Origin of the sequence: Actinokineospora sp. NBRC 105648 (assembly GCF_030269645.1) — a bacterium.
GTDB lineage: Bacteria > Actinomycetota > Actinomycetes > Mycobacteriales > Pseudonocardiaceae > Actinokineospora.
Window position 1 is genome coordinate 1 of the sequence record NZ_BSTR01000062.1, and the last position, 42,464, is coordinate 42,464.

Here is a 42,464-nt window from a genome sequence, read left to right on the forward strand (position 1 = left end):
CCGCGTGGGGAAAAAGCGTGGGGAGAAGGGCATCCCCACCACAGGTCAAGTTTAGCGGTCGCCTCCCCCCACACGAAGGCAGTCCACCCAATCGAGCACAAACGTAACGGGCATTGCGTACCAGCGGGCTCAGCTATTAAAGATCAAGGGATTTAGGGATGGAGATTATGGGCTGGGATAGGGCGTGCGGCCAGGTTCGGTCGGGTGAGGCCGGGTCGGGTGGGTTCGGGTCGGGTGGGTTCGGGTCGGGTCGGGTGGGGTCGGGGGCTCGTACTTTGGGCTGATCCGGGCGGGTGTTGAGCGCTATACCATCGGCTCGTGCCCGGTCTTCCGCGTTCCCTGTGGGACGAACCTCGACCGCCGCGTCCGCCGGGGCGGGTGTGGCGGGACTGGGTGTTGGTGGGGCTGTTGGTGCCGCTCGCGGTGCTCGAGGGTCTGCTGCGTCCGGAGTTGCCGTGGCGGGTGGTGTCGACGGTCGTGGTCGCCGGGCTGGTGCCGACCTTGCTCTGGCGTCGGACCATGCCCCTGGCCATGGTGGGTGTGGCCTTCGGCGGTACGGCGCTGTTGGCGTTGGCCGGTGTGCTCCCGCAGCTCTACACCACGGCGTTCCTGCTGGTCCTGCCTTACGCCCTGCTGCGGTGGGGGTCCGGGCGGGAGGTGGTGTTCGGGTTGGCGGTGCTGGTGGTCAAGGTCGGTGTCACAACCGCCGTTGGCGATGACAGCCTCGGTGCGGTGGTGGGTGGGGCGGCGGTCGTCCTCACCGCGATCGCGCTGGGTGCGGCGGCGCGGTATCGGGCCGGGGCTCGGTCGCGGGAGGTCGACCAGGTCAAGTCGCGGGAACGGGAGCGGTTGGCACGCGATCTGCACGACACGGTCGCCCATCACGTCTCAGCGATCGCGATCCGGGCCCAGGCCGGGTTGGCCACGGCGCCCACCAAGCCCGCGGCGGCCGCCGACGCGTTGCGGGTGATCGAGGGGGAGGCGTCGCGGGCGCTGGCCGAGATGCGGGCCATGGTCCGGGTGCTGCGTCGGGACGAGCCAGGTACGCGCGCGCCGGAGCCGGGGATCGCCGATGTCGAGCGGCTGGCCAGCCGGGGAAAGCCGGTCGTGGAGGTGGGGATCGTCGGTGCGGTCGGCGAACTGTCCCCCGCCATCGGCAGCGCGGTCTTCCGGCTTGCGCAGGAGTCGGTGACCAATGCGCGCAAGCACGCGCGGCATGCGACGAGGGTTGAGGTGCGGGTCACCGCTGATGACGAGTCGGTGCACCTGCGGGTGAGCGACGACGGTGACGGTGGCCCGGCCGGGGCGGGCGGATACGGCCTGATCGGCATGGTGGAGCGGGTCGGTCTGCTCGGTGGCACCTGCGTCGCGGGTCCCGACGCCGGTCGCGGCTGGACCGTGTCGGCCACGCTCCCCCGGGGCGGCGCGTGACGGGCCGCGTCCCCGGCGCCGGGCGGGGGCGGGCGGCGTGAGCATCCGGGTGGTGGTCGCCGACGACCAGGAGATCGTGCGCACCGGCCTGGCGATGATCCTCGACGCCCAGCCGGGGATCGAGGTGGTCGGCCAGGCCGCCGACGGGCGGGCGGCGGTGGCGCTGGCCCGGGAGCTGCGCCCGGACGTGTGCCTGTTCGACATCCGGATGCCCGAGCTGGACGGCATCGAGGCGACCCGGTTGCTGGCCGGGCCCGACGTCGCCGATCCGCCGGCCGTCGTGGTGATCACCACCTTCGACCTGGACGAGTACGTCTACGCGGCACTGCGGGCCGGGGCCCGGGGGTTCCTGGTCAAGGACGCGGGCGCCGGGCTGCTCACCCAGGCCGTGCACGCCGCCGCCAACGGGGACGCGCTCATCGCGCCGAGCATCACCGCGCGGCTGTTGCGGGCGTTCGCCGTCGGTGGTCCCACGGCCGCGCCGCGGCAGCCGGTGGAACCGCTCACCGAGCGGGAGGAGCAGGTGCTCCGCACTGTCGCGAGTGGACGGACGAACAACGAGATCGCCGACGAGCTGCACATCACGCTCAGCACGGTCAAGTCGCACGTGGCCAGCCTGATGGCCAAGATCGGCGCGCGGAACCGGGTCGAGGTCGCCATCTGGGCCTACGAGACCGAGCGGACCGGCGGACCGGGTCGGATCCCGCCGGACGGCGCCGATCGCAGGCGGCCGAAAGTATGACGCGACCGGGGGCCGATCTCCTGATGACCCGCCCCCCGGCGGGCGACACGATTGCCCGGTGCCCACGAGATCCCGCGAGACGCCCGCCTGGCGCCTGCCCACCGCCCTGATCGTGCTCAGCCTGGTCCCGGTGGTCGCGGGGGTCAGCCGCCTCACCAAGGTGGCCACGGCGGAACTCGGCGAGGGCAACGCCCGCTTCGCCGCCTCTCCCGTGCCGATCGTTCTGCACATCGTCGGCGCTGTCGCGTTCTGCGTCCTCGGCGCTTTCCAGTTCCCCCAACGCATCCGCCGCACCCACCCGCGCTGGCACCGCCTGGCGGGCCGCGCGTTGATCCCGTGTGGACTGATCGCGGCCCTCACCGGCGTGTGGATGACCCTGTACTACCCCCACCCGGTCGGTGACGGCCCGTTGCTCCTGGGGTTCCGCCTCGTCTTCGGCACCGCGATGGCCGTCGCCCTGACCCTGGGCTACCTGACGGTCCGGCGGCGCGACTTCCGCGCCCACCGCGCCTGGATGATCCGCGGCTACGCGATCGGGCAGGGCGCGGGCACGCAGGTGCTGACCGGTCTCCCGTGGGCCATCGCCTTCGGCCAACCCGACGAACTCACCCGCGCCCTGCTCCTGGGCGCGAGCTGGGTCGTCAACATCGCGGTCGCCGAGTGGGTCATCCGCAGGTCACCGAGACCAGCGGCACGACCCGTGCTGGGGTGACGAGCAGGCACCGCTCAGAACGCGGCGATGGTGTCGGGGGCGCGCTCGGCGCGGGTGAGGGCGCGCAACAGGGCGGTGGCGCCGTGCCTGCGGAGCGACAGTCGGGTCAGGAGGGCCAGGACTGGGTCGACGACCTCGGGGGCAAAGGTCGGGGTGGGCACGCCGACGCTGACCGCGAGGTCGTCGGAGTGGACGGTGAGCTCCATCAACCGGGTCATCAAGAAGTCGTCCAGCGACAGCGCGTACGGGCCCCAGGTCGGCATCCGGACCGAGCGCGCGGTCCCGAGCGCGGCAGGCAACTCGGCCAGGGCGGCGTCGACCCGGGCCAGCAGCTCCTCCGGCCCACCCGCGGCATCGCGCTCACCGGCGGCGAGGATGCCCTGGTTGGACTGGTCGTCGAGGGTGGCGTTGATCCAGCGGGCCCGGTTGAAGTGCTCCAACAGCGGCACGACCTCCTCATCGGGCTCCGGCTCGGCCAGCACCCGCGCGGTGAGGTGGACCTGCTGAGCCAGGTGCGCGGCCAGCCCACCGACGGTGAAGCCACTCAACGCACTCGCCCCAGCCCACGCGGCGGCCACGGCAGGCGCACGCAGCAACTCGGTGGCGGTGCGAGCAGTCGCCAGGAAGTCCTCGGCCGTGCCCATGCTCTCCTCCAGTGATCAACCCCAGTGATCCGGCCACGGCCAGACTATTGCCCGCGGCCGGCAGGTAACCCCCGATGTCAACTCTTCCAGGTGGGGACGACAGAACTCGGCGGCTCGGCTGCAGTTGTCCACAGGTGGCGCACGGGAGCAACACAGCCGGGCAGAGCCGACGAGGGACAGCCAGCCAAGACAGGACCAGACCGACCGGACCAACCAGCTCGGCTGGATTCGACCAGCACGGCGACGTCCGCTCGCCCAGCCTCAACTAGACTCGACCAACACGCCGGGTTGACCAGTCCACCCCGACCGACCCGGCTCGACCGGGCGTGGACAGCCCGGCCACGTCAGTCAGCGACCCAGCACAGCCGGCTCAACTCGATCCAACCAACCCGCCGAGTTGACCAGCCGACCCGGCTCGACCGGGCGCGGACTGCCCGGCCACGTCAGTCAGCGACCCGGCGGGCTTGCCGGTTCCACCGGCCGTCCAGTTCGACTCGGCCAACTCGATCATCTGGAGCCGGCTGGCCTGGAGAGCCGCGTGGACCCGGTCAGGGCAGCAGGTGGGCGTAGCTGGACGGGTTCAGACGCAGGAACTCCGCGAACGATTGCGCCGGGCGGCCGGTGAGCCGGGGCACCGTGTCCGACACCGTGCTCAGTTCGCCGGTGGCGATCGCCGTGTACGACGTCACCCAGCCTGCGACCTCGAAGGCTGGGGCGCCGTAGCCGGCGCGGGACTCGTAGGCCTCGGCCTCGGTCTCCTCCTGGTAGGCGACCGGGCGGCCGGTGACCCGGGTCAGTTCCTCGGCGGCCTCGGCCAGGGTGATGGCCTCGGGGCCGGTGACGTCGAGGACCTGCCCGTCGTGCGCGGGGTCGAGCAGCACGGCGGCGGCAACTGCGGCGACGTCGGCCGGGGTCACCGCGCTGACCCGGCCGTCGGCCGCGGGGCCGCGCAGGATGCCGTCGGCGCCGGTCATCGCGGGCAGGCCGGAGCTGTAGGTGCTGTCGCGCAGCGCTACGAACGGCACGCCCGTGGACCGCAGGTGCTGCTCGGTGTGCCAGTGGTCGCGGCCGAAGGTGAACGTGCAGTCGGCCGCCGCGCCGAGGAACGAGGTGTAGACGATCCGCTGGACGCCCGCGGCGACGGCGGCGTCGATGGCGGTGGTGTGCTCGTGGACGCGGTCCGCCGACTCGCGGGCCGAGACGAGCAGCAGCACGTCGGTGCCCGCCAGCGCCGTGCGCAGGCCCTCGGCGTCGGCGTACTCCGCGCCGCGCACCGCGGTGGCGTCGGGGAGGTCCGGCAGGGTGCTCGGGTCGCGGGCGACCAGTCGCTGGGTGGCGCCCGCGGCCGCCAGCAGCCGGGCGACCCGTCCGCCGATGTTGCCGCTGGCTCCGGTGACCGTGATGACGGGACTCATCGACTTCGCTCCTGACCTCCGGGCCGCACTTCCGACCCGGCAAGCATCCCCGATGGCCCCGCCGGGCGCACCCGCGGGGACCGTGCCGAGTGGACGGCCGGGGTCTCAGCCGAAGCGGCCGTTGACGTAGTCGGCGGTGCGCTGGTCGGCGGGCCGGTGGAAGATCTGCTCGGTCGAGCCGGACTCGACGATGTGGCCGGGGGTGCCCGCCTCGGCCAGGAAGAACGCGCAGTGCTGGGAGACCCGGGCCGCCTGCTGCATGTTGTGCGTCACGATCACGATGGTGACCTCGCGGCGCAGCTCGGCGATGGTCTCCTCGATCCGCCGGGTCGAGGTCGGGTCGAGCGCGGAGCACGGCTCGTCCATCAGCAGCACGTCCGGGCGCACCGCCAGCGACCGGGCGATGCACAGCCGCTGCTGCTGCCCGCCGGAGAGCGCGCCGCCGCGCGCCTTGAGCCGGTCCTTGACCTCGCGCCACAGCCCGGCCTTGCCCAGGCACTGCTCGACGATGTCGTCGCGGTCGCCGCGCGGCACCCGGGCGCCGACGAGCTTGAGGCCGGCGAGCACGTTGTCCGCGATGGACATCGCCGGGAACGGGTTGGGCTTCTGGAACACCATCCCGATCCGCTTGCGGGTGGCGGTGATCTTCTCCCCGGCCGCGTAGATGTCCAGGCCGTCCAGCAGCACCTCGCCCGCCAGCGCCGCGGACGGCACGAGCTCGTGCATCCGGTTCAGCGTGCGCAGGAACGTCGACTTGCCACACCCGGACGGCCCGATCAGCGCGGTGACGGTGCCCGCACGCATCTCCAGCGACACCCGCTCGAGCACCTTGTGGCTGCCGAACCACGCCGACACCCGCCGCGCGGCCAACGTCGAACCACCCGGCGCGCGCTCGGCGACCAGGGTCGCGGTGGCCGGGTTTCCGTTGCCGGGGAACGATTCCGTGTGGGTGCTCACGCCGCGGATGCTAGGACCACCGGGGAACCGGGAGGTGAATGGCCGGTTCACCCAGCATGACGGCGATTTTCCGGCAGCAGTTGGGTGCTAGTTCACCGGCTGGGCGCACGATCTTGACCGGCCGGCAGTAGAGCGCCGACATCTGTTGTCGGCAAGGTGAAGGAGCCTCATTCGGGGCAGAGAACGTTGAAGGACAAGGAGAATCTCTCGATGCGCTCCACCTTCCGCAAGGGCCTGCTGGCGTCTGTCACCGCGCTCGCGGTGTCCGCCCTGCTCGCCACCTCCACCGCCGCCGCCGACCCGGGCTTCGTCCCCGACGCCGACGACGCGGTCGGCACCGGCTCGGACACCACCGAGCTCGTGCTCAACGCGCTGGCGACCTCCTACAACGCGACCTCGCCGACCGTGCGGCTCGCGTCGTGGGACGCCCCCACCCTGGGGCAGCCCAACCCGCCGATCGTGCTGCGTTCGGGCACCACCGCGATCCCGCGGCCGAACGGCTCGGGCGCGGGCATCACCGAGCTCAAGCGCTCGGGCACCCCGACCAACTTCGCGCGGTCCTCCCGGGCTCGCCAGGCCACCGACGGCGCGACCGTGATCTTCCTGCCGTTCGCCAAGGACGTCATCAACTACGCGGTGGCCAACACCACCAACGCGGCGCTCAACCTGACCGCCGCGGAGCTCAAGACCATCTTCGAGTGCACCGCCACCACGTGGAGCGCCGTGCGCACGGGCCTGCCCGCCACGACCATCGCCCCCGTCCTGCCGCAGGCGGGTTCCGGCACCCGGACGACCTTCCTCGCCTCGATCGGCAACGCCGTTCCGGGTTCCTGCGTCGTCGAGGTCCAGGAGAACGACCCGACCCCGATCTCGGGCAACCCCAACCGGATCGGCCCGTTCTCCGCGGGTCGCTTCGCCGTGCTGCCCACCCCGAAGCCCATCCAGCTGAACACCGGGGGCTACAGCGGCCCGCGCAAGCTCTACAACGTCGTCATCGACACCAACGGTGGTGGCGTGCTCAACGGTGGCACCGCCGCCGCGCTGCAGCCGATCTTCGGCACCGGCAACCCGACCGCCGCGGGTGTGGGCGCGGGCTGGATCTGCGGTTCCGCCGCCACCTCGGTGATCTCCGGCCAGGGCTTCACCCAGCTGACCGCCGTCGAGAAGTGCGGCAAGGCGGAATAGTCCGACCCGCTTGAGCGGAAAGCCCGGAGGTGCGGTCGCGCCTCCGGGCTTTCCCTTGTCCAGCGGGCAGATCAGACCGCCGGGTTCAGCGTGGTCTTGACGTAGCCGTAGACGAAGCCCTGGGAGAACAGCTCGTCGAAGCCGAGGTTGCGGTTGAGCGCGTCGGCACCGGCCTGGGTCAGCACCAGCGGGGCACCGGCCGAGGTCGGGGCACCGAGGGTGAACAGGTCGATCCGGCGGGAGAGGTTCTCGTAGCCGGTGAGCACGCCGCGGTTCTTGTCGATGACCAGCGACCACCACACCTCGACGCCGTCCGGGGTGGTCAGCAGCAGCGCGCCGCGGTGCTCGACGGTGCCGTCGTTGGGGTTGCCCACGACGTCGAAGGTCTGGGTGGTCTGGCCGTTGACGGTCTGCACCCGACCGCCGATCACCAGGCTCTGGATGCCGAAGTAGCCCAGCGACTCGACCGCGGCGGGGTCGACCAGGATGTCGGATCTGCCGACCACCGGCTGCCCGAGGGCGAATGCCGCGGCGGGCACGGAGGGCGCCGGGGCAGCGGTCGCCGCGGTGCCGGCGCCGAACAGCAGACCGGTCGCGATCGCGACGACCGAGACCGCCTTGGCCACGGAGACCAAACGAGTGCGCATCTTCTTTCCTCCTCTGGCGGCACTGGGTTGTGCCGATGAGGATCTTGGCGTGCGGCCGCACCGGTGCGCGCGCCCGATCGCGACGTTGGCGAAGCAGACCACTGCGGGCAGCGGCTGGTTAACCGCGATCTTCCAAAGAGGACCGACGCCGGTCACCCGGCGCCGGTCCACTACTCCGCTTGCCTCACAACAGGTTGGGCAACAGGCGCAACCCGGTGTCGTAGACGTTCCACAGCACCGCCAGGGCCACCGGCAGTCCGATCAGCAGTGCCTGCGGCCGTCCCAGGGTGGCCCGCAGCCAGGCGATCCCCGCGAAGGTCAATGCCAACAAGGGCAGCCACAGGGTCAGCAGCAGCATCCCGGAGGTGTCCGAGCGCATCGCCTTCTCCGCGGGCGGCACGATCTGCGGGCGGCGCACCGGCGCGGGCTGGGCCTCGCCCTCGACGAGCGAGGCATCCACGTACACAGTGGACTCAGGTAGGAAGAGCCGCCCCTCGGCGGTGACCAGCGTGAGCCGGGAACCGCCGTCGGTCAACGGAGCCGGGACCGGGTCGCCGTCGCGCCGGATCCCGTCGACCAGGTAGGCGAACTCCCCCTGCCCGGTGACCACGCGGATCTCGTTGCCCGGGACCAGTTTCACCACATCGGCGAACGGGCCGCCGTACGCGGCGCGGCGGCCGTAGAGCAGCGACACGCCGAACTGGCCGGGCAGCGCGGTGTCCCGCCGGTGGCCGACCCCGGAGGTGAGGTCACCGGACGCGGTGCCCTCGACCACGACCTGGCGCAGGCCCAGCGCGGGCACGGTGAGCACCGCGACCGGTGTGCCGGGCTCGATCACCGGTAGCGGCCCGTGGTCGCTGAACGGGGCGGCCGTGCCCGCGGCCAACTGCTCGCGCAGCTGGTCGTAGAGCAGGGCCTGCTCGTGGTTGGCCTGCAGCGGCGTGAGGAACACCGTGAACGCGACGAACCCGAGCATCAGCACCGCGAAGATCGCCAGGGCGGAGATGAACGGGTTCAGCGGCCGCCGGGGTGGCGGCGGCTCCTCCGCGTCAGCACCGTCCTGCTCGTGGTACTCGCTGTCGCCCTCGTACTCGTCGTACCCGTCCGACTCCCCGTCGGCCACGTCGATCCAGTGTGGACCGTCACCGGCCTCGCGGTGCCGACCCGCCGAGGTGAGCGTCATCCGCCAACTCCCGAGCGCCTGCCCGGCATCCTGGACCACAGTCCGGTGAACAGCCGGTGCACCGGGTTGCCCGGTCGCGATCCCAGTGCCCAGAGCGGGACGACGATCGCGGCCAGCAGGCCGAGCGCGAGGATGATCGGCAGTCCCCACCGCAGGAAGCCGCTGCGGTCGGCCCTGGTGTCGACCGCGGCCCGCTTGGCCGCCTGGGCGGCGGGGTTCACGGGGACGTCCCCGGCGGACGGAGCAGGCGCGGGAGCGGGGGCCGCACCCGGGGCGGCGCCGGTTCCACCGGTCCCCGGGGTCCCCGCCGTGCCACCCGCGGCGGCCGCGCCACCGGGCCCGGTGCCGATGGCGGCCGGGTTCGTGAACGGGGCCGTCGGTACCTCGGCTTTCTGCGCCCGAACCGCGGCGGCGACCTGCGTGGTCTGCACGCGCAGCTCGTCGGGCAACGGGAGGTAGCCCTCGGGCAGGTTGCCGATGTCGGGGCCGGGGACCTGACCCGCCCCGGCGGCGTACTCCAGGACCTTGGCGTAGCGGCCGCCCACGTCCGCGGTCAGCCCGGAGGTCGCCACCGCCGCGTAGTCGATCTTGGTGCCGGGGTAGCCGTGCGCGTCGAGCTTGGCGTAGTCGATGCCCACCACCCCGGACGCCTTGTCCAGCACACCGGAGCGGACGGCGGCGAGCATGCTCTCCGGGGTGGGTCCGACGAAGATCGGCTTGCCCTGGGCGTCCTTGGCGCCGGTGGAGAGCTTCGCGATCGGCAGCCGGGACCGGATGGCGCCCGCCAGGTCGGTGATGCCGATGACACCCCGAACACCCACGTTCTGCTGGGCGGCGCGCTTGAAGCCGCCGTTGTCGGTGTCCCACAGGGTGGTCTGCAGCGGTAGGGCGTTCTGCACCAGCGGGGCGATGTCGCGCAGCTTCGACGAGCGCTGGGCGAGCATCTCACCCAGCTGCTGCGGGTGCCGCGAGCACGTGTAGTCCCCGGTGGCCCCCTTGCACATACCCCCCTTGTCCGGCTTGGCGTTGGGGTCGCCGACGAAGCTGTCCCGGTAGTCGAACTCGTCCGCGGGCGTGGCCCAGTCCCGGAACGCCGGGTTGACCGTGGTGTGCCACGGGTCCGGCTCACCCTTGAGGAACGCGGCGGCCTCCGGGTCGGCCAGCAGCCAGCGGATCACCGCGTTGGGCACGTCACCGTCGCCGGTCACCAGGATCGGGGTCGACAGCGCCGGGTTGAGGATCTCCGCCCCCAGGTCGGGGTTGAGCGCGAGGAACTCCTTGTCGGTGAACAGGGTCTCCGGTGCGCCGGGGAGGAACCTCGCGGTCGGGTCGGCCTTGCCGTCCTCGGCCTGGCCGATCCACCGGCCGCGGTAGCTCTGGGTGATCAGCTTGGCGACCAGCCGGGCGTTGAGCCGGAAGTCGGTGAGCTGGCGCAGGTTGTCCGCCCGGTCGACCATGAAGGTGAAGGCGAAACCGCTGATGGCGACCGGCGCGAACGCGGTCGGCCTGCCGGACTCGTCCGGCGGGATCGGCCTGCTGCCCACCACGAAGTTCTGCGTGGTGCGGTTGTACTGGCGGCGTGCCTCGCCCTCGCCGATCGGCGTGTAGCTGGTGGGCACCGCACCGGCGCCGGAGCAGAGCGCCGGGACCCAGCGGTAGATCGCGTCGGTCGCGGTCTCGGCCCCCATCATCGGCAGTCTGGACCCGGACTCGACCGGGCAGAAGCCCTCCGGCGGCAGGAAGGACAGCGGGAAGACCGCGCGGTTGCGCCAGTTGGAGCCCGACAGCGCGAACCAGAAGCTGTTGATCTGGGTGTAGGAGTCCGATGTGCCGTCGTTGCAGATGTCCTGTGTGTCGGGCGTGCAGCCCATGGGACGGATCGGCACCACGACCAGCGAGCACTCGATGGGCGGCTGGCCCGCCGCGGGGCTGCGCCCGCAGCCCAGCGAGTTCGGCATCTCGTCGCCGGTGCGCACCTCGAAGTCGACGCCCCCGGTGCCGTCGGCGCCGGTGAAGGTGATCCGGGACTGCCTGCCGAAGGTGTACCAGTCGGCGGGGTGGTCGGAGATGTTCTGGCAGGTCCCGACGCACGGGTCGAGGGTGTGCCGCACGCCCTCGACGTCGCGGAACAGCAGGGTGTCCGGCCGCTCGGTCGGGTCCGCGGCCTCGACGGGGTCGTAGCCGCGCGGGGCGTAGCGCTCGCCGCTGGAGTCGCCCCAGACGCAGTCCTCGCGGACCGGGTCGGTGCCCCGGCACTGCATGAGCGCGACGGTGAACCGCTCGTTGGACGGCGACAGCGCGTTGTAGGGGAGGTTGCCCGCGTTGTTGGTCGGCACGAAGCCCGACCAGTCCACGCGCACGGCCTCGCGGCGCATCTTCTGGGTCTTGCTGACGGTCACCTTGCCCTGGCTGCCGTCCTCGAACGTCAGGGTCTTGCTCGCGGCGCCGGGCTCGGCGGCCGACGCGGTCGGCGGGGTGGTCGCGGTGAGCCCCGTCGCGACGAGCAGCGCGGCGGCGACCAGCACCCGCGTCAGTCGTGAGGGTCTGGTGTCCCGCATGGCGGTTCGCTCCTGGGTGGTGGGTCGGCCCCTGGTCTTCATGCCCGCTGTCGTGCCCGCTGTCCTGCCCGTCCTCATGCCTGCCGCCTCCTGGCCAGCCTGCGGGCGACGAAGGCGGGCAGGATGAGCACGAGCAGCAGCTCGACCACCGCCAAGCCGCCGAACAGGGACGTCGTGGAGTCGTCGCGGTAGGCGGCGAGTTCGGTGGCGGTGCCGTAGGCCGCGCCGGTCGTGCCGGTGCCGTTGTCGGTTCCCGCGGGCAGGCCGGTCTCCGGGTCGACGGCGCCCGGGCCACCCGCGGCCACCGGTACACCGCCGGTTCCCGCGCCGGTGCCAGTGCCCGTACCCGTGCCGGTTCCCGTCCCGGTGCCGGTGCCGCCGTTGCCCGCACCCGCGCCACCCGGGGTCGGGCCGCGGCCGGCGGCAGGTGGGATGCCGCCCGCCTCGGTGCACGGGCCCTTGCCCTTGCGGTCGCAGTCCGGGGGCTGGGGTGCCTTCTCCGCCAGCAGGTTGCGCGCCGGGTTGGCCGCGTCGAAGGTGGGGTTGTTGCACTTGCTCGCGTCGAGCAGCTTGTCCTCGTGCCCCGGGATCCGCTTCACCTGGTCGAACCCGGCCTGCACCAGATTCAGCGGCAGCGGCGAGTACCCGAGCGCGCCCGCCTTCTGCTGGCCCTCGCACAGGAAGTAGAACGCGAACGCCGACAGCGTCCGCCCCCGGGCCTTGGTCATCGGCAGTTCCGGGTTGGCGTTCTGGTCGTCGGTCGCGGGCACGATCATGTACGAGTACGACGAGAGCGGGTACGTCCGCGCGTCCGCGTTGCCGTAGACGCCGTCGAGGATCTGCGTGAGGTAGACCTTGGGGTCGCGGTTGGCGGTCTCGATCCGGGCCTTGGTCAGCGCCACAGCCACGTTGTACTCGGTGGGCAGCGTGTAGACGCCCGCGTCGTTGAGGATCTTGGCCACCGGCCAGTCGCGCTTGTTCTTGGCGTAGGAGTACTCCACGTAGCCGATGGCGCCGTCGCCGTAGTTGGCCGAGACGTAGCCGGCGACCGCGTCGCTGCCGTTCTGCGCGACGAACTTGTTGCCCGGGTTGGGGAAGTACGAGGTGAAGCCGGTGCGGCCGAAGAACGGGCGCCAGATGCCTGGGTACCGCTTGTCCAGGTAGGTGGTGAACTGCGCGGTGGTGCCCGAGCCGTCCGAGCGGACCACCGGGATGATCTTCTTGCTGGGCAGCGCGCTGCCGTTGTTGTCCGCGGTGATCGCCGCGTCGTTCCAGTTGGTGATCTGGCCGGTGAAGATCTTGGCCACCGTCTCGCCGGAGAGCCGCAGCCCGCGCACCGGCTGGCCGCCGACCTTGACCTGGTACATGAACGCGGTGCCACCGGCCACGATCGGCATGTAGCCGAACGCCCGGCCCGCCGAGTCGTCGATCACGCCGCGGTCGTCGGCGCCCTGCTGGTAGGGGATCTCCGAGACGCCGAAGACGGTCTGCCGCTGGGCGTACATGGTCCGGCCCCGGGTGGAGCCGACCGACTCGTAGTTGACCCGGATGCCGTTGGCGGCGACGTCGCCGATCCAGGTCCCGATCGCGTTGGCGCTCCAGGTCGACCCGGAGCCGTTGATCGGCTCGTAGGCCTGGGCCGCGGCCGCCCCGGCGCCCGGCCCGGCCGCGGTGGCCGCGGTCAGGACCAGCACGGACAGGGTGGCTCCGAGGCGCGTGCGCCACTTGGGCACGGGCATTGCGCTATCCCACTTTCCGACGGCGGACATCAGCGGCCACCCCGGCGGGTGCGGGCGACCAGGCGAGCGGTGATGAACAGGGCCAGGACGATGATCAGCAGCACGGTGGCCGCGCCGAACGCGCGCTTGGCCATCGCCTCGGCGGGCAGCTTGAAGGTCTGGTAGACGAACAGCGGCAGCGAGGTCTGCCAGTCGTCGAACGGGTTGGCGTTGACGAACTGGCTGTACCCGGCGGTGAGCAGCACCGGCGAGGTCTCCCCCGCGCCGCGCGCGACACCCAGGATCAGCGCGGTCGCCAGGCCGGGGCGGGCGGTGGGCAGCACCACCCGCCAGATCGTCTGCCAGCGCGAGGACCCCAGCGCCAGGCTGGCCTCGCGCAAACCGTTGGGCACCAGGCGGAGCACCACGTCCGCCGACCGGGTGATGATCGGCAGCATCATCACGCTCAGCGCCAGCGCGGCGGCGAAACCGCTGCGCGGCACCCCGGCGAGCTGGATGACCGCGACGTAGATGAACAGACCGGCCACGATGGACGGCAGCCCGGTCATCGCCTCCACCAGCGTGCGCACCACCCGGGCGAGCCTGCCGCCGACCTCGGTCATGAACACCGCGGTCGCCACCGCCAGCGGCAGCGTGATCACGATGGCGATGGCCAACTGCTCCAGGGTGCCGATGATGGCGTGCAGCACCCCGCCCTGCCCCAGGTCCGTGGGGTCGGAGTAGGTGAGCTCCTGGGTGTAGAAGTTGCTGTGCGACATGGCCTCCAGGCCACGGGCGACGGTGTAGCCGACGACGAACACCAGCGTCGTGCCGACCATGGCGGCCCCGGTGCGCACCGCCACCCCCGCGACCCGGTCGGCCACCTCGACCACGCCGTGGCGCTGCAGCGTGACCAGGACGTAGACCAGCAGGAAGGCCGCGTACCAGCAGACCAGGAAGCCGAGCAGCCCGGAGGTGGGCAGCAGGCGCTGGTAGGCCAGCCACACCAGCGCGAAACCGGCGACGGCGGACCCCACGAGCTCGGCGCGGTCCTCGGGTGAGCGCGAGCGCAGCACCCGGCGCGGCTCGTCGACGGGCGCGTCCCGGGTGTCGGGGTCGGCCTCGGGCCGGATCTGGACGGTGGTCATGGCGCGGCTCCTAGATGTCCGTCGCGGAGCCGCTGCGGCTGCGGGAGACCACGATCGCGGCGAGGGTGTTGATCAGCAGGGTGAACGCGAAGAGCACCAGGCCCGCGGCCAGCAGCGCGGACAGCTGCAGCGCCGAGGACTCCCCGAAGCGCAGCGCGATCAGCGAGGAGACGGTGATCTCGCCGTTCTCCAGCACCCGGAAGTCCAGGTCGAACGCGGGCGAGATGATCATCGCGACGGCGATGGTCTCGCCCAGCGCGCGGCCGAGGCCGAGCATGGTGCCGCCGATGATCCCGCCGCGGCCGAACGGCAGCACGACCGCGCGCACCATGCCCCAGCGGGTGGAACCCAGTGCCAGTGCGGCCTCCCGCTCCCCCGGCGGCGCCTGGGCGAACACCTCGCGCATCACCGACGCGGCGATCGGCAGCACCATCAGCGCCACCACCACGCCCGCGATGAACGCCGAGGAGGTGTACCGGGACGCCTCCCACCCGGCGGCGTCCGGGTCGGTGTCGACGTCCAGGAACGGGATGAACGAACCGAACGCCTGGTGCAGCCAGCGGGCCAGGTAGATGATCTGCGGCTGCAGGAAGTAGAAGCCCCACAGGCCGTAGACGACGCTGGGCACCGCGGCCATCAGGTCGAGCAGGCTGACCAGCGTGGCCCTGATCCGCGGCGGGGCGTACTCGGAGATGTAGAGAGCGGTGGTCAGCGCCAGCGGGAACGCGACCAGGATCGCGATCGCCGCGACCACCACGGTGCCCGGCAGGATCGCCGCGATCCCGAGCGCGTTGTTCTCCGGGTTCCACTGCAGCTCGGAGAAGAACCGCCAGCCGAAGGTGTCGAAGGCGATCCCGGACTGGGTGGCCAGGAAGACCCCGATGCCACCGGTGATGGCCAGCACGAGCAGGCCCGCGCCGCGGGCGAGGGTCTGGAACACCTTGTCGTCGAGGGTGCTGCGGACCTTCAGCCGCCGCGGTCGGTCACTGTCGGTGGCCGAGTCCGGCGGCCGGACATCGGTGTCGCTCACGGGACTGGTCCTTTCCGGGGAAACCGCGATCACGCGGCGGAACAACAGAAGCAGCACCGGGTGAAAGATCGACACTGGTCACGTGAACGGGCGGACAACCAGCCGCTGCCCCCACACGTCTCACTCCAACCGGGCCCGCCCGCGCCGGTCCGGTTGGAACACCGCGACGACGGCGGTGACCTCGGCCTCGGGCGCCGACCGCCGGAACCGGGCCGCCGCGTGCTCGGCATCGATGCGCCGCGCGAACCCCTGCGCCGACTGGACCAGGTCGCCCGCGTCGACGCACAACCGCCACCACCACAGGCCGTTGTGCGCGTGCTGCACCTCGACCCAGGCCCCGACCGCGGCGAGCTGCACCCGCCGGATGTCGTCGAGCGCGGTGTCGCGGTTGGGGTGCTCGACCATGCCCTGGCCGAGCACCCGGTTGTTGCCACCGAGCAGCCGCCACCTGACTCCCGAGCCGTGCAACCGGTAGCACTGGAAGCGCGCCACGCCAGGTCCCCTCCGCTGAGTACACCGCACACCTACATCGGCGCGAACCGGAAAATGGTTTCCCCGCACGACTAGAGATTTTGCGACACAAGGGATTTCCGCCACCGCCGGAGTGCGACTGGGCCAGATGCCGAGAACTCCCATTGCTACCAGGCTGATCACCATGACATTGTGACCTTTGTGGACGGATGCTTCCGCGAACGCCGCAGCTCAGACAGGGCAAACAGACCGACCGCCCTGGTTTTTCCGCCCCCGGGGACGCCCGCGGCGCGCGACGAGGTGGTGAACACCGGGAAGACGGCACCGGACTTCCCATCGACCACTTGGGTCACACCAGCCACAAATCGGCGGAGTCGGGTGAAGAAGGTCACCCCGTCCGGGGAACTTGAGTCGGACCGGGTGGTGGGGTGGCCCGCGCCGTGGTGGTGTCGAGGAGGCCGAGACAGCCGCTACCCGGGAGGATCCCAGTGTCCACACCACGAATGTTCCGACGTTGCCTGCTCGCGGCGCTCGTCCTGGTCGGGCTGGCCGCACCGACGGCCGACGCGGCGCCCTCGGCGGTGCCGACCTACCGGTGCAAGGTGGGGCAGGTGTCCTCGACGATCTTCGCGGGTCAGTTCTGCACGCGGTCGAACGGGGCACCGAGTTCGGGGTTGATCGCCACGGCGTTCTACGCGGTGGTGGACGTGCTGAACGGGCCTGCCGGGGTGGCGGCTTGCCAGCCGTTGCTGGGGCTGGTGCCGTTGGCCGGGGTGGTGACGAACTCGGACAGCAGCCCGTATGTGCAGGTGATCGGGTTGGACTGTCGGTTGGGGTGACGGTCTTTTGGTTGCCGTCTTCGTTGCGCGAGTTGCGAGCGTGGGCTCGAGGACGTGCGTCGTGAGGTTGCCGTCTTCGTTGCCCAGGTAAGAGCGTGGGCTCGATCTAGTGAACTCGCTTCGTGTGGGGCCCCTAGAGCACCGCGGTGGGGAAAAAGCGTGGGGTGAAGGGCATCCCCACCACAGGTCAAGTTTAGCGGTGCTCTCCCCCCACACGAAGCGAGTCCACTAGATCGAGCATCCGTAGCGGGGCCGCCGGTACCAGCGGGGTCGGCCTCTCCGCTGCGGTTGAGTGGGGGGTGGGTTGGGCCGAGTTGGCTGGACCGAGCCGAGTTGGCTGGACCGAGCCGAGTTGGTTGGCGGGCCGAGTTGGTTGGCGGGCCGAGTTGGTTGGCGGGCCGAGTTGGTTGGCGGGCCGAACCGAGTTGGTTGGGCTGGGCTTGCTGGGTTGGACTGGCTGGGCTGGGTGAGGCTGGGGCGGGTCGCGCCTGGGTGCCGTACGTCATACCGTCGTGGCCGTCGATGTCACGCTGTGTTCCCCCGGGGGCACTCGCGTGTCATGGTGACGGTAGCTATTGGTCTGGACCTTCACCAGGTTCGGCTGGCGGGAAGGACGCGACGATGCGAGGGACGACGGTATTACCGGGGACGCCGTGTCAGGTGCCCCGGGAGGGGGAGCTGCCGGTGCACCGGTTGGAGGTGCCCGGGCCGAGTGCGCTGCCGTTCGCGGTCGGGACCTTCGAGGAGATGGGGCCGTTGTCCCGTGCCGCGTTCCCGCACCGGCACACGTTTCATGAGATTTTGCATGTCACGGGGGGTGTGGGGACGCATGTTGTCGACCTGCAGCGGTGGCAGTTGCGGCCGCCGCACCTGTGTGTGATCGCGCCTGGGCAGGTGCACCACTGGGAGGACACGCGGGGGTTGGACGGGCACGTGGTCCTGTTCACCGACGACTTCCTGATCGACCACCCGGCCGACCGCGACCTGTTGCGCAGGCTCAGCGACCGGCCGTCGCTGACCCTCGACGACGCCGCGCACCTGCGCACCACCCGGCTAATGGCCGAGTTGGACGAGGAGTACCGGGCCGGTGCCGACGGGGTCGAGTCCGTGCTCCGCGCGCTGTTGCACGTGCTCGTGGTACGTGCCGCGCGCTTGCCGCAGACCCCCGCCGCCGCTCCCCCGGCGCCCGCTCGGGCCGGGTCGGTGGCCGAGGAGTTCGCGCGGCTGATCACCCGGGTGGACCTCGGGTTGTGGTCGGTGGCCGCCTACGCCGACCACATCGGTGTGACGCCCGGGTACCTCACCGAGGCGGTCAAGGCGGCCACCGGGCGGACGCCGTCGGAGCTGGTCAGGGAGGCTCGGGCGCACGAGGCGAAACGGCTGCTCGCCAAGACCGACCTCACGGTGCGGCAGGTGGCGGGCCGGGTGGGGTTCGCCGACGCCGCGTACTTCTGCCGGTTCTTCCGGCGGGAGGCCGGGGCCAGCCCCGGGGACTTCCGGCGGCGCGGTGACACGCATGGGAACGCCGTCCACAGTGGTAATGGCCCCCGCGACATACACCACGTCCGACGGCTCCAGTCCATCGTCGCGCCCGGAAGGCCTGCGTAGGTTCGGTGCGATCCCCGGCGCCATCTACCCACCCACGAGGAGCAGTACATGGACGCGCCCCTGCACGGCGACCAGAGTTCTACCGAAGACCAGCCAGGCGACGGCAAGCAGATCAGCCGCAAGGCGGTGCTGCGCGCGGCGCTCGCCGCCGGTGTCGCGGCGCCGATCGCGCTCGTCGGTGTCCCCGCCCTGGCCCGCACCCGGGCGCAGGACGCCTCCCAGGGCGTCCTGCTCGACCTGACCCCGGACTGCAACGACGGCGACGCGCCGACGATCGAGCAGACCGAGGGCCCGTACTTCAAGCCGGGTTCGCCCGCGCGCACCTCGATCGCCGACGGCGCGGGCACCAAGCTGACCGTCACCGGCTACGTCTTCGGCCGCCAGTGCCAGCCGCTGGCCAACGTCCTGCTGGACTTCTGGCAGGCCGACAACGCCGGTGCCTACGACAACACCACCTACCGGTTCCGCGGGCACCAGTACACCAACGCCCAGGGCCAGTACACGCTGACCACGATCGTGCCCGGCCTCTACCCCGGCCGCACCCGGCACATCCACGTCAAGCTGCAGAACGCCAACGGCCGGATCGTCACCACCCAGCTCTACTTCCCCGGCGAGCCGCGCAACAACACCGACACGATCTACGACCCGCGGCTGCTGATGAACGTCCGCACCGTGGGCTCGGCCAAGGAGGCCAGCTACGACTTCGTGCTCAACGTGACCGGCGTCCCGCCGACCACGACGACCACGCGGCCGACGACGACCACGTCGAACACGACCACCACCAACCCGACCACGACGACCACCACCGTCCCCCCGGGCGGCTCGTGGGCCGCGGGCACCAACTACGCCGCGGGCGCCAAGGTCACCTACGGCGGCGTCAGCTACACCTGCCTGCAGGGCCACCAGGCCCAGCCGGGCTGGGAGCCGCCGAACGTGCCCGCCCTCTGGCGCGTCGGCTAGGCCCGACCGATCGGCCCGACGCCCTCGCGCGCTGCTGCGCGCGGGGGCGTCGGCCGTTGTCGGGCGGACGTGCCATGATCGGCGGGTGGTGAGCTCGCGCGCCCTGCTGGTCGGTGTCTCCGCCTACGAGGACCCGGCGTTGAGCCCGATCCCGGCGGCGCGCAACAGCCTGGCGGCCATGCGGTCGCTGCTGACCGACCCGGTGCTGTGCGGGTGGCCGCCGGACACCGTGACGGTGCTGGCCGACCCCGGCAGACCGGGGCACCTGGCCCGGCGGATCCGCGCGGCGGCCCGGGAGACCGACGGCGTGCTGCTGCTCTACTACGTCGGCCACGGCCTGCTCACCCCGCGCGGCGAGCTGTGCCTGGCGGTGGCCGACACCGCCGCCGACGACCCGGACTACACCGGCCTGCCGTTCGGCTGGATCAAGGACGCGCTGCGGGAGAGCCCGGCGCGGGTGCGGCTGGTGATCCTGGACTGCTGCTACGCGGGCCGGGCCATCGAGGCGCTGGCGGCGCCGGAGGACATCGCCGACGCCACGCACGCCGAGGGCAGCTACACCCTCACCGCGACCACCCCGAACCACACCGCGCACTTCGACCCGGCCGACGAGCTGGCCTGCACCACGTTCACCGGCCAGCTGATCGAGCTCACCCGCGCGGGCATCCCGGGTGGTCCGCCGAAGATCACGTTGAGCGCGCTCTACCCGCACCTGCGGCGCAGGCTCGTCGGGCTGGGCATGCCGCACCCGAACCAGCGCGGCACCGACACCGCCGACCACTACGTCTTCGCCACCAACGCCCACCACGCGGACGGCCACCAGCTCGCGAGCGCGGCCGCCGCGTGGGCCCGCCGCGGCGACGCGCGGTGCGACGAGCAGCTGTTCGAGGAGGCCGAGGCGGCGTTCCGGGAGGCGATCCGGCTGGACCCGACCGCCGCGTCGGTGCACGTCGGGCTGGGCAACGCCCTGCTGGCCCAGCGCAGGTCCGCCGAGGCCGAGGACGCCTACCGCGCCGCGCTGGCGATCGACCCGGAGTACCCGCCCGCGCGGGCCGGGCTGGGCGAGGCCTTCCTCGACCGCGACATGCTCGCCGAGGCCGAGGCGGAGATCCGCACCGCCATCCGGCTCGAGCCGAACCGCGCCGAGCCCGTGCTTGCCCTGGGCCACCTGCTCGACCAAGCCGAGCGCTGGCCCGAGGCGGCCGCCGCATACCAAGCGGCGGTGCGGCTCAGCCCGGCGGACCCGTTCGCGCACACCTGCCTCGGCGACATGCGCTTCGAGCAGGACGACTTCCCCGGCGCGGAGACCGCCTACCGCGAGGCCATCCGGCTCGACCCGGACGACGCCGCGGCGCTGCTGGGCCTGGCCCGCACTCTGCGCGCGCAGGAGCGCTGGGAGCAGGCCGAAGATGCCTGCCGCGCCGCACTGGGCACCGACCCCGCGGCACACGTGGAACTGGGTGCGGTGCTGGCGGGCCAATCCCGCGTGGCCGAAGCGGAAGCGGCCTACCGCGAGGCCGCCCGACTCGACCCCGACTTCATACTGGCGCAGCTGAGCCTGGTGGAGCTGCTGCACGCCATACCGGGCCGCGAACCGGACGCGGCGGCGGCCTGCCTACGGGTGATCGAACTGGAACCCGACAACGCGAGCACCCACTGCAGGCTGGGACATCTGCTGCTGACCCAGGAACACGACGACGCGGCCGAAGCGGCATTCCGCACCGCGCTGCGCTTGGCCCCCGGACTGGTGGACGCGCACATCGGCCTGGCCGACTGCCTGGTCGATCGCGGCCTGTACGCCGAGGCCGAGGACGCGCTGCGCGCGGCCGTACGGCTGGAGCCGGAAAACGCGTACGCCCACTTCCTGCTCGGCGAGACGTGGTGGGCGCGCGGCCAGTTCCGCGAGGCCGAGCAGGCCCAGCGCGAGGCACTCCGCCTCGCCCCGCGCATGCGGGTCGCGGCGCTGCGCCTGGGCGACGCACTTCGCGAACAACACCGGTTCGCCGAGGCCGTCACGCACTACCACGCCCTGGTCCGGGCCGACCCGTCCGACGGCCGCGCCCACCTGGGCCTGGGCGAGTGCGAGTACGCGCGCGGCTGGTACACCGAGGCCGAGGACGCGTTCCGGGCAGCGGTCGCACTGCTGCCCGGCTCCAACGAGGCCCACCGCGCACTCGGTCTGGCCCTCACCAAGCGCGACCTCCTCGGCGAAGCGGAAAGCGCGCTGCGCACGGCGATCGACATCACGCCGCACGACCACGCCGCCCACCTCGGCCTGGGCCGCGTCCTGGCCAAACGCGGCAGACTCACCGAATCCGAAACCGCCTACCGCGAGTCGCTGCGACAGGCACCGGGCTGGGGAATGGCCCACCGCGAACTCGGTGATGTGCTGCGCGCGCAGGGCCGGGTGCACGAGGCCGAGTCCGCCTACCGCCAAGCAACCCGCAGCACGGACTGACGAGCGACCACGTCGGGACAGTGGTCACTGGCCCTCGCACGTATCGGACAGCGGTTCTTACTGCCAGATCTGCTGGTCCGGATGCCACACCCCAGTCGGCGGTCGCGACTTCAGGAGCGGAGTGAGGAAAGCATCAGCGAGTCCACTCGCACCGGCCAGACTCCGCAGCTCCGGCGGGAGCTCGCTGACACCTTGAGCGGCCCTTCGATAGCCCCCGGTCCAAGACTGGAGGTCGGGTACCTGGAACCTGTCAGGCAGCTCCACGACCATGCCCCGCCCCGTCCGGCGATCGACTTCATCGCGCAGGATGTGGTGCACCTTGGTGCCCACCAATGGCACGTTCAGCGCGAACAGGATCAGGTCCACGAGGTCCTTGTACTGCGTGGATGGATTCCCCCCAGCTCTGTGGCGCTCGTACATCGCGCAGATCTTCTCGGCGACATGGTCCTCGATCGGGAACACCCGGGCTGCGGGCCAGGGATCACAGTCGGTTGCGAACGCGGGTTCCAGCGGCTCGGTGGTGACCACCCCACGCGGCATTTGCCGGGACACGACGACGTCGACGTTGACCGTGTGCTTGAGCGGGGCGTTCTCGAACATCGCCATGAAACGGACTTTGCGGGTCGGACGCTCGACGTGGGTCTGTTGAGAGGTGCTGATGTGGTCGAACCAGATCTCGTCGTCGAGGCGCAACGCAGCCGCGGTCCGCAGTGCCGCGACGGCGGCGTCCGTGGTGGCCTGGGTGCTGAGCAGGTCGATGTCGGTCGAGTAGCGGGCCGTCGGCCAGCGCACGAGCAAAGCCTGGCCGCCCTTGAGGACCCAGTCCACCGCCTCGTCGCCGTGGAAGACCCGGGCGATCAGCCGTCGGTGGAAGTGCAGCTGGAGCAGTTCACCAACGGGGGCGCCGGTCTCCTTGGACCTGATCTTCGCCCTGTTCTTCTGCGAGGCGAGGTAACCACCTGGGGTCCTCGGCCGCTGCGATGTCATGGTCGACATCGTGGCCTGCCTCGTGTCCGGCAGCGAACCGAAGGCCCTTGGCGACAACGCTTCCGGATTCAGCGCCCAAGCCCAAATCGTGGAGCAGCCCTCTCAACCCCTGAAGTGTGCCCGGCGCTTGATGATTCACAGCCCACCAGAGCGCGGCACTAGCGCGTGGAGGCGACGGCCTGTGCGCGAGTTGGGCGGTCGTGGTCCCGATCTCGGCGAGCAACCGGTCGAGCAATGCCTCGCCGTCGCCCGGGCGGCGGACGCCGTAGCGCAGCGCGTGTGGCCCGATCCGCTCGGCCAAGACATCCAGGCGCACGAGGTTCGCCTCGACGGCGTCCCGGATGATCATGGCGAGGTGGCTGCCGTCGAGGTGCTGGTCGAGCAGGTCGCAGATGGTTCGCAGCGCTGTAGTCACGGGCAGGCCATCGAGCACCACCACGTCGCTGTCGGACAAGCGCGCGGTCTTGAACCACAGGTCTGGGTCACGGCTGGTGCGCCTGCGCGGCACAGTCATCGCAATGCGGTCGTTGACCAACTCCCCGAGCCCGTGCAACCGCGCGGCGGACTGGTGGGAGAGCACTCCACCGTCCGGATCGAGCGGAGGTCGTCTCCATGCCGCGTCGGCTGCGTTGAGAGCCAGCCAGGCGGCCTGTTCCGCGCGAGCCTCGGTCACCGCCGCGGTGGTGGCGGCATAGACACCCCGACGGACCCGGTCGACATAACCGGCCCGTTCCAGCCGGAGCAGGGTGACGCCATCCACGTCGAGGTCGCCTGCCTGCCGAGACGTGACCATGCCCCACTGCTCAGCGGTGAACTCGCTGAGCAGCCTCATCGCTCGTCCCATCTCCACACAGCATAGATTACACCTAAGTGCAGCATTATTTACCTTCAGGGTGTAACAATCGCTGTCGACTAGTGAGATAAAAGCTGCGTCGCCGACCTCACGTCTGGGTTGGGCTCACTCATGCCAGCCTGCTGGATCGGCCTCACCACCCCAGGTCGCGGGGCAGCGGCGCTAGGACGGCAGTGCAGTCGTGCTGTTCACCGGTGAACCACCGCCGCGCCCGCGTTGCCGGTGGGCGGTCGGTGGAGCAGGCTCCGACGCAGGGCTCGGTGATGGAGGCGCAGATGGGACTGCTCGACGGCGGCGCGTGGCTGGGCAAGGTCTGGACCGGCGTTTGGACCGACGGTGCAGGCGGGACCTACACCGCCGTGGAGCCGGCGACCGGGCAGTCGTTGGGGGAGGTCGGGAAGGCCACGCCCGAGGACGTCCACGCCGCGGCCACGCGGGCTGTGGTGGCGCGGCGGGAGTGGGCGGCGGCGCCGTTCGAGGAGCGGGCGGCGGTGTTGCGGCGGGCCGGTGACCTGCTGGTCGAGCACGGCGAGGAGATCAAGGACTGGCTGTCCCGCGAGTCCGGCGCGATCCGGCCGTTCGGCCAGTTCCAGGTCCACACCAGCGCCCAGGAGTGCTACGAGGCCGCCGCGCTGCCCTCGCACCCCTACGGCGAGCTGCTGCGCACCGGCGCACCCCGCTTGTCCTTCGCGCGCCGCCTGCCCGTGGGGGTGGTCGGGGTGATCGCGCCGTTCAACGTGCCGACGATCCTCTCGATCCGCGCGGTGGCGCCCGCGTTGGCGCTGGGCAACGCGGTGATCCTCAAGCCGGACCCGCGCACGGCGATCTCCGGTGGCGCGGTCTTCGCGCGGGTCTTCGAGGAGGCCGGTCTGCCCGCCGGTGTGCTGCAGGTGCTGCCCGGTGGTGCCGACGTCGGTGAGGCGCTGGTGGTCGAGCCCGCCGTGCGGGTGATCGCGTTCACCGGTTCCACGCGCGCGGGCCGTGCGGTGGGGGCGTTGGCGGGCAAGCACCTCAAGCGGGCGCACCTGGAGCTGGGCGGCAACTCCGCGCTCGTCGTGTTCCCGGATGTGGACGTCACCGCGGCGGCGTCGGTGGGGGCGTGGGGGACGTTCACCCACTCCGGTCAGATCTGCATGGCGACCAGCAGGCACCTGGTGCACGAGTCGATCGCCGAGGAGTACACGGCGGTGCTGGCGGCGAAGGTGGGCGGCCTCCCGGTCGGCGACCCGTTCCGGGCCGAGGTCGCGCTCGGTCCGCTGATCGACGCGGGCCAGCGCGACCGGGTGCACGGCCTGGTCACCGCCAGCGTCGACAGTGGCGCCACGGTGCGCACGGGCGGGACGTACGAGGGCCTGTTCTACCGGCCGACGGTGCTGGGCGAGGTGCCGGTGGACGCGCCCGCGTACCGGGAGGAGATCTTCGGACCGGTCGCCCCGGTCACCGCCTTCCGCGACCTCGACCAGGTCGCCGACTTGGCGGGCGGCACGGACTACGGCCTGTCGCTGGGGATCCTGACCCGCGACGTCACCGCGGGCCTGGCGCTGGCCGAGCGGGTGCCGACCGGACTGGTGCACATCAACGACCAGACGGTCAACGACGAGGCCACCGCGCCGTTCGGCGGGCTGGGCTCCTCGGGCACCGGCTCCCGGCACGGCGGGCCGCAGGCGAACATCGAGGCGTTCACCGAGACGCAGTGGGTCACGCTGCGCGGGGATTTGCCGGTGTACCCGTTCTGAGGACCAGTGCGCCGCAGGTCCTGACCGTCGGTGAGGACCTCCGCCGGTCAATGCGCACCGCCCTTCGGGAAAGGTCGCCTGGGCAGACCGCTCGGAGCAATCGCGAAAGTCGTTCCACCGACTGGCGCGCCACCGGTCGGCGGTGCGCACATTTTCCTTTCGACGCAGCGAATTCCATGATCCACAATGAACCGCCCAACGAATACCCGGTCGACACCGGCCGGATATGCAACACCCTGAAAATGTGAAACGCGCGCCCGGGATCGGGCGGCAACCGCTTGCGGGGTGCCGCGCCCTCGCCCGGCCGTCGTGACGACGGGTAGCCGGAGTCGTCCCGACCACCCCGGTGGTACGACGTACGCCTGGTCAACAGCCTCATGCGCAACTTGCACCCGGCATCCAGCCCGCGGATCTCGCGCGTGTACACCAGTCCCGCGGTGCAGGCCATCGCCAAGGTGCAGCAACGCGTTAACGGGCCGCCGACGCCGCCAATTGTGAACGAAAGTGAAGATGGGAACGCACTGACCACTTCGGCCTCGCCCGTTCCGGCATTCGGCGGATTCCACACTGGACCGACCCCGCTTAATCGGGATTCGCGTCACCCGAACCGTCACCCGTTCGGCGGTTTGCGCCGGTTGGCACCCCGTCGCTAGCGTTCCGGGAAACGCGGGAATGCACATAATCGGGGGCCGATAATGGGGGACCATTTAGCCGCTTTGCTCGATCCACTGGCTAATGGCACAGCGCTGTCCTTCAATGGCGTGAATGTCTCCTATCGCGAGCTGCGGGCGCTGGCCGACCGGGCCGCCCGCACCCTCGACCGGCTCCCGCCGGAGCGCCCGGTCGCGCTGGCGGTGGGCAAGTCGCCGGAGGCCGTCGCGGTCGTGCTGGCCTGCTGGGCCAGTGGCAGGCCGTTCCTGCTGCCCCCGGCGGACCTGGGCACCGACGCGCGGGCCGCGCTGCACCGGCAGGCGGGCTGCGCGAGCGTGCTGCGGGCCGACCTCAGCGTCGAGCGGACCGAGTCCGACGAGGCCCCCGAGCTGGCCGGGGTGGGGCCGATGCTCACCACCTCGGGCTCCACCGGGCTGCCGAAGATCGTCCCGCTGCCGCGCACCGCGGTGGACGCCTTCACCGACTGGGCCGCCGACGCGTTCGGCGTGGACGAGGGCACCGTGGTGTTCAACTACGCGCCGCTCAACTTCGACCTGTGCCTGCTCGACGTGTGGACCACGCTGCGCCGCGGCGGCCAGGTGGTGCTGGTCGACCAGGACCGCGCGCTGGACAGCCGCTACCTGCTGCGCGCCTTCGCCGGTGCCGACGTCGAGGTCGTGCAAGCCGTGCCGCTGTTCTTCCGCCGCCTGCTGGAGAACGCCGACGGCGTGTTCCCGACCGTCCGCGAGGTCGTGCACACCGGCGACGCGATGCCGCCCGGTCTGCTCGCCCGGCTGCCCGCCGTATTCCCCAAGGCCCGGCTGCGCAACGTCTACGGCTGCACCGAGACCAACGACAGCCTCATCCACGACTCCGACCCCACCAGCGACCAGCCCACCCCGGTCGGCAGCCCGATCGACGGGGTGCTGGTCCGGGTGGACGCGGGCGAACTCCTGGTCAGCACGCCGTTCCAGGCGGGCCGCTACCTCGACGCCGACCTGGCCGACCGCTGGGTCGAGCTCGACGGCCGCACCTACTTCCGCACCGGCGACCTGGTCCGCCAGGACGAGCGCGGCGTGCTGCACCTCGACGGCCGCGCCGACCACCAGGTCAAGGTCCGCGGCGTCCGGACGAACCCGCAGCAGGTCGAGCAGGCGCTGCTGGCCCACCCCGAGGTGGCCGACGCGGTCGTGCTGGCCATCCCGGACGAGGAGGCCGGGTACCGCCTGCACGCGCTGGTGCGCCCCGCCGGGAACACCCGGCCCAACAGCCTGAGCCTGCGCTCGCACTGCGCCCGGCTGCTCCCCCGCACGGCGATCCCGTCCACTGTGGAGCTGTTCGGCGCCGAGTTCCCCCGCACCTCGACCGGCAAGGTCGACCGCAAGAAGCTGCTCGCGGAAAGGGTCTGAGCGCACATGTCGCGTCCCGATGAGATCACCCGGTTCGTGGTGGCCGAGTTCGCCCCGGACATCCGGCCCGAGGAGCTCGACCCGGACTTCGACCTGCTGGAGAACGGCGTGGTCGACAGCCTCGGCCTGCTCCGGCTGATCGCCTGGCTGGGCGAGCGCTACGACCTGCCGGTCGACGACCTCGACCTGGCGCCCCAGGACTTCCGCTCGGTGCACGCCATCGACGGCTTCGTTGCCTCCGCACTCGTGAAAGGGCCGATGCCATGATCGTCCGCAGCCGCTCCGAGGTCGCCTGCGTCGACTGGGGCAACGGCCTCAGCTACCGGTTCCTGCTGCGACCGGACAACATGGGGTTCACCGTCGCGCACACCACGGTGCGCGCGGGCACCAAGTCCCGCCTGCAGTACCGCAGGCACCTCGAGGCGTGCTACTGCATCGCCGGGTCCGGCGAGGTGCAGACCCCCGACGGCAGCGCCTTCGCGCTGCGACCGGGGGTGCTCTACGCGCTCGACCAGCACGACGCGCACTTCCTGATCGCCGGACCGACCCAGGACCTGGAGCTGATCAGCATCTTCTCCCCCGCGCTGCGCGGCGACGAGCGGCACAACCTCGACCCGGACGGCTTCTCCCACTACGAGTGCGCCCCGTGATCAGCTGGACCGAGGAGCAGCGCACCCTGCGCGCGGCGGCCGTCGAGCTCGGCGAGGTGGTCGGCAAGGACCACCTGGAGCGGGACGCGGCGGGCGAGTTCGCCGCCGACGGCTGGGCGCTGGTGCGCGGCTCCGGCCTGCTCGGGCTGCCGTTCGGGACCGAGCACGGCGGGCTCGGCGCGGACCTGCTGACCACGATGTACGTGCTGGAGGGCCTGGGTGAGAGCTGCCGCGACGGTGGCTTCGCGTTCTCGGTGTGCACCCACATGGTCAGCACCGGGGTCCCGTTGCACCGCTTCGGTTCCGCCGAGCTCAAGGCGCGCTACCTGCCCGGGGTGTGCGGGGGTGGCGCGATCGGCGCGCACGCCATCTCCGAGCCGGACGCGGGTTCGGACATGATGGCGATGCGCACCACCGCCGAGCGCGACGGCGACGACTACGTGCTGACCGGCTCGAAGTCGTTCGTCAGCAACGGACCCATCGCGGGGACGTTCGTGGTCTACGCGCGCACGGGCAAACCCGGCAGTCCCGGGGCGATCACCGCGTTCCTGGTGGAGCGGGACTCCCCCGGCCTGCACGTCGGCACGCCGATCGCGAAGATGGGCCTGCGGACCTCGCCGTTGAGCGAGCTCTTCCTCGACGGTGTCCGGGTGCCCGCGGCCAACGTGGTCGGCTCGGTCGGCGCGGGTTTCCTGGTGCTGGACCACGTGATGCGGTGGGAGATCCTGCTGTCCTTCGTGGTCAACCTGGGCGAGATGGAGCACCGGGTGCGGCGCTGCGTCGACTACGCCCGCACGCGCGAGCAGTTCGGCCAGTCGATCGGGTCGTTCCAGTCGGTGTCGAACAAGCTGGTGGACATGCGGATCAGCGTGGACACCGCGCGCAAGTGGCTCTACGACACCGGCGAGAAGCTGGTGGCGCGCAAGAACGTCACGACCGACATCGCGATCACCAAGCTGGTGGTCAGCGAGGCCAACCTGGCCACGGCGCTGGCGGCGGTGCAGGTCTTCGGCGGCTACGGCTACATGGCCGAGTACGGCGTCGAGAAGGACGTGCGCAACGCCGTCGCCGGGCCGATCTACTCGGGCACGTCGGAGATCCAGCGCCAGCGGGTCGCGGCGATGATGGGTCTGTGAGGGAGCAATGGTCGAGGACCTGACTCGGGAGACCGAGTTCCTGGACTACCGCAGCGACACCGTGCGGGAGTTCATCGAGGCGGCACTGCCCGGCGGCGGCACCGGTTTGTCCGATGTGGACAAAGCGGTGGCGCTCTACTACGCGGTGCGCGACGGCATCCACTACGAGGTGTACGGCAGCCGGATGGCGCGCGAGGAGTTCACCGCGAGCGCGATCATCAAGCGGCGCCGCGGTTTCTGCGTGCACAAGGCGATCGTGTACGCGGCGGTGGTGCGCGCGATCGGCGTGCCGAGCAAGATCGTCTACGGCGACGTGCGCAACCACCTCGCCTCCGAGCGGCTGCGCGAGCTGGTCGGCGGCGACGTGTTCTGCTTCCACAGCCTCACCAACGTCTACCTGGGCGAACGGTGGGTGAAGGCCACCCCGGTGTTCAACAAGCTGCTGTGCAAGCTCTACAAGATCGCCCCGCTCGACTTCGACGGCGGCGCCGACAGCCTCTACCACCCCTACGACGAGAACGGCCGCAGGCACATGGAGTTCCTGCGGATGCGCGGGGAGTTCAGCGACTTCCCGTACGAGACCGTCGTGGCGGGCATCCGCGCCGCGCACCCGAAGCTGTTCCGCACCGACGACGAGCTGGCCGAGGGTTCCCTCACCGGCGAGGCCAGCTAGGAGCTGTCATGGACAAGATCAAGTACGAGCTGACCGAGGCCGACATCCCGCGGACCTGGCTCAACCCGGCCGCCGACGTCGGCACCGTGCACCCGATCCTCGACCCGGTCACCCGCACCCCGGTGACCCCCGAGGCGCTGGCCCGGTCGATGCCGCCCGCCCTGGTCGAGCAGGAGCTCAGCCTGGAGCCGGAGTTCGAGATCCCCGAGCCGGTCCGCCAGCTCTACGCGCAGTGGCGCTCGACGCCGCTGTACCGGGCCCGGCGGCTCGAGCGCGCGCTCGACACGCCCGCGCGGATCTACTACAAGTACGAGGGCGTCGCGCCGACCGGCAGCTTCAAGCCGAACACCGCGATCCCGCAGGCGTACTACAACAAGCTGGCGGGCAAGACCGGCCTGGTCGGCGAGACCGGCGCGGGCCAGTGGGGCAGCGCCGTCGCGCTCGCCGCCTCGCTGTTCGACATGGCGGCCAAGGTCTTCATGGTCCGGGTGAGCTTCGAGCAGAAGCCCTACCGGCGCACGCTGATGGAGACCTACGGCGCGACCTGCACGGCGAGCCCCAGCACCGAGACCGACTCCGGGCGCGCCGTGCTCGCCGAGCTGCCGGAGCACCCGGGCAGCCTGGGCGTGGCCAAGTCCGAGGCGCTGCAGTTCGCCTTCGCCAACCCCGACTACGGCTACACCCGCGGCAGCGGGCTCAACCACGTGTGCGCGCACCAGACCGTGATCGGCCAGGAGGCGGTGCGCCAGTTCGAGCTGGCCGACGACTACCCGGACATCGTGGTCGGCGCGGCGGGCGGCGGCAGCAACCTGGCGGGCCTGGCGTTCCCGTTCCTGCGCAGGCAGCTGGCGGGGGCCGAGCGGGTGCGGCTGATCGCCGTCGAGCCCGCCGCCTGCCCGACGCTGACCCGCGGCCGGATCGCCTACGACCACGCGGACTCGGCTGGCCTGACCCCGCTGTTCCGCATGCACACACTGGGCCACAAGTTCATCCCCCCGGCCGTGCACGCGGGTGGCCTGCGGGCGCACAACATCGCCCCCCTGGTCAGCCGCGCGGTCGAGGACGGCCTGATGGAGGCCGTCGCGGTCCGGCAGAACGACTGCTTCGAGGCGGGCGTGCTGTTCGCCCGGGCTGAGGGCATCGTGCCCGCCCCGGAGTCCACCCACGCCATCCGCGGCGCGGTCAACGAGGCGCTGCGCTGCAAGGAGGAGGGGGTCGGCAAGACGATCCTGCTCGGCCTGTCCGGGCACGGCGACTTCGACCTGGTCGCCTACGAGCGCTACCTGGCGGGCAGGCTACCGGACGACGCCCTGACCGACGAGGTACTGCAAGCCGGTCTGGACAGCATTCCCTCGCCCGCCCTCGTCTGAGGATCATCATCGCCATGAGCCGAGTCAACCTCGCACTGTTCGTCCTGCTGGCCGTCATCTGGGGCAGCAGCTACACCTTCATCAAGGTCGCCGTCGGCGGCCTCACCCCGGCCCAGCTGGTGCTGGCCCGGGTCCTGCTCGGCGCCATCGTGCTGTTCGCGGTGACCAGGGTGACCAAGGACCGGTTGCCCAGGGACCTGGCGGTCTGGGGCCACATCGCGGTCACCGCGATCCTGGGCATGGTCGCCCCGTTCCTGCTGCTGGCCTGGGGCGAGCAGCGGACCAGCGCGGCCATGGCGGGCGTGTTGATCGCGGCGACCCCGCTGCTCACCCTGGCGGCGGTCACCGCGGCGCTGCCCGCCGAACGCGCGACCTGGCGCAAGGGCGTCGGTTTCGCCCTCGGTTTCGTGGGCGTCGTCCTGGTGATCGCCCCGTGGTCGAGCTCCGGCGGTTCCCTCACCGGCCAGCTCGCGGTCCTCGGCGCCGCCGCCTGCTACGCGGCGCAGACGGTGTACGTGAAGAAGATGCTGGCGCAGAGGGGAATCCCGCCCCTGGTCTCGGCCACCTCCCAGGTCATCATGGCCACGGTGCTGCAGCTCATCGTCACCCCGTTCTTCACCTGGCACGAGCCCCGGTTCACCGCGGGCATCGTGGTCAGCGTCGCGCTGCTGGGCATCGTCGGCACCGGCGTGGCCTACCTGATCTACTTCCGCCTCATCGGCGACATCGGCGCCGCCAACGCCTCGGCGGTCAACTACCTGGTCCCGATCACCGCGGTGCTGATCAGCCTGATCACCCTCAACGACCACATCACCTGGAACATGATCGTCGGCACCCTGCTGGTGCTCGCCGCCCTGGCCTTCGCCGAGAACCGCCTCTCCACCCTCAAGCAGGCGCCCCCGACCCCGGCGAGGAAGTAGCCCATGCGCGGCGACAACTGGGGCACGAGAGCCGCCATCGGCATCCTGGTCATCGACAAGGACCCGGTCGCCGAGTCCGAGTTCTGGTCCATGGCCCCACCCGGCGTCTCCATCTGCGCGGCCCGGTTCGAGAGCCCCCGCAAACCCGGCACCTCGGACTACGGCGAGGACCCGGCCCGAGTCGTCGCCGAGTCCCCGGACATAGCCCGCGGCCTGGACTTCCTGGGCGGCATGCAACTGGACGTGATCTGCGTCTGCTTCACCACCAGCAGCCTATTCGGCGGCGCTGAATTCGATGCTTCCTTCGCCGCCCAGGCAAGCGAACGGGCACAGGGAATACCGGTCGTGACCGCGGCACAAGCCAGCGTCGCAGCACTGAAGGCCGTCTGCGTATCCCGGCCCTATGTGGTGGTACCACCGTGGTTCAAGGACGAGATCGTGTCCGTGGGCCGGGAGTACTTCACAACAGCGGGCCACGAACCAGTCGAAATGCGACGCTTCGAACTGGGCCGGGGCTGGCGCGACCTGAAGCCCTGGGAAACCTGGGACGCCGGAGCACAGTGGGAAGTCAGACCGGAGGACGTCCACCGACAGGTACGAGCAGGAGTACCGGCAAACGCGGACGGAATCCTGCTGGCAGGCAACGGCTTCAGGTGCTCGGACGCCATCGAGGACCTGGAAGCAGACCTGGGCCTACCAGTGATCACCTCCAACCAAGCCTGCATCTGGCACTCCCTGAGAACGGCGAAGACAGCAACAAGGGACATCCATCACTTCGGCAAACTCTTCGCAGTAGATCAATAGCTCCCCTTTCCCCTCCTCCCCTCCCGGCTCACCTCCCCGACTTACTCCGACTCCACATCCGACCCCTCCCTGGCCACATTCCTCATCTCCCCATCTTCTTTTCCCAAAACGACAAGACAACCCACCAAACAGCCAGTCGGCCACCCCAACCGACTCCCTTGACCAGCCCTCCCCCCGCATTCCATACGCAGCCAAAACACGGCCTGCGGTTCTTTGTCAAGGTACTCTTTCCCGCCTTGACAAAGAACCGCAGGCCGTAGTGATAATTGGCGTAGGGGATTCAGGGGCCCACGGGTGGCGACACTCCACAGGCAGCACGCACCCCTCGAAGAGCACATACACATGGGCTGCCCGAGGAAAAGATGGGGGCTCGATCTAGTGAACTCACTTCGTGCGGGGCCCCTAGAGCACCGCGGTGGAGAGAAAAGGGCAGGTAAGGGCATCCCCACCCACGGCCAGTTTAGCGGCACTCTCCCCCCACACGAAGCGAGTCCACTAGATCGAGCAACCGTAGCGGGACTTGCTTTCCAGCGGGGTCGGCCTCACCGCTGCGGTACCAGCGGGGACGGGACCCTGTCGAGTGTGGGCAGGGTGGGCCTACACGCTGCGGTACCAGCGGGGACGGAATCCTGTCGCGTGCGGGCGGGGCCGGCCTCACCGCTGAGGTACCAGCGGGGTGGGATGCCGCTGCGGATTGGCGGGGTCGGTCTATCTGCTGCGACACCATGTCGGAGCTGCGGAACTGCCGTTGCCGCCGCCCGTGCCGCTATACCGGCTGGTTGTCCGCGTAGTTCTGGGCGAAATCCGTTGTCGAGTAAGGTCGTCGGCCGCAGTACCGCTGCACGGTGTCCGCCACCGGGATCACGAAATCTCCGTTGGCCACCTTCATCAGCGCGTCCGCCAGGAAGTCGCCATACCCGTAGCTGAACCCCCGCTGCATCAGCAGGTCGATGAACTCCCGCGCCTCCACCGGAACATAGGTGACCCGTCGGTGCAGTGCGTCCGCGAGTGCCTTGGCCAGCACGTGGTGGTCCACCGCTTCCGGCCCGGTCACCGGCAGTGGTCCCTCCGGACCCCCGGGTGCCATCGCCGCCACGGCGACTGCCGCGATGTCTCGGGTGTCGACGAACGGGAACTTGGCCTCCCCGGCCGGGAGTCGGAGTTCGCCGGTCTCCAGCATGCCCCGGAACGAGCCGACCGTGAAGTTGTCCAGGAACCAGGTCGGCCGGATCATCGCCGAGGCGGTCGGGGCGTCCGCCAGGGTTCGCTCGGCGACCTTGGTCGGGTCGTCGTCCGGCGCGTGGTCGACGTCTATTGTGGACAGTAGGGCGATCTTCGGGACCCCGGCCGCCACCGCCGCCTCGATGACTGCCGGTGCCTTCTCCGGTGCGCCCGCGTGGTTGAAGGGGATCACCAGGTAAGCCGCGTCGCTGCCCGCGAAGGCGGGTTCCCAGGTGTCCGGGGCGTCCCAGTCGAACCTGGTGTAGGCGCCCACGGCCCCTGGTCGTCGGCCTGCCGCCCGGACTCGCCAGCCGCGTTCGGCGGCCTGGGCGGCGACGTGCCTGCCGGTCTTCCCAGTCGCGCCGAGGACGGTCACCACATGATCACGCACAGCGGGGGACGCTAGCAGCATGAGAGGGTGTGCGCATGGACTTCGCGGAGCCTGAGGACATTCGGTGGATCCTCGCCCAGTGCCGGACCTGGGCGGTCGTGGGGCTGGCCGACAACCCCGCCCGAGCCGCGCACGGGGTCGCGCGGTTCCTTCAGCAGCGCGGTAAGCGGATCGTTCCGGTGCACCCGCGCGCGGAGACCGTCTGGGGGGAAGACGGTTACGCGAGTCTGGCGGACGTCCCGTTCGCCGTGGACTGCGTGGACGTCTTCCGGCGGTCCGAGGACGCGGGCGCGGTGGCCGACGAGGCGATCGCGATCGGCGCGAAGGCGGTGTGGTTCCAGCTCGGTGTCGTCGACGACGCCGCTGCTGCGCGCGCGGCCGCCGCAGGCCTACGGGTCGTGCAGGACCGCTGCCCGGCGATCGAGTGGTCGGCGCTCGGGCCCGCGGCCTAAGCGCTGTCCGGCAAGTCGGGTGCGTGACTCCTGGCCGCGCGGGCGGGAAGCCGCTCGTACCTGGTCTTACTGGGGTTCTCCGTCCATTCGGTCAGGGACCGCGGATAGCGCGTGCCGCTTACCGGACAACGCCTAGCTGATGCCGTCGGTGGTCACCAGCTCGGTCAGGCCGGAGATCTTGAGGACCGGGCCGAGCAGCGGTGTGGCGACCAGCAGCCGGATCCGCTCGGCGTTGACGAAGAGCACCGTCAGGCCCGCGCTGTCGAGGTAGTCGACGCCGGTCAGGTCGAGCACCAGCGGTTCCTCGCTCGCCGAGGTGAGGGCCTCGGTGAAGGTGTCGGCGTTGTTCATGTCGATCTCGCCGGTCACGGTGAGCACCGGGCTGCCGTCCTCGCGACGGGAGGTGCTCAGGGTCAGGGGCGTGGTCATGCGGGGATCCTCGCGTGCATGTCAACGGTGGTGCCCACCGTGTTCGACTCGACAGTGACCTGGTCCATCAGGGCGCGCATGAGCGTGATGCCGCGCCCCCGGTGCGGGTTCGCGGCGGGGTCGGGCAGCTTCCAGGCGCCGGTGTCGGTGACGGTGACCCGCAGGTCGTCGGCGGTCGCGGCGGCGCGCAGCACCACTGTGCCGGTGGCCTGGCGGTAGCCGTGTTCGATCGCGTTGGCGCACGCCTCGCCTGCGGCCACCAGCACGTCCTGCACCTGCCGCGTCCCCAGGCCCGCCCGCTCCAGCCAACGGCGCAGGGTGGCGCGGACCGGGGCGAGGCCACCGCTCTCGGCGGGGAAGGTGACCTGCAGCGGCGCCGGGTTCCGGTAGAGCAGCAGGGCGACGTCGTCGTCGAAGCCCGCCGCCGGGGCGAGCCTGGTCATGATGTGGGTGGCGAGCTCGTCCACCGGGATGGCCCGGCCCTCCTGCACCACCGCCGCCGCCTGGTCCATGCCCACGGTCAGCGAGCGCCGCCGCCGTTCGATCAGGCCGTCGGTGTAGAGCAGCAGGGTGGCGCGCGGTGGGAGTGCGTACTCGGCCTGGCCGCGCTCCGCTGACGGCTGCACGGCCAACGGCAGGGAACGGCCTTCCTGCAACAGCAGCGTGGTGCCGTCGGCCCGGGTGACGATGCCCGGCGGGTGGCCCGCGCTCGCGTACACCAGGTGGCCGGTCTCCGGATCGAGCACGCCGCAGAAAACCGTCGTGCAGATCGCGCCGGAGAGCCGCGCGGCGAACCGGTCGAGGGCGACCAACGTGTTCGCCGGGCCGGTGTCCTGCAACAGCAACGCGCGGCAGGCGCTGCGCAGCTGGCCCATCACGGTCGCCGCCTTCAGGCCCCGGCCGACGCAGTCGCCCACCACGATGCCGATCCGACCGTCCGGCAGCTCGACCGTGTCGTACCAGTCGCCGCCCACCCCGAGCGGCCGGGTGGCGGGCTCGTAGCGGACCGCGAAACCGTCGGGCAGGTGCGACGGGCCGAGGATGGCCCGCTGCAACGCCAGCGCGGTCTCCCGCTGCTGATCGATCTGGTGCGCCCGGTGCAGGCCCTGGCCGAGCCTGCCCGCCAACAGCGCGAGCAAGGTCTGGTCCTCCGCCGAGAACGGCCGGTTCTCCCCCAGGTCGATCCACACCGCGAGCAGTCCGCGCGGGTGCTCCAGCGTGATCCCCGCGCTGCCCGCCTCCCGCACCGCCACGGTGAGCAGGGGCTCGTCGCGCAGGGCACCGATGGCGTCGCGCAGCGGCCGGGGCAGCCGTTCCCAGCGGTCCTCGGGGCCGGTCGAGAGGACCTCGGGCTGCTCGGAGTCGCCCAGGGTCACCGCGAGCACCCGGTCGGCCCGCCACAGTTCGCGCAGCAGCGCCAGGGTGGAGCGCAGCGCGTCGGTCAGGCTCTCCGCCTCCGACACGCGCAGGCTCAACGCCGCCAGGGCGGTCTCGCGCTGCACCGCGTAGTGCTCGGCGGTGACGTCGCGGAAGGTCCCGACCACGACCCGGCGGCCGGAATCGGGGTCCTCGACCCAGGAGAACGACGCGGCGGCCCAGAGGCGGTGGCCGTCGCGGTGCTCGACCGGGGCGATGTAGCTGCCCTTGGCCTCCGTCGCGATCTGGCTGAACGCCGCGCTGGTGAGCCGGTAGGCCTCCGGGTCGGTCTCCTGGTCCGGCCACCACGGGTGCACCGGCCGGTACGGCAGGTCCTCGGGGCCGAAGCCGAGGATGTCGGTGAACGCGGTGTTGATCTCGATGACCGCGCCCTCCTCGTCGCACACGAAGAACGCCTCTTGCAACGAGTCCACAAGAGCGGTGCGCCACTGCGCGTGGTGGTTGCGCAGGCGGGACAGCTCAACGTTCGCGCGCACTCGGGCCAAGAGGTCCGCCGCAGCGAAGGGCTTGACCAGGTAATCATCGGCGCCCGCGGCAAGACCTTCGATGGAAGCCTCTTGCCCCGCGCGCGCGGACAGCAACAACACCGGTACACCAGCCGTTCGCGACTCCGCGCGCAGTGCGGTCACGAGGGAGAGACCGTCCAGGCGCGGCATCATCACGTCGCTGACCACAAGGTCCGGGGCGTTCGCGCGGACCTGTTCCAACGCCTCCTGCCCGTCCACGACCGCGGTGACCTGGTACCCGCCGGAGCGGAGCAGCCGCGTGAGGTACTGGAGCATGTCGGCGTTGTCGTCGGCGACCAAGACCCGGGCGGGTTTGCTCGGACCAAGCGCCGACGCGGGGACCGCGCCACCGACGACTACCGAACCCGCGAGGTCGTCGCTGTCATCGCGCTCGCCGTCGGGCAGCCAGCGCAACGCCTCTTGCACATACGGGTCCGCGCTGGCGAAGACCGCGTCCTGCGCGCCCGCCGGAACAACGTCCTCGGCGGGGAGGTGCTCCACACCCAACGGCAGCCGGATGGCGAACGAAGTGCCTTCGCCCGCGGTGCTGCTCGCGGTGATCGTGCCGCCGTGCAACCCGACCAGCTCGCGGACGAGCGCCAACCCGATGCCACTGCCCTCGTTGGACCGCGACCGCGCGCTGTGGATGCGGTGGAAGCGCTCGAAGAGCCGGGGCAGTTCGTTCTCGGCGACCCCGATGCCGGTGTCGGCGACGGTGACCACGGCGTGCTCGCCGTCGCGGGCGACCGACACCCGGACCGAGCCGTCGAAGGTGAACTTCACCGCGTTGGACAGCAGGTTGAGGATCACCTTCTCCCACATGCCGCGGTCGATGTGCACCGGCTCCCCCAGCGGCGGGCAGTCGACCTCGAAGGCCAGGCCCGCCTTCTCCACCGCCGAGCGGAACACGCTGGCCAGCTCCGCGGTGACCGCCGAGAGGTCGACCGGCTCGTACCGGGCGCGCATCCGGCCCGCCTCGATCCGGGAGAAGTCGAGCAGTGTGTTCACCAGCTTGCCGAGCCGCAAACCGTTGCGGTACATCACGTCCAGCTCTTCGCGGACCCGCTCGTCGGCGTCGGCGAGCACCCCGCGCAGCTCCTGCAGCGGACCCATGATCAGCGTCAGCGGGGTGCGGAACTCGTGGCTGACGTTGGAGAAGAACAGCGTCTTGGCCCGGTCGAGCTCGGCGAGCTCCTCGGCCCGGCGCTGCTGGGCCTCATAGGCGATGGCGGCGTTGACCAGGTCGGCGGTCTGCCGGGCGACCAGGGTCAGGAACGACCGGTACGCCTCGTCGAGCGCGCGGCGCACGCTGACCGCGAGGACGACCACGCCGATCGTCTGCCCGCCGGTCTCACCCGAGAGCGGCAGCACCACCGCGCTGGTCGGGGTGGTCTGCCAACCGCCGGAGGGCAGCGGCGGGAACCGGTCGGCGACGTCGGTGACGGTGATCGGCTCGCCGGTGCGCAGCACCTCGTCGACCGGCCAGCCGTGCGGCCCGTGGGCCACCGTCAGCGGATCGGTCTCGCGCGGCCCGAGGGCGGCTAGGGCGAGCTCGTCGGTCCCCGGTTTGCGCAGGTAGATCGCGATGAACGGGACGTCCTCGGCGCCGAGCACATCGGCCACCAGCCGACACGCCTCGGCGACGCTGCGGGCCCGGCCCGCCTGGGCGCCGAGGTCCTGCAGGACGCCCAGCCGCCGCTCCCCCACGACCCGCTCGGTGGTGTCGCTGACCGCGGTGAACACGCCGCGGACGGTGCCCTCGTCGTCCTGCAGCGGGCTGTAGGAGTAGGTCCAGTAGGTCTCCTCCCAGTACCCGTGCCGCGACATCGGCAGCATCAGGTCCTCGGACCAGGTGGCCTCGCCGGAGGTCATGACGGACTCCAGCATCGGGCCGATGATGTGCCAGATCTCGGCCCAGACCTCCTCCCCCGGCTTGCCCAGCGCCGGGTGGTTGGTGCCCAGCAGCGGCAGGTAGGCGTCGTTGTAGAGGAAGCGCAGCCGCGGTCCCCACCAGACGATCATCGGGAACCGGGAGGTCAGGCAGATCCGCACCGCCGTGCCGAGGCTGGCGGGCCAGTCCTGCGGGCTGCCCATCGCCGAGTCCGACCACGGGTGTGCCCGCATCCGGCGCGCCATCTCGCTGCCCCCGGGGAACACGAGGTCGCCCGGCTTCTCATCCCGCACGAGGAGACAATACGGTGAGCCCCGGCGCGCCGCCGGAACACGGTGAACCCCGCCCGAGCCGATCCCGCCCAGTGGCCTCCGGTGCCTCGGACAGGCACCTCGCACCGGGCCGCGCCGCCGCAGTGCCGCCGCCGAGCGGCGGCGGCCCGTCCGGGCTCACGGCTCCAGGCGCAGGATCAGGGACTTGGCCCCCTTGGTCAGGGTGAGCGCCCGGCCCTCGATCGAGTAGGCCACCTCGCCCTCGACCACCGCCACCACGGCGCTCTCCAACACCCCGCGGTCGTCCGCACAGGCCATCCTGGTCAGGATCGGCGCCTCGATCACCAGGGTCTGGCCGTTCTTCTTGTACGGCGCGGACCCGCTGTTGCAGCCGGTCTCGATGGCCACGGTGTCCGCGCTGAAGCTGAGCGACGCGGTCGCGGTGCCCGGGGGCGAGGAGGCGGTCGGGCCGTCGGTCAGCGAGTCGACCGTCCAGCGGGCACCCTCCAGCGGGGCGGTCCTCTGCTCGGCGAGCACGATGCTCGTGGTGGTCTTGGCCAGGGTGAGCTGTTCGCCGTCGAGCTTCCAGGCCGGCTTCGCCTCGAGGAACCCCACCAGCCAGGCGTCCTGGTCGTGCCGTGGCTGGTCGCAGCCCATCTCGGTGGTGGCCAGGCTCCCCACGTCGAGGGTGCCGCCGGTCAGGTCCACCCGGCCGGAGATGGTGTTGCAGCCGGCGTTGGCGACCAGGGCGCCCTCGGCGAACCCGATGGTCAGCGTGGTCCCGGCGACCAGGGCCCGCGGCGCGGCCACCGAGGCGGTGAAGGTGCGGCCGTCCGGCGTGGGACCGATCTGGGTGGTCGGCCCAGGACCGGCACCCGGGTCGGTCCGGGTCCCCGCCTGCGCACAGCTGACCAGGACCAGGGCGGACGCGGCGGTCACGCCGATGCTCAGGAGTCGACTTCGCATGTACCGGGGACGGAACGAACCGGTTCCCGGGTTGTCCGGTTCGGCCGGATTAATTCCGACGCTCCCCCACCCGGGCTCGGGTACGGTCCGCCGAATGGCTGCCGAACACCCCGGGCCGGTCACCTCGGCCGACGTGGACACCGCTGTGCACCTGCTCGTCGACACCGCGAGCACGGCGCTGGACGCCGATTGGGATGCCCCGGCCGGGGCCCTGGACTGGAGCTGCTGGGAGACCTGCGAACACCTCGCCGACAGCCTGTTCTACTACGCCGCCCAGTTGTCCCCGCGGGTACCGCCCGCCGACGCGCCCGTCCCGATGGGCTGGGCGAAGCGCAGGCCGGGCGGTCCCGAGAACCTGATCTTCGCCGACCGCGAGGCGGGCCCGGCAGGCGTGCTGCGCGTGGTCGAGGTGTGCGGCGCACTGCTGGTGGCGATGGTCGATACCCGACCGCCGTCCACGCGCGCGCACCACGTCTTCGGCCAGTCCGACCCCGAGGGCTTCGCGGCGATGGGGATCGTGGAGACCCTCGTGCACGCCCAGGACGTCTTCGACGGCCTCGGCCTGGACTGGGAGCCGCCCGCCGCGGTCTGCGCGCGCACGCTGGCCAGGCTGTTCCCCAACACCCCGCCGGACACCGACCCCTGGCAGGCGCTGCTCTGGGTGACCGGCCGCACGGAACTGCCCGGACGCCCCCGACTCACCGACTGGCGCTGGTACGGCACACCCCATAAGTCCACTGTGGACTAGTCTGTTCTGTTCGGCACCAAGCGAATCGAGCAATCCCCTGTGCGCGGTCACAGCACGCGCTACCATCGCTGAGATGGTGGCGCCGCATTCCGACTGCCGGCGTCCAGCCGATCGCCAGGGGGTACGGAAACTATGCGCGCGCTCAGGAAAGTCGCGGCCGCAGTGCTGCTGGCCGCCTCATCGGCAGTAGTGACCCAACAACAAGCCGGCGCGGAAGCGGATGGCGCGACCGCCACCCACCTGCCGCCCTACTTCGCCGTGATCAGACCGGTCACCGCACAACGACTCGGCAAGAGCTGGCGCCCCGGCTGCCCGGTCGGACCGGAGAACCTGCGGCTGATCACCCTCACCACCCTCGGCTTCGACGGCCGGGCCCACCGCGGCGAACTCGTCGTCGCCGACGCTGTGGCACCGGAGACAGTCCGCATCTTCGGCGACCTGTACCGCCACCGTTTCCCCATCGAACGGATGGAAACGGTAGAGAAGTACGACGCAGATGATGACGCGTCCATGGCAGCCAACAACACTTCCGCCTTCAACTGCCGCCCAATCACCGGCGGCACCGAGTGGTCAAACCACTCCTACGGCCGAGCAGTGGACATCAACCCGGTCCAGAACCCGTACATCTCCGGCAGTGGTGCTGTGTACCCACCCAACGGCGCCCCGTACGTCGACCGCACCCGGACAGACCCCGGCCTGATCCACGCCGGCGACCACACGGTGCGCACGTTCGCCAGGCACGGCTGGGACTGGGGCGGCACTTGGACCACTCCGATCGACTACCAACACTTCGAGAAGCCCCGATCCTGACACCACCAGCACTTCCAGAAAGCTCCTCACCACCCTCATCACCCCTAGCCCCAGTCCCAGCCCCAGCCCTTGCCCTGCCCTGCCCTGCCCTAGTCTTGCCCTTACCCTTGCCACCTGCCTCCTCCCTCGCCTCTCCCTTTTCACTTCCCCCTTGCCATTTCTTTTTCTCTTGCATCTTCCCTTCAATCCCTAAAAGCCGTTCCGCTGGTACGCAAGACCCGTTACGTTTGTGCTCGATTGGGTGGACTGCCTTCGTGTGGGGGGAGAGCACCGCTAAACTTGCCGTGTGGTGGGGATGCCCTTCACCCCACGCTTTTCCCCACCGCGGTGCTCTAGGGGCCCCGCGCGAAGGTAGTCCAGCCAATCGAGCCCCGCTCTTACTCGGGCAGCTCGTGGGGTGTGCCGCACGCCGACCTACGGTCGACCGTCTTCGGCGGCTCATCGCT

The 42,464-nt window shown here is 71.0% G+C and carries 36 protein-coding genes; 20 read left to right on the forward strand and 16 right to left on the reverse strand.

Going from position 1 to position 42,464, the window contains the following annotated elements; translation table 11 throughout:
* Positions 1–318: 318 nt before the first annotated feature.
* Genes QSK30_RS32830 through QSK30_RS32840 form a run of 3 tightly spaced genes read left to right on the forward strand, consistent with a single transcriptional unit; the run spans position 319 to position 2,885 of the window.
* Positions 319–1,431: a sensor histidine kinase gene (locus QSK30_RS32830; protein WP_285508951.1), complete on the forward strand. Its 1,113-nt coding sequence runs from the start codon at positions 319–321 to the stop codon at positions 1,429–1,431.
* Between the two features lie 37 nt (positions 1,432–1,468).
* Entirely contained in the window at positions 1,469–2,173 is a 705-nt protein-coding gene (locus tag QSK30_RS32835; RefSeq protein ID WP_285508953.1) for a response regulator, read from the forward strand.
* A gap of 58 nt (positions 2,174–2,231) precedes the next feature.
* The gene (locus QSK30_RS32840; RefSeq protein ID WP_285508954.1) at positions 2,232–2,885 is read left to right on the forward strand and encodes a DUF2306 domain-containing protein; all 654 of its coding nucleotides are present in this window, start codon (positions 2,232–2,234) and stop codon (positions 2,883–2,885) included.
* Positions 2,886–2,899: 14 nt separating this feature from the next.
* On the opposite strand, the gene QSK30_RS32845 is transcribed toward QSK30_RS32840, so the two are convergent.
* The 3 genes from QSK30_RS32845 to QSK30_RS32855 all read right to left on the reverse strand — a co-directional run bounded on the left by QSK30_RS32845 (position 2,900) and on the right by QSK30_RS32855 (position 5,847).
* The gene (locus QSK30_RS32845; RefSeq protein WP_285508957.1) at positions 2,900–3,529 is read right to left on the reverse strand and encodes a maleylpyruvate isomerase N-terminal domain-containing protein; all 630 of its coding nucleotides are present in this window, start codon (positions 3,527–3,529) and stop codon (positions 2,900–2,902) included.
* Positions 3,530–4,077: 548 nt separating this feature from the next.
* On the reverse strand, positions 4,078–4,944 hold the full coding sequence (locus QSK30_RS32850; RefSeq protein WP_285508959.1) for an SDR family oxidoreductase: 867 nt from the start codon (positions 4,942–4,944) through the stop codon (positions 4,078–4,080).
* Between the two features lie 105 nt (positions 4,945–5,049).
* Complete coding sequence (locus QSK30_RS32855) at positions 5,050–5,847, reverse strand: phosphate ABC transporter ATP-binding protein (protein WP_502871926.1); 798 nt, start codon at positions 5,845–5,847, stop codon at positions 5,050–5,052.
* A gap of 264 nt (positions 5,848–6,111) precedes the next feature.
* On the opposite strand from QSK30_RS32855, the gene QSK30_RS32860 reads away from it, so the two are divergent.
* Complete coding sequence (locus tag QSK30_RS32860; protein ID WP_285508961.1) at positions 6,112–7,086, forward strand: PstS family phosphate ABC transporter substrate-binding protein; 975 nt, start codon at positions 6,112–6,114, stop codon at positions 7,084–7,086.
* Positions 7,087–7,157: 71 nt separating this feature from the next.
* Here QSK30_RS32860 and QSK30_RS32865 read toward each other — a convergent pair whose 3' ends face one another.
* From QSK30_RS32865 to QSK30_RS32895, 7 genes are all read right to left on the reverse strand, one after another.
* A complete protein-coding gene (locus tag QSK30_RS32865) occupies positions 7,158–7,733 on the reverse strand; it encodes a hypothetical protein (protein WP_285508962.1) in 576 nt (191 codons plus the stop codon).
* Positions 7,734–7,917: 184 nt separating this feature from the next.
* Positions 7,918–8,916, reverse strand: coding sequence for a sortase domain-containing protein (locus QSK30_RS32870; protein WP_285508964.1), 999 nt, complete (start codon positions 8,914–8,916; stop codon positions 7,918–7,920).
* Positions 8,913–11,552: a hypothetical protein gene (locus QSK30_RS32875; RefSeq protein ID WP_285508966.1), complete on the reverse strand. Its 2,640-nt coding sequence runs from the start codon at positions 11,550–11,552 to the stop codon at positions 8,913–8,915. Before QSK30_RS32875 ends, QSK30_RS32870 begins: the two co-directional genes overlap by 4 nt.
* On the reverse strand, positions 11,549–13,213 hold the full coding sequence (locus QSK30_RS32880) for a phosphate ABC transporter substrate-binding protein PstS (protein WP_285508967.1): 1,665 nt from the start codon (positions 13,211–13,213) through the stop codon (positions 11,549–11,551). The genes QSK30_RS32875 and QSK30_RS32880 overlap by 4 nt, the downstream gene beginning before the upstream one ends.
* Before the next feature lie 29 nt (positions 13,214–13,242).
* Entirely contained in the window at positions 13,243–14,340 is a 1,098-nt protein-coding gene (pstA, locus tag QSK30_RS32885; protein ID WP_285508968.1) for a phosphate ABC transporter permease PstA, read from the reverse strand.
* 10 nt (positions 14,341–14,350) lie between these two features.
* Entirely contained in the window at positions 14,351–15,370 is a 1,020-nt protein-coding gene (pstC, locus tag QSK30_RS32890) for a phosphate ABC transporter permease subunit PstC (RefSeq protein ID WP_285508969.1), read from the reverse strand.
* 120 nt (positions 15,371–15,490) lie between these two features.
* Entirely contained in the window at positions 15,491–15,862 is a 372-nt protein-coding gene (locus tag QSK30_RS32895; RefSeq protein ID WP_285508971.1) for a YegP family protein, read from the reverse strand.
* A gap of 467 nt (positions 15,863–16,329) precedes the next feature.
* Between QSK30_RS32895 and QSK30_RS32900 the strand changes: the two genes are divergently transcribed.
* The 4 genes from QSK30_RS32900 to QSK30_RS32915 all read left to right on the forward strand — a co-directional run bounded on the left by QSK30_RS32900 (position 16,330) and on the right by QSK30_RS32915 (position 21,706).
* Positions 16,330–16,680 carry a hypothetical protein gene (locus QSK30_RS32900; RefSeq protein WP_285508973.1) on the forward strand — a complete coding sequence of 117 codons (351 nt, stop codon included), beginning with the start codon at positions 16,330–16,332 and terminating at the stop codon, positions 16,678–16,680.
* 684 nt (positions 16,681–17,364) lie between these two features.
* A complete protein-coding gene (locus tag QSK30_RS32905) occupies positions 17,365–18,288 on the forward strand; it encodes a helix-turn-helix transcriptional regulator (RefSeq protein WP_285508974.1) in 924 nt (307 codons plus the stop codon).
* A 48-nt stretch (positions 18,289–18,336) separates the two neighbouring features.
* A complete protein-coding gene (locus tag QSK30_RS32910) occupies positions 18,337–19,248 on the forward strand; it encodes a dioxygenase family protein (protein ID WP_285508976.1) in 912 nt (303 codons plus the stop codon).
* A gap of 85 nt (positions 19,249–19,333) precedes the next feature.
* The gene (locus QSK30_RS32915; protein ID WP_285508977.1) at positions 19,334–21,706 is read left to right on the forward strand and encodes a caspase, EACC1-associated type; all 2,373 of its coding nucleotides are present in this window, start codon (positions 19,334–19,336) and stop codon (positions 21,704–21,706) included.
* Between the two features lie 57 nt (positions 21,707–21,763).
* Here the strand turns inward: QSK30_RS32915 and QSK30_RS32920 are convergent, their stop codons facing one another.
* Both QSK30_RS32920 and QSK30_RS32925 read right to left on the reverse strand, forming a co-directional pair.
* Positions 21,764–22,702 carry a nucleotidyl transferase AbiEii/AbiGii toxin family protein gene (locus QSK30_RS32920; protein ID WP_352231658.1) on the reverse strand — a complete coding sequence of 313 codons (939 nt, stop codon included), beginning with the start codon at positions 22,700–22,702 and terminating at the stop codon, positions 21,764–21,766.
* Positions 22,596–23,525: a type IV toxin-antitoxin system AbiEi family antitoxin domain-containing protein gene (locus QSK30_RS32925; protein ID WP_285508980.1), complete on the reverse strand. Its 930-nt coding sequence runs from the start codon at positions 23,523–23,525 to the stop codon at positions 22,596–22,598. The genes QSK30_RS32920 and QSK30_RS32925 overlap by 107 nt, the downstream gene beginning before the upstream one ends.
* 296 nt (positions 23,526–23,821) lie before the next feature.
* Between QSK30_RS32925 and QSK30_RS32930 the strand changes: the two genes are divergently transcribed.
* The 9 genes from QSK30_RS32930 (at position 23,822) to QSK30_RS32970 (ending at position 32,895) form a co-directional block, all read left to right on the forward strand.
* Positions 23,822–25,282: a benzaldehyde dehydrogenase gene (locus QSK30_RS32930; RefSeq protein WP_285508982.1), complete on the forward strand. Its 1,461-nt coding sequence runs from the start codon at positions 23,822–23,824 to the stop codon at positions 25,280–25,282.
* Between the two features lie 695 nt (positions 25,283–25,977).
* On the forward strand, positions 25,978–27,342 hold the full coding sequence (locus tag QSK30_RS32935) for an AMP-binding protein (protein ID WP_285508984.1): 1,365 nt from the start codon (positions 25,978–25,980) through the stop codon (positions 27,340–27,342).
* A 6-nt stretch (positions 27,343–27,348) separates the two neighbouring features.
* Positions 27,349–27,609 carry an acyl carrier protein gene (locus QSK30_RS32940; RefSeq protein ID WP_285508986.1) on the forward strand — a complete coding sequence of 87 codons (261 nt, stop codon included), beginning with the start codon at positions 27,349–27,351 and terminating at the stop codon, positions 27,607–27,609.
* The gene (locus QSK30_RS32945; RefSeq protein WP_285508987.1) at positions 27,606–27,992 is read left to right on the forward strand and encodes an ectoine synthase; all 387 of its coding nucleotides are present in this window, start codon (positions 27,606–27,608) and stop codon (positions 27,990–27,992) included. Before QSK30_RS32940 ends, QSK30_RS32945 begins: the two co-directional genes overlap by 4 nt.
* A complete protein-coding gene (locus QSK30_RS32950) occupies positions 27,989–29,128 on the forward strand; it encodes an acyl-CoA dehydrogenase family protein (protein ID WP_285508988.1) in 1,140 nt (379 codons plus the stop codon). Before QSK30_RS32945 ends, QSK30_RS32950 begins: the two co-directional genes overlap by 4 nt.
* Positions 29,129–29,135: 7 nt before the next feature.
* Complete coding sequence (locus tag QSK30_RS32955) at positions 29,136–29,801, forward strand: transglutaminase-like domain-containing protein (protein WP_285508990.1); 666 nt, start codon at positions 29,136–29,138, stop codon at positions 29,799–29,801.
* Between the two features lie 8 nt (positions 29,802–29,809).
* Positions 29,810–31,171 (forward strand): TrpB-like pyridoxal phosphate-dependent enzyme, encoded by a 1,362-nt coding sequence (locus tag QSK30_RS32960; protein ID WP_285508991.1) that lies wholly within the window; start codon positions 29,810–29,812, stop codon positions 31,169–31,171.
* Between the two features lie 14 nt (positions 31,172–31,185).
* On the forward strand, positions 31,186–32,091 hold the full coding sequence (locus QSK30_RS32965) for a DMT family transporter (protein WP_285508993.1): 906 nt from the start codon (positions 31,186–31,188) through the stop codon (positions 32,089–32,091).
* 3 nt (positions 32,092–32,094) lie between these two features.
* Positions 32,095–32,895: a maleate cis-trans isomerase family protein gene (locus QSK30_RS32970; protein WP_285508995.1), complete on the forward strand. Its 801-nt coding sequence runs from the start codon at positions 32,095–32,097 to the stop codon at positions 32,893–32,895.
* Between the two features lie 766 nt (positions 32,896–33,661).
* Here QSK30_RS32970 and QSK30_RS32975 read toward each other — a convergent pair.
* Positions 33,662–34,507 carry an NAD(P)H-binding protein gene (locus QSK30_RS32975; protein ID WP_285508997.1) on the reverse strand — a complete coding sequence of 282 codons (846 nt, stop codon included), beginning with the start codon at positions 34,505–34,507 and terminating at the stop codon, positions 33,662–33,664.
* 35 nt (positions 34,508–34,542) lie between these two features.
* On the opposite strand from QSK30_RS32975, the gene QSK30_RS32980 reads away from it, so the two are divergent.
* Positions 34,543–34,959: a CoA-binding protein gene (locus QSK30_RS32980; protein ID WP_285508999.1), complete on the forward strand. Its 417-nt coding sequence runs from the start codon at positions 34,543–34,545 to the stop codon at positions 34,957–34,959.
* Between the two features lie 132 nt (positions 34,960–35,091).
* On the opposite strand, the gene QSK30_RS32985 is transcribed toward QSK30_RS32980, so the two are convergent.
* The 3 genes from QSK30_RS32985 to QSK30_RS32995 all read right to left on the reverse strand — a co-directional run bounded on the left by QSK30_RS32985 (position 35,092) and on the right by QSK30_RS32995 (position 40,460).
* Entirely contained in the window at positions 35,092–35,388 is a 297-nt protein-coding gene (locus QSK30_RS32985) for an STAS domain-containing protein (RefSeq protein WP_285509001.1), read from the reverse strand.
* Positions 35,385–39,515: a SpoIIE family protein phosphatase gene (locus QSK30_RS32990; protein WP_352231659.1), complete on the reverse strand. Its 4,131-nt coding sequence runs from the start codon at positions 39,513–39,515 to the stop codon at positions 35,385–35,387. Before QSK30_RS32990 ends, QSK30_RS32985 begins: the two co-directional genes overlap by 4 nt.
* Positions 39,516–39,671: 156 nt before the next feature.
* Positions 39,672–40,460 (reverse strand): META domain-containing protein, encoded by a 789-nt coding sequence (locus QSK30_RS32995; protein ID WP_285509002.1) that lies wholly within the window; start codon positions 40,458–40,460, stop codon positions 39,672–39,674.
* Positions 40,461–40,554: 94 nt separating this feature from the next.
* On the opposite strand from QSK30_RS32995, the gene QSK30_RS33000 reads away from it, so the two are divergent.
* Positions 40,555–41,208 carry a maleylpyruvate isomerase N-terminal domain-containing protein gene (locus QSK30_RS33000; RefSeq protein ID WP_285509003.1) on the forward strand — a complete coding sequence of 218 codons (654 nt, stop codon included), beginning with the start codon at positions 40,555–40,557 and terminating at the stop codon, positions 41,206–41,208.
* Positions 41,209–41,340: 132 nt separating this feature from the next.
* The gene (locus QSK30_RS33005; protein ID WP_285509004.1) at positions 41,341–42,018 is read left to right on the forward strand and encodes a M15 family metallopeptidase; all 678 of its coding nucleotides are present in this window, start codon (positions 41,341–41,343) and stop codon (positions 42,016–42,018) included.
* The last annotated feature ends 446 nt before the right edge of the window (positions 42,019–42,464 follow it).

Excerpts from the sequence above, each read along its gene's own strand:
- QSK30_RS32845 (WP_285508957.1), bottom strand. The coding sequence starts at position 3,529 with ATGGGCACGGCCGAGGACTTCCTGGCGACTGCTCGCACCGCCACCGAG.
- QSK30_RS32955 (WP_285508990.1), top strand. The coding sequence starts at position 29,136 with ATGGTCGAGGACCTGACTCGGGAGACCGAGTTCCTGGACTACCGCAGC.
- QSK30_RS32920 (WP_352231658.1), bottom strand. The coding sequence starts at position 22,702 with ATGTCGACCATGACATCGCAGCGGCCGAGGACCCCAGGTGGTTACCTC.
- QSK30_RS32870 (WP_285508964.1), bottom strand. The coding sequence starts at position 8,916 with ATGACGCTCACCTCGGCGGGTCGGCACCGCGAGGCCGGTGACGGTCCA.
- QSK30_RS32960 (WP_285508991.1), top strand. The coding sequence starts at position 29,810 with ATGGACAAGATCAAGTACGAGCTGACCGAGGCCGACATCCCGCGGACC.
- QSK30_RS33005 (WP_285509004.1), top strand. The coding sequence starts at position 41,341 with ATGCGCGCGCTCAGGAAAGTCGCGGCCGCAGTGCTGCTGGCCGCCTCA.
- QSK30_RS32935 (WP_285508984.1), top strand. The coding sequence starts at position 25,978 with ATGGGGGACCATTTAGCCGCTTTGCTCGATCCACTGGCTAATGGCACA.
- QSK30_RS32850 (WP_285508959.1), bottom strand. The coding sequence starts at position 4,944 with ATGAGTCCCGTCATCACGGTCACCGGAGCCAGCGGCAACATCGGCGGA.
- QSK30_RS32995 (WP_285509002.1), bottom strand. The coding sequence starts at position 40,460 with ATGCGAAGTCGACTCCTGAGCATCGGCGTGACCGCCGCGTCCGCCCTG.
- QSK30_RS32875 (WP_285508966.1), bottom strand. The coding sequence starts at position 11,552 with ATGAGGACGGGCAGGACAGCGGGCACGACAGCGGGCATGAAGACCAGG.
- QSK30_RS32880 (WP_285508967.1), bottom strand. The coding sequence starts at position 13,213 with ATGCCCGTGCCCAAGTGGCGCACGCGCCTCGGAGCCACCCTGTCCGTG.
- QSK30_RS32985 (WP_285509001.1), bottom strand. The coding sequence starts at position 35,388 with ATGACCACGCCCCTGACCCTGAGCACCTCCCGTCGCGAGGACGGCAGC.
- QSK30_RS32925 (WP_285508980.1), bottom strand. The coding sequence starts at position 23,525 with ATGAGGCTGCTCAGCGAGTTCACCGCTGAGCAGTGGGGCATGGTCACG.
- QSK30_RS32980 (WP_285508999.1), top strand. The coding sequence starts at position 34,543 with ATGGACTTCGCGGAGCCTGAGGACATTCGGTGGATCCTCGCCCAGTGC.
- QSK30_RS32970 (WP_285508995.1), top strand. The coding sequence starts at position 32,095 with ATGCGCGGCGACAACTGGGGCACGAGAGCCGCCATCGGCATCCTGGTC.
- QSK30_RS32860 (WP_285508961.1), top strand. The coding sequence starts at position 6,112 with ATGCGCTCCACCTTCCGCAAGGGCCTGCTGGCGTCTGTCACCGCGCTC.
- QSK30_RS32940 (WP_285508986.1), top strand. The coding sequence starts at position 27,349 with ATGTCGCGTCCCGATGAGATCACCCGGTTCGTGGTGGCCGAGTTCGCC.
- QSK30_RS33000 (WP_285509003.1), top strand. The coding sequence starts at position 40,555 with ATGGCTGCCGAACACCCCGGGCCGGTCACCTCGGCCGACGTGGACACC.
- QSK30_RS32930 (WP_285508982.1), top strand. The coding sequence starts at position 23,822 with ATGGGACTGCTCGACGGCGGCGCGTGGCTGGGCAAGGTCTGGACCGGC.
- QSK30_RS32945 (WP_285508987.1), top strand. The coding sequence starts at position 27,606 with ATGATCGTCCGCAGCCGCTCCGAGGTCGCCTGCGTCGACTGGGGCAAC.
- QSK30_RS32865 (WP_285508962.1), bottom strand. The coding sequence starts at position 7,733 with ATGCGCACTCGTTTGGTCTCCGTGGCCAAGGCGGTCTCGGTCGTCGCG.
- QSK30_RS32965 (WP_285508993.1), top strand. The coding sequence starts at position 31,186 with ATGAGCCGAGTCAACCTCGCACTGTTCGTCCTGCTGGCCGTCATCTGG.
- pstA (WP_285508968.1), bottom strand. The coding sequence starts at position 14,340 with ATGACCACCGTCCAGATCCGGCCCGAGGCCGACCCCGACACCCGGGAC.
- QSK30_RS32910 (WP_285508976.1), top strand. The coding sequence starts at position 18,337 with ATGGACGCGCCCCTGCACGGCGACCAGAGTTCTACCGAAGACCAGCCA.